The sequence below is a fragment of the bacterium genome (genome assembly GCA_035454885.1).
Taxonomy (GTDB): Bacteria; UBA10199; UBA10199; order JACPAL01.
Genome location: DATIGE010000027.1, coordinates 1 through 56313 on the forward strand (window position 1 = coordinate 1; position 56313 = coordinate 56313).

The following is a 56313-nucleotide window of genomic DNA, read 5'->3' on the forward strand; positions in this document are numbered from 1 at the left end:
GTTGTCCTCGTCGTGGATCATGACCTTTCTCTGGACAAAGACCGGGCCGGTATCCACGCCCTCGTTCAGCCGGAAGACGGCGACGCCCGTTTCCTCGTCCCCGTTGATGAGGGCCCACTGGAGCGGGGCGGCGCCGCGGTATTTCGGAAGAAGCGAGAAATGGACGTTGACGCAGCCGTGCGGCGGCAGGTTGAGGATCTCCTTGGGCAGGATCTTGCCGTAGGCGACGATGGCGATGACGTCCGGCTTCAGACGCGTCAGTTGTTCCAGAAATTCCGCGTTGCTCCGGATTTTGTCCGGCTGAAAAAGGGGCAGCCCGTGCTCCTTGGCGAAGGCCGCGACCGGCGGCGGGGTCAAGTCGCGGCCGCGTCCGGCCGGCTTGTCCGGCTGGCTGACGACTCCGGCGACCTTGTGGTTCGACGCCAGAATCGCCTTCAGGGAGGGAACGGCGATTGCGGGGGAACCCATGAAGACGATGTTCATGTCATTACCCTACGTAAGTGGGGCCGGAGCCGTGTTCGATTTCTTCTTGTTGGTAGCGCTCATGCCGCTCGAGTTTCTTCTTGTAAAGGTCCTGCTTGAGCCGGGAGATTTTGTCGAAGATGAGCTTGCCGTCCAGATGGTCGATCTCGTGCTGGAAGGCGACGGCGAGCAGGTCTTCTCCCGGGTATTTCACCTTTTTTCCGTCGCGGCCCAAGCCTTCCACCACGATCTTCTTCGAGCGCTCCATCGGAACGACGAGCTGGGGAAGCGAGAGGCAGCCCTCGTCCCAGAGGATCTTGCCCTCCTGAATGGTGATGATGGGATTGATGATCGCCTTCGGGTCCGGCTTGTGCGTTTCGCGCCCCTGATCGTCTTTTTCCAAAAGGCCGACGTCGATGACGAGAATTCGCTTCGAGACGGCGACCTGGGGTGCGGCCAAACCCACGCCCGGCGCGGCGTACATGGTCTCGTACATGTCGTCGATGAACCTTTGGATCTCGGCGTCGACCTTCTCGACCGGTTTGGCCACCTTTCTCAGAACCGGATCGGGATATTTTACAATTTCCAGAATCATTTTGATTTCCTACATCATATCGACCGGGTCGACGTTCACCAGCATCTTCACCGTCGAGGGTAAGTCATTCTCCGCGAAATCGTCAAGGATGGCGGCCAATTTGGGTTGGAGGCGGGCGTACTGGGCCGTTTTCACCAGCACCCTCCATCGAGACTTGCCGCGTACGGTTTCCACGGGGCGGGGCGCCGGGCCGAGCAGGGATTCGTCCGTTTTCAAGGCGCGCCCCGCCCGCAAGGCCAGGGCTTCCGAGGTCTTTCTCACCGTTCCGGCGTTGGATCCCGACAGCCGGATTTCCACCAAACGCAGAAAAGGGGGATACCCGGCCTCGCGTCGATGCCCCAACTCCGTCCGGCAAAACTCCAGCCCGTCGTACGAGACGGCGGCGATCAGACTTTCGTGTTGCGGTTGATAGGTTTGGATGAGCACGGTCCCCGGCCGTTCGGCGCGCCCCGCGCGGCCCGCCACCTGCGTCAGGATTTGGTAAGTTCGCTCGGCCGCACGGAAGTCGGGGAGATGCAGGCCGACATCGGCGTCCAGGATCCCGGCGAGCGTGAGATGCGGGTAGTCGTGCCCTTTGGTGATCATCTGAGTGCCGACCAAGACGTCGATCTCGCGCCTTTTCATTTTCTCCAGAATGTCCAGGCCGCCGGCCGCGCCGGCCGTGTCGCGGTCCATCCGCGCCACGCGGGCGCCCGGAAAGAGGCGTTGGACCTCGGAGGCGACCTTTTCGGTGCCGAAACCCCGGAGCGATAAGGTCGCCTTGCCGCAGGCGGGGCAGACGGGATCGTAGGGCCTTGAGGATTCGCAATAGTGGCATTCGAGACGCGCGGGATTTTTGTGAAACGTGAGGGAGATATCGCACCGTCCGCATTCCGGCACCCGGCCGCATTCGGGACACATCACGAAGGGGGCGTAGCCGCGGCGATTGACGAAGAGCAGCGCTTGCTCCTTTCGCTTGAGGGCGGCTTCGAGCTCTTGCAGGAGCTCCGACGAGAAAACGGGATGCCTGTCCTTTTCGCGGCGGAGGTCGACGATCCTTACCTCGGGAAGCTTTGCTCCCAGAGGACGGGCGGCGAGGCGCAGGCACGTCATTTTGCCCTGGGCGCAGCGTTGAAGAGCTTCGAGGGACGGCGTGGCCGAACCCAAAATGGCGAGGAGGTTTTCGTGCGCCGCGCGCCAAAGGGCCAGATCGCGGGCGTGGTAGCAGAAGCGCTCCTCCTGTTTGTACGACGAGTCGTGCTCTTCATCGACGACGATCAATCGCAGGCGGGGCATCGGCAGGAAGACGCCCGACCGCGTTGCGACGACAATGCGGTGCCGTCCCTCGCGCGCGCCTTTCCAAACCTCGTAGCGCTGGGACCGCGTGAGGCCGCTGTGGGAGACGGCGACGTCGCCGGGATTTTTCCCCAACGCCCGGAAACGTCCCACGACCTGGGGCGTCAGGCCGATCTCCGGCACCAGCACGAGCACCTGGCCGCCGGTCTCCAAGACGCTCTGGGCGGCGCGAAGGTAGACCTCCGTCTTGCCGCTGCCGGTGATGCCGTGAAGCAGGAAGGGACGGACCGGCCTGGCGAGTCCCTCCAAAACTGTTCTTAAGGCGGCCTCCTGTTCGGCGTTCAACGACGGCAGAGTGGGCGTGTCAAACGAAGCCGCGTGAGGGACCTTTTTTCGGGCCTTGGTCTCGCGCGCCTTGGCCCTCGTCTCGAAGAGATCGGGAGGCGCGAGATGCCGCAAGACCTCGCCGATCGGCGTCAGGTAGTAGGCTGCGGCCCATTCGAGGAGCTTGAGTTCCTTTTGGGAGAGGAGGGGCCGGAGGACGGCGTCGATTTCCTTGATCTTGAGGGATTTTTCCGCGTGTGGGGTTTCCCTGAGGATGCAGCCCACCGCATGTTTGCGTCCCAAGGGCACGCGGACCAGGCATCCGGGGCGGGCCTCCCCGGCCAGGTGAGACGGGACGCGATAGGTCAGGGTGTGGCGCATGGCCAGAGGCAGGACGACTTCGATCAGCATTTGCGTCACGTTTCCAGCCCTACACCCTGCGCCCCTCTGAGGAAAATATTTGTTTTCAGGTGCTTGATTCTGTAGAAATCAGGTTTCCACCGCCGTTTGTGTCTTCCGTCGGGGCGTAGCTCAGCCTGGTAGAGCGCTTGCTTCGGGAGCAAGAGGTCGCTGGTTCAAATCCAGTCGCCCCGACCGAGGACGCAAAGGACGTCGATGGTCAGCGAAGCAGCACAGACGCCCGTTGGTGTCAGATCCTGTCGCCCCGACAAAAAATCATCTGAAACAAGTTGATATTATTGATGAATTCAAGGCTCGTCCTCGGAAAGAACGCCCTTGAGAAGCCGGTTCAAGGCCTTGCGCTTGCCCTTGGCAAAGCGCCGTGAGGGGTCCTGTTCGAAATCCTCGGGCCGCTCCAGGGCGATCTGAAATTCGCGCGAGCTGAGGATCCCGCAGCCCTTCTTTTCCGCACTGCGCATGACCTCCTGATCGGACGACACGACGATCGCCGAAGGCCCCCATTCCGAGGCCGCCGCCCGAATCCAATCATCCGCGCTCTGTCCATCCGCGGTGAAGACGACGCGCATGCCCCGGTCGACGTGCTCCTTGGCGGTCCACGAGCCCGCCTTGTAGGCATCGAAGACGACGGTCACGTCGAAGTTCTGGAGCTGAGGGCGCCTGGCCAGCCAATCCAAAACCGCCTCGCGGCCCTTGTCGTGGCCGCGGATCGCTTCGTCGCGAAAAATGCGGTCCTGCCAGAGGAAGTTATAACCGTCGATGAGGATTTTCGTTGCCATGGAATTTCGCCGAACATCCTGTAAAATGGGTTTTGACGCAACCCTATGCTGTTCGACCTCATTGAAGAATGCAAAAAGATCATCGCCATCAACACGGCGGGTTCCGCGGGGACGCGGAGGTTGGTCGAACACCTCGTCCCTTACTGCAGGGCTCTGGGTTTTCGCGTCTTCTTTCAGAGTCCGGACAACGGCCCCGCGGCCGACCTGAACCTGATCGCGCATACCCAGGCGGAGGGGGCGCCGGATCTCTGTCCTCAAGGCCTGGCGATGGTGACCCACCTGGACACCGTGCCCGCCGGTGACAGGAGTCTCTGGACGGAGACGGGGGGCGATCCCTACCGGGCGACGATCCAGGGGGACAAAATCTACGGATTGGGGAGCGCCGACACGAAGCTCGACTTTCTTTGCAAGCTCCTGGCGATCGAACAGGTGGGGTTGCAGAACGTCACGGTTCCCGTCGTCCTCGTCGGGACCTTCGGCGAGGAGCGGTCCCTGGCGGGGGCCCGTCTCCTGCTCGACGGCGCGCTTATGAAGCCCAAGTTTGCCCTGATCGGCGAGCCCTGCGAACTCAAGGCGGTCGTGGCGCACAAGGGGATTTTGTACATGAGGGCCGTTTTTCGGAGTGAAGGGGCGCAGGGCCTTGCACCCCCACAAACAAGACATTTCCACGGACGCGCCGCCCACGGCTCCATGCCTCATTTGGGGGAGAACGCCGTGGAGAAGGCGATCCGCTGGCTCATGGCCGAGTGGAACGTCGAGGCGACCGAGATCGACGGAGGCGTCGCCCACAATATCGTGCCCGACTCGTGCCGTCTGTCCTACGTGGCATCCGAGGGACCGGGGCCCCGCGTCCGATTCCTCAAGTCCTTTATCGACGCCATTGACCGGGCGCGCCTCTTTCTCGCGACGCACCGGAATCCCTCCTTCGACCCCCCGCATACGACCGGTAACATCGGCGTCATCCGCACGCACGCCGATGGAACCGTCGAGATTGAATTCGACTACCGCCTGATCCCCGAGACGGACTCGGAGGCCTTGTTTTCCATATTTGAGAAGATCGGCGCGAGCGTGCCCGGGGCGGCCGTCGAGGAGATCCGCTCCAACCGGCCTCTCAACACGCCTCCGGATTCGGAAATCGTCCGGCGGGTGGGGGACGCGCAGGAGGCCTGCGGGCTCGCTCGCGCCTTCGTCGTCAAGTCGGGTAATACCGAAGGCGCGATCTTCCACGACATGGGGGCGCAGGCGGTGATCACCGGCCCCGGCCGGGCGGTCGGCAACATCCACGCCCCCAACGAACACAACGAGATTTCCCAGCTGAAGAAGGCCGTCGAATTCTACACGGCGTTTCTCCGCCGGTTCTGCTAGTATTTTGTCATGTCCTTCATGATCCGCCCCGCCCGTCTGTTGGACGCTGAAGCATTGGTCGAGCTCGCCAACTCGCTTTCGGCCCGGGGCTTTCTGACGCTGCCCGAGCGTCCCGAGGAGATGGGCCGGCTCATCGCCCTTTCGGAGCAGGCATTCCGCGGCGCCCTGAAGGACCCCGACCGGGGGCGCTACCTTTTCGTCCTGGAGGACATGGCGCAGAGGCGCGTGGTGGGGGCCTCTCTCATCGTCGCGAGACACGGGGACCCCGAATCCCCCCATCTCTATTTCCAGATCGACGAGGAGAAGGGGACGTTGAGTTTTCAGTCGGACACGGAAGGACGGACGGAATTGGGAGGGCTTATTCTGCATCCCGATTACCGCGGCAGGCCCGAAAAGCTCGGCAAAGGCCTTTCCCTGATCCGTCTTCTTTACATCAAACGGAATCCCAATCTCTTTAAGGAGGATCTCCTGGCGGAATTTCTGCCCCCGTTTACGGCGGACGGCAAGTCGCATCTCTGGGAGTCGCTGGGCCGGCGTTTGACGGGCATGGGATACCGGGAGGCGGATGAGAAATCCCGGCGCGACAAGCGATTCGTCCTATCGGTCTTTCCGCGCGGTCCGATCCTCTTGAGTTCCTTGTCGGAAGAGGCTCAGATGTCGATCGGCCTGGCGGGTCCGGAGTCGGAAGGCGCGGTGAAGCTGCTCAAGTCCGTGGGATTCCAATACCTGCACCAGATCGATCCCTTCGACGGCGGGCCTCACTACGGCGTCAAGAAGAGGGACGTGACCTACGGCGTCGCCGAGGATTTTCTGTTCGAGCAGAGAGAGATCAAATGGATGTTCACTCCGTCCTGATGGGCGATCCCGGCGAATTCCACATCGCCGGAGGCGCCAATCCCTTCACCCGGACGTGGTGGGGGCGGAAGAAATACGTCAACCTCGCGAAGGCGATCGAGCAGTGGCAAGGCTTGCGCAGCCTCCTCGTTTCCCTGGGTGTCCGTGTTCACGTGATTCCCGCCTCGCATGAGAACCCGGGACTGGTCTATCCCGCCAACTTCGGCGTCCGCCTGGGGGATACGTTCGTCCTCTCGAATCTCCTGCCGACGCGGTCGGGGGAGAGGCCGGTCTATGAGGCCTTTCTCAAGGGATTGGGCCTCAAGACCGTCCGGATGCGGCATCGCTTCGAGGGCGAGGCGGAGTTCTTTCCCGTCGGTTCTCGTTACCTCTTCACCTACGGGGCCGTGAAGAACCAGCGCTTCAAGCCGCGCTTCGCGATCCCGCCCTGGATGCGCGTCTACGGCTTCCGCACCGAGCGGCACGCCATGGACGAGCTCAAGGCCTTTCTCCCCACGGGGACGGAGATCGTGGATTTCGAGTTGATCGAGGAGTCGCACTACCACGGCGACACGGTCTTCTGCTCCTTCGGTCCGAACCGGGAATTCCTGCTGGCGTACCTGGAAGGCGTCTCCGAGGCCGACCGCGAACGCTGCCGGCATCTCTTCAAGGAAAACCTGATCGTCTTATCGTCCCGGGACGGATTTCACTACGCGGCGAATTCGTTCCAGGTGGAGACGCGGGACGGGTTGAAACTTCTCATGCCCGAGGGCGTGAGCGATTCGCTCCTGGGTCAGGTCCGGGAACGGGGCGTGACGCCGGTGGCGATCGACGTTTCCGAGTTTTTGAAAAAGGGCGGCGGGGCGGTCAAGTGCATGATCGGGGACTTGGGGAACCTCCCCCAACCCCCTCCTTAACAAGGAGGGGGCTATCACTCGGTCGTCCCTTATTGATAAGTAGGAGTTGGAGCGTTTGAAATATGGCCACTGACAACGAGCTGCACACTCTGCACAGATATTTCATTTGGATGGATAGGATGAGAGTTCATTTTGATGAAGTTATTCGAAAAGCGGAGGGTCAATTTAAGACTGATCAAGGAGCGCAGATCGACGCATTCCTATATATGTCATATTGGTATGCGGGGATGTATGTGGTCATCGAGGGCTGGAGGGAATTGCAACTCAGTGATGACAAGGTTGATTATCTACTAAGTTCTTCTGACCATGTTGAACTTTTGAGGAGGGATCGAAATGGAGTCTTCCATTTCCAGAAGACATACTTTGACAAGAGATTCAGTGATCTTTGGTCATCCAAGGAAATTGTAGCTTGGCTCAGAAAGTTGAGTGCCGCGTTCAGCGGATTTTTTCTACGATGGTCTCGGAGTCGCAAACTAGATTCGCGAGATGGGTAAGGACGGAGTTCAAGTGGTTCAAAACAGCGTTGTTTTGATATCTGACCACATCCAAGGATAGGCATCGCAAATATTCTTCGCGGGCTCGATCGTGAGCTATTTGATTAATTTCGTCATGCACATCTCCATCAACTTCGACGACGAGCCTCTTCTCAGGACAGAAGAAATCGACAACGAATGGTCCAATGCCGTGCTGTCTACGAAACTTCAGACCTAAGAATTGTTTTGCTCGTAGCTTCGACCAAAGCATTCGCTCAGCAGTCGTCATTGCCACTCTGAGTTGTCTCTTGAGCTCGAGTTTATTTGGATCGCCTCGGAGTGTGCGTGGCATAGAGCCTCCCCATGCTGGGAGGCGATAAAGATCATCGGATAAGAATGGGGCTGCGGTTGCGTCACTCGACCTACTCGGTCTCCCCTCCTTGCTAAGGAGGGGTAGGGGGGAGGTGGAACAAGGGCGCCCTCCCCCTACTTTTCTTGCACCAGCGCCCGCAGAAAATCGAACACCGTGATGATCCCGACCATCTTGTCGCCGTCGCAGACGGGCAGGGCGCCGATGTGCTTTTCGATCACCAGGGCGGCGGTCTTCCTGAGATCATCGTCCGGCGAGACTTTGTAGACCTTCGTAATCATCACGTCCTCCACGTGCAGATCGTCGCTCAACCGGTAGAGGTCGTTCCATTCCCTGAAGACATCCGCGATGTCGGGACGGCGCAGGTCCCGGTCGGTCACGAAACCAACCAGTTTTTCGCCAACCACCACCGGCAAGTGGCGAAAACCGTTCTTCTTCATGATTTTGAAGGCCTCCTTGACGGAGGTGCCGGGGGTGACGGTGACGACCTTGGGGGTCATCCAGTCCTTGATCTTCATGATCCGCTCCTTTGAACGTTTCGTGATTCTTCTCCGGACGGGCGCCGTCGATCACGCGCGAAAAAATCGCCGGCCTCCTTGACGGAACCGAAGCCCTTGGACTCCATCCAGGCCTTGAGGACCTCCTGCAGGCGCCGGAGGTTGTCCGCCTCGGGAGTGACGTAAACGGCGCTGACGCCCGAGAGCAGGGCGCCAAGGACGTCCCCGGAGGCCGAGACGGGTCCCGCCGCTCCCAAATCGATTCCTTCGCGAGGGAGCGTCCCCAACACGGGGAGGGCGAGACGGAAAATCTGATGGCCCGGAAGAAGGACCTCGTCCCTCCTCTCGAGCGAATCCGGGTGGGGGACCGGCCCCTGCGGCGTTCGGAACAACACCAGGGCCTTGAGTCCGGCCTGGGACAGGGAGCCGAATTCCTCCTTCAGAAAAGGACAGAGGCCGGGCGTGATGCGTGCGGCGACGGGAATGCGGACGGCGGCGCTCACGAGCTGGATGATTCGCAAGGGGTCGGCGGATCCGCCTTCCTCGGACGACTTCAGAAACAACTCGATGGCGTCCGCCCCGGCCTGTTCGACGGCGAAGGCGAGCGCCAGCCAGTTCTTTTCCGAAACGGCCTCGATGCCGGCGATCACCGGCGTTTCGACGGCGGATTTCCAACCTCGCAGGAGCTCCAGATGACGTTCGAGCGGAGGCCGGGCCTCGAAGCCCGGTTCAGGCTCGCCGCGGTTCAAGGCCAAGAACGTCTTCCAAGCCTCGCGGTCGAGCTCCTCCTCCGAGATCGGGCCGAAGAACAAGGCGCCGATGGGTGCCGCCGCCAGGTCTTGCCGGGGGGCTTCTTCCGAGACGCACGCGATGAACGGAGACCCGAGGCGGAACCCCATGTAGGCGGTCCTCACGTCGGTCGCGCCGGCGGAAGGACGGGCGGGGAAGTTCCCCTCTCCGGCGTGGAGCGGAAGGACCGGGGCCGGCCGCGGGGACGAAAGCGTTATCTCGCGGCGAGCGAGGTCCATCGCCCGCCGGTGGGCGTCGACGATTTCGCCGCTGAATTCCCCCCAGCGGTCCTGGACGGCCTCCGAAACGGTCTCGAAGGCCCCCTCCGCCGGAAGCCCCAGCCAGGTCTCGGAATCGAGCAGGGACAGCAGGCTTGCGGTGAGGATGGGGCTGACGACGTCTCCCAGTCCGGCGCGCCGGGCGATGTCGCGCAAGTCCAACGAACGTTCCCGTAAGTCCGGTCCCGAGGCCGTGAGAAGAGGCCCCGCGAGAGAGATCGTCAGCGACGGCCGGAGGACGGGACCGTGACGCCGGATGGGGTTCCGGGAAAGGCGCAGGTGGATCCCGGTCGTTCCGCCCTCCGTGATCGTGTAGCACTGAAAGTACGAAGGGGATCGGGAGGATATGTTTTTGAGCAGTTCACGGACGGCGGTTTGCGCCTCGCCCCCCGACCCGCCGTCCCGGAGAATCGCTTCGAAAACGTCTTCCGGGGACGGGGATGAGGGGGACAAATCCGTGATGGGGGGGAGGGTCGTGAACCACGACCAGCCGCCGACGATGCCTTGGTGAATCGCCGCGAGGACGTCCGCCTGCAGGACCTTGGTCGCCGCCAGGCTCCGGACCGTTGATGGAAAGGAATCCAAGAAACGGCGGCCGTCGAACGGCCGCCACAGGCGGACGCGGACGACGCCGGTTTCCGCGTCCGGGCCGGCGTCTTGCCCCAGAGTCGCCGCGATCCGCGAGGGTTCGGCGGGGCCGGTATATTCGTAGGCGCCATAGGAGCGGCCGGTGATCGCCTTCAGACGCGCGCACAGGCGTTCGAAAGCCTCGGCGGCGGTTTCCTGGGGGGGCTTTCGGATTTCGGCGGATGCGCCCCAGTCCTCCCGCGCCAGGACGTCGATCTTGGCGAACTCGCGTCCCACCCAGCGGCGGTCGAAAAAATGGAGGACCGGGCGGCCGGTGTCCCGCGCCAGAAGCGAGGCCACGGCGGCCATGTCGGACGCCTCTTGGGCCGAGCCCGAGGCGATGAGGGGAATGTCCTGCGACGTGAACGGGGCGAGTTCGGAAGGGTCGTCGACGGCCACGTGAAAGGCGCGCGTGGCGCGGGCGTCCTTGTTGTGCAGGATTTCCAGGAGACTTGAATAATCCTTCGGCAGCTCGAAAACGGTCCCCTCCCAGGCCTCGGCCGTTCCCTTCACGGCTTCGATGCCTTCGAGGGCCTGGAGCGAGGGGCTTCTCATTCAGCGAGCTCCCGCAGGCGGTCGATCCTCGCCGGCATGTCGGGGGGCAGATCCAGACCCTGGCTTCCCGAGAAGCCGAAGGTCGTTTCCTGCAGCCAGCGGTCGAAGCACTTCTTGGCGGTCTCGGAGTGCGGCAGGCCGGTGACGCACGCCTCCAGGTAGTATTCGTCCAGGTTCCAAAGGAGGGGATCCTCGAGAACCGAGTGGGAGACGCCCAGGATCCGCAAGGCCTCGGCCTTCTGTTCCGGCGTGGTCGGCCGCGCGAGGGTTTCCTGGGCAAACGAAACGGCGCGGAGATAACTCACGTCCCCGGCGTGGTCCGCCTGGTAGGTCTGGAGGGTCTGAGCGCGGTCCACGAGCCGCCGGGCCTTCTCAAGCCACGAAACGGCGGGGGCCGACGGGTCGAGGCTCTTTTCCCTCTTCCATTCGCCCACGTCCTTTTTCCAGGCCTCAATCTGTCCGCGGAAAAAGCCGGAGAGATCCTTCCTTGCGTGGACGCGATCCAGGATCTCCTGAGCGAGCTTGGGGTCCTGCTTCACTCGGACCGCGATCGTCAGGGCATTCCTCACGGCGTGCGGCAGTTCCGTCGACCGCGCGGCCACCGAAGGCTCCTTGGCGAGAATGTCCTGATAAAGGGAAATGGCCTTGTCGAACTGGCGGGTGGCGGCGAGGAATTCCGCCTTCTGGAAGGGCGTGAGCTTCAAGGCGTCCAGTCGGCGGCCGCCGTCCCGGAACGTCTTGCCGGTCGCGGAACTCGTGTGGCACTCGAAGCAGAACCCGGTCGCCGTGCGGATGCGGTTCCTCAGGTAGACGGGATTCCCGGATTTTGCCGCCTCTTTCAAGTCGGCCAGGTATTCGGAGTAGACCGAGGCCACGGCGGAGAGTCCCGGACGCGTCGCGCCGGTCACCTCCGGCATGACGTGCGCGATGCCCTCCAGCCGGTCGATGAGCGCCACGATCTTGGCGTAATTGGCGGCCTTGCGAAAACTCTCGGGCGAGGCCGCGATTTCTTGAAGTTCCAAGATCGTGGCGAAGTTCTGATTCATCATCGGCTTGAGTTCTTCGGTCGAGGCTTGCTCTGCGCGCGCGGCGGGCGTCAGGATCAGCGAAAGGAACGAAAAGACAGAGAGAAATAAGGTTGTCTTCATGGTGAATGCGATTATGGGAATCTCCTCCGAAGAAACATGGCCTTGCTCATACCAAAAGTCCACCGCCGAGTCATCCGGAACCTCGTTCGAAGACCGCAAGAAGGTCGCGTCTGTTTCGTCTCAGCGCACCACCACCACATCCTCATTTTCTCCCACGTACCGTCGTGCGAACGATAGCTCCTGCTCGTTCTCCGCAAAGATCGTGTAGAGCGGTGCGCCCTTTTTGACCGCGTCGCCCGTCTTGGCGTGCAGGTAAACGCCGGCGGCCGGGTCGGTGGGGGCGCCGGCGAGTTTGGCGACCCGCGCCAGCTTGAGGTTGTGCAGGGACGCGATGCGGCCGGAGGCGGGACTGCCGATCGTCGCCTTGTGGGAGGCCTTGGCCCAGGGCTTCAGCGTTCCCTGCTTGGTCGCGATCGCCAGGAACTTTTTGAGCGCGTGGCCGGAGTCGAGGATGCCGCGCGCGGCCGCGGCGCCTCGGCCTTTGGCGATCTTGTCCGCGAATTCCAAGAGCTCGCCCGCGAGTGCAATCGATTTCTCCCTCAGGTCGGCGGGGGCGTCATCGCGCCCCTCGAGGACCTTCATCACGTCCTGGGCCTCCAAGACCGGGCCGATGCCGCGGCCGACGGGCTGGCCCCCGTCCGTAAAGACCACGCGCACCTTGAGGCCGATCCGTCGCCCGACGCGCTCGAAGAGTCGCTTGAGACGGAGGGCGTGGGCCTTGGAACGGACCTTGGCCGTGGGACCGACGGGGATGTCGAGGAGGACGTGGGTCGATCCCGCCGCCCTTTTCTTGGAGAGGATCGAGGCGATCATCTGACCTTCGGAATCCAGGGAGAGCGGGCGTTCCACCGAAATGATGATATCGTCGACGGGCGCCAGGTGAAGGGCGCCGCCCCACGCGATGCACGCCTTCTCCTGCGACACGATCCTCTTCATGTCTTTCAGGGAGAGGCGGACGTTCGTGATTTGCTCCATGGTGTCGGCCGTGCCCGCGGGCGAGGTGATCGCACGCGAGGAGGTCTTGGGAATCGGAATTCCGAAGGCTGCCACGATGGGAACGATGATCATCGTGGTGCGGTTGCCCGGGATGCCGCCGATGCAGTGCTTGTCGAGGACGATCGGCAGTTTCCAGCGGATGGTCTCGCCGGTCGCGATCATCGCCTCGGTGAGCCATACGATCTCGTTCTCCGTCAGCCGCTTTTGGGCGCAGGCGACGACGAAGGCGGTCAGTTCGATGTTCGAGTAGCGGTAGGCGGCGACGTCGCGGACGATGCCCAGGATCTCGCAGCGGCTCAAGACCCGACCGTCGAGCTTTTTGCGGACGAAGTCGGTAGAATGCAGAGGGTTGGGGTGGGCGAGCGAGACCTCCGCCCCTTCCGGGGCCCCCAGTCGGCGGAAAGCGGTGATGGAGAAGCCGATCTCGCCCTCGTGGATCATGTTGTTTTCGGTCATGTTGAGGGTGGCCAGGATCGACTTCTTGCCGTAACGGATCTCGATCTTGGAGAGGGCGGCGAAGCCCAGGCTCTTGCAGATCTCGCAGCCGACCGGCATGTAGACGATGTTCTCGCGGTAGGTGTCGATGCCCACCTTGCGGACGCGAAGGGTTGCCGTCATGAAGCCGCCTTTTTCATCCGGTCGATGAACGTCTCGTCCGTCGATTCGCCATAAATCCTCAAGAGAGGTTCGGTCTTGGAGCGCCGGATCAGGATCCAGCCCGAACGAAAGGACCACTTCACCCCGTCCAACGTCGATGTCTCCAAGACCGCTTCGCCCACGGCCCGTTCCCACAGGAGGGGATCGAGCCATTTTTCAGCCTCCTCCCGGGAAGGCAGTTTCAGATCGACGCGATGATAATGAAAATGTCCGTACCGCCGTCCCAGGTCCGCGATCAACTCCGGAATCGTTCTTCCCGTCGTTGCCAGCATTTCCAGGACCAGACCGTGCGCCATGAGACCGTCTTTGAAGGGAAGGTGAGGGCCGTACGCCATCCCGCCCGTTTCTTCGAAGCCGATCAGAGGATTTGGGTCTTCCACCATGTGGCGGCCCATGCTCATGAAGCCCACGGGCTCGATCCTCAAGGGAACGCCGAAGTCCGCGCAAACCCGCCGTGTGAGCTCCGAACAGCTCACCGTTTGAGACACCGTCCCGCGCTCGCCGCGAATGGCCAGCAGGTACCAAGCCATCAATGTGCCCAGGGGATTGTTTTGGACGTAGAGGCCGGCGTGATCCATCGCCGAAAACCGGTCGCCGTCCACGTCGGTCGCAAGCCCCGCGATCGCGCCTGATCTTGGGACGAGGGCGCCCAGTTCCGTGAGGGAGGTCGCGTCGGGTTCCAGACGCCGCCGTCCGAAGGTGGGTTCCATCGCCATGGGAACGCCGGTCTGTCGGACGCCCAGCGAATCGAGAAAGAGCGGAAAGAGCGGCGTGACCGTCCCGGCGAAGGCGTCCCAGGCGACGGAGAGGCCGGCCGCCCGGATCTTGGCGGCATCGACGTGTTTGAGGATCGAATCGATGTAACGCCGGCGAAGGGCCTCGACGTCCGCGAGTCCGGCAAAGCGGCGATGAAGGTCAAAGTGTAAGGGCGAATCTCGTGAAAAGCCCCCTTCGGGGTGTATTCTCCCTTCCAAGATCTCATTCGCGCGTTTCTCAATCCGATCGGCCAGATCCCGCCCGATCAGGGCCCCGGAGGCGTCGAGGACCTTGAGGCCGTTGTAGTAGTACGGATTGTGGCTGGCGGTGACGACCAACCCGAAATCGTACGGGGTGTCGCGCGCCAGTGTCGCGACGCCGGGCGTTGGAAACATCTCCGGGATCAGATCGACCGACCAGCCCAGCGTCTCCAAGAGCGCGGCGACATGATGGCCGAACTCCTTCGAGAGAAACCGGTTGTCGAAGCCGACGATCGCCCGCCGCGGGGGTAAGAGGCCCGCCAGGGCGGAAACGACCGCCGAAAGCCGGGCGACGGTGAAACCTTCCGCGGTGACGGCCCGCCAACCGGAGTCGCTGATATGAAGTCTTGAAGAACTGATATTCGTCATGGAACTAGTCGAAATTTCTGGCTAATGTGCCACATTACTGGAGGTCCGGCTATGGCACAGTTGAAGATTCTTTGGGGCGTGAATCCCTTTCAGGATGGGAGCGAGATCCGGCGAAAAGGGGAGCTCTTCCTGAAATCCTTGGGAGGAAAGCCTCGCACGGTCACGCCGGTCTATGTCTCGAGTCCGATGGAGCTGCAAATCGCGCTCGAGTTCAGCGTTCCCTTGCAGGAGCGGTACCGTCAGGTGGCGGAGCAAAGCCTGAAGAAATATCTCTCCAAGGTGAAAGGGTTGCCGCTCCGTCCCGCCCGCGTGATCATCGAGTCCTCTCCGGGCCTCGCCGCCGCGTCGAAGGCGCTCGCGGTGCATGCCGCCCGTGAAAAGGCGGATGCCGTCGCCGTCGGAACGCATGCGCGGTCGGGCTGGACGCGATTCGTCCTGGGCAGCTATGCGGAATCCCTCCTGGCGTTCTCCCGGACGCCGCTCGTTTTCCTGAACCCCCGCGCCCGGGTCGCCGGCAAGATCCGGAAGATCCTCTTCGCGACCGACCTGAGCCCCGCTTCGCGCAAGGCATTCGCCTTCTTGTGCCGTTTCGCCGCGGCGACGGGCGCGTCCGTCGAGGTGCTGCACGCCGTCGAGACGCCCCGGCATTGGGCCACGACCTACGGCCTTCTCCTCGCCGGATCCCGCGCCTTGACGATCGACGAGTATCTGGCGGATCTTCGCGAAACGGGTCTGCGGAAGATCGGGGCGTTCTTGAAGATCGCCAAGTCGGCGGGGGTCAAGGCCTTGCCGCGAGTCGAGGTCGCTCCCCGACGCGTGTCCGACATCGTTCTGAAGGCGGCGGACTCCGACCATGTGGACATGATCGCGCTTGCCGCCCAGAGCAGCCGTCTCCGAGCCGGTCTTCTGGGCAGCGTGGCACGCGACGTTCTACGATGGTCCCGGGTTCCCGTCTGGATCTGGAACGCCGTCCGGTGACGGCTTCGGGCGCGGCCGGTCGCTCGGAAGAAGTGTCAGAAGCATCGTGGTCACCACGGTCAGCCCCGCGTTCAACAGAAACGCGAATCGGGAGTTCACGTGGTCCCAGATGAGACCGAAGAGCAGCGAGGCCGGCAGGAGACCCATGCCGTAGGCGAAGTAATACCAACCCAGGGTCGTCGCCCGGACTTCGCTCGTGGCCACGGTGGCCGGGTAGGCCCGTTCGGCGGGCTCGATCAGCCCCGTATGAAACCCGTAAGCCGCGATGAGTCCCCAGGCGATGGGAAGGCTTCCATTGAAGGCGAATCCCGCGTAAATCACCGAAAAGAGAATCCACCCCAGGGCGATCGTCCGCCGCCGGCTCCAGGCGTCCGACAGGCGGCCTCCCACGTAGGTCGCGACGAGCGTCGAGATCGTCATCGCGAACCATGCCATCGGCATTTGGTAGGGGGCGAGACCCAGATCCTTCATCTTCATGATGAGAAAGAGCTCGGATGGCGTCGTGAGCGCGGAGAGGAACATGAGGGCCACGTAGATCTTCATCGCGCGCGGAAGCCTTTTCCAGGAAAGCCCGGAGGAGGACGGCGGCGCCTGCGCGGGCACCGTTTTGATGAAACGCGGTATGATCAAAACCGAGAGGATCGCGGGAATGCTGGCGACGAGAAATAGGGTCGGGAGCTTGATGGAAAACGCCGCCAGAATCGCCGTCGCGGCGAGGGGGCCGATGAGCGAACCCGTGTGGTCCATCATGCGCTGAATGCCGAAGGCCTCCCCCCAGCGGGATTTTTCCATCGACTCCGTCAATAGCTGGTCGCGCGGCGCGGTGCGGATGCCCTTGCCGAAGCGATCGAGAATGCGGACGGAGAGCGTGACCTCCGGAAGAGGAAGGGCGTAGAAGAGCCGCGCAAAGGTGCAGAGGGCGTAACCCCCGATCGTGAGCGCCTTGCCCTTGCCCCGGCGGTCCGCATACCAGCCGGAAAAGAGCATCGTCATGTTGGAGATGGAACTCGCGAGCCCTTCCATCACCCCCAAAAAGCTCGCCCCCAATCCCATCGTCGCGAGATAAGCCGGAAGCAGCGGCGTGATGACGTCAGCCGTGACGTCGTTGAAGAGGCTCAAAAGGCCCAGGAGGAGGACGTTGCGGGGAATCCGCCGGGACATGAGATCAGAGGCTCGAGTTCTTCGTGGCGGCTTCCGGGGAGGAATGCGAGAGGTGGCAGCGGAAGCAGTTCTCGGAGAGCCGGTTCATTCCGTCTTCCACACCGGAGGAACTCTTCCGGGCCGCCTCCCGCTTGAAATCCACGATATCGGAGCTCAATCTCTTCATGTCCCTGGAGGGATGTCCCCTGTCTTTGAGGGACTTGACCGTCTCCGCCCGTGCCGCCATTTCATCCAAGATCCTGATCACTTCGTCGTAGCGAGGCGTCTTCGGAGCGAGTTCCACTTCGAGCTGCTGGAAGGACTTCATGAGACCCCGCATCTGGTCCATCAACTGAAGCTGCTGGGGGGTCAGTTCGCCGGCGCGGATGGAAAATCCGGCGCAGGAGAGCGCGATGGCAAGCAGCAAGACGGAGGAGATTCGCATGGCGGTCTTCCTCTCAGTCGTAGCGGCGGGGGGCGTTGGCCGCGTGACAACGGAAACACGAGTCGTACAGCGCGTCGATCTCCTTGCGGAGAGTCAAGGGGTCCTGGCGAGCGGAGTATTTCCGGATTCTCTGGAGTTGGGAGTTGAGTCCTTTGAGCATGGGCTCCCAATCCTTGTTGGGAACGACCTTCTGGATCGTGCGCCGGACCGCGTCCATCTGGTCGGCCAAAGCCGTTATTTTGTCATAGTCGACGCCGCCCGCGGTGATGTTGTTCTCGATCTCCACGAAGCCGCTCTCAAGCTGGGTCATCTGTTGGCGAAGCTGAAGAACGAGCTGGGGGTCGTTCAACTTCGAATGAGGCTTGTAGGGGCGTTCCGCGGCCGAGGCGACGCCGGCGGCCAGCAAGGCGGCGATGGCAAACATGAACAGGTTCCGTTTCATTTCGTTCTCCTTGCGTCATCCCTTTCATCGACTACTTCATCATCATCGGCGCGTGCGTCTGGTGGCATTTGAAACAGGTCTCGAAAAGGCGGTCAAGGTCCCCCTTGAGCGCCGCGCGGTCGCGGCGGCGGGAATCGCGCTGGAGGCCGTCGATCTGGGAGGAGAGTTGTTTGAGAGCGTCTTGGAGCCCCCCGTCGGGCATCACCTTGCGGATTTTGTTCCCGGCCGCCTCCATTTCGTCCAGGGCCTTGAGGACCACCCTGAAGTCCACCTTGTCGGAGGCCGATAGGAGTTGGATGTCCACGAACCGCATCTCCAGGCGCGTCATTTCTTCGCGGAGGGGGATGTAAACCTCCGGATCCTTGATCCGGGGTTCGGGGGGCGACGCGGTCAAGGCCCCGCCGAAAAGCAAGGCGGCGGCAAGAGTCAGGCTTATTGCCTTCACGTTTTTCATCATAGGCCTCCCGTGTGCCGAATGGCCATGATGGATATCATGTCCGTCCGGTTTTTCCCATGGCTTTCAGGAACTCGAACCAAAGCACGCTGGAAAAACCGGCCGCGACGCAGAGGAGGGCGCGGCGGACGGTCAGGGGCGCGAAGTAAAAGAGATCCCTCAGGACGGGAATCGTCAGGACCGCCGCCAACACGGCCGCCGCTCCGGCAAAGACGAGCCACAAGGCACGGTTGGGTGAGCGGAGCGTGGCCCAGATCGTGCTCTTCCAAGACCGGTTCGTGAGGATCAGGCCCAGGTTCGCGGCGACGAGCGTCGTGAATGTGGTGGCGCGGAGGGTCTCCGCCGGCTGTCCGAGCGACCGCCCCCAAACGTAAACGCCGAAACAGACTCCGAGAACGCCAAGGCCTTGGAGGGCGCTCAGGGCGAAGAGACGGCGTCCGAAGAGCGGCGATTCGCGATCGCGCGGAGGGCGGCGCATGATGTCCTTCTCCTCCGGTTCGGATTCGAAAACGATCGAGCAGGCCGGGTCGATGATGAGTTCCAGAAAGACGATATGCGCCGGAAAGAAGATCAAGGGCCAGCCAAGGAGGACCGGCAGGAGGGCCAGCCCGGCGATGGGAACATGGATGGAGAGGATGTAGGCGACCGCCTTCTTCAGGTTGTCGAAGATCCGGCGGCCCATCCGCACGGCGGCGACGATGGAGGAAAAGTCGTCGTCGATCAGGACGATCGAGGAAGCCTCGCGCGCGACGTCGGTCCCGCGGCCTCCCATGGCGACTCCGATGTGGGCGGATTTCAGCGCCGGGGCGTCGTTCACGCCGTCTCCCGTCATGGCCACCGTCTCGCCGTTCGATTTGAGGGCCTCGACCAGGCGGAGCTTTTGCTCGGGCACCGTGCGGGCGTAGACGTTCGTTCCGCGGGCGCGTTCGCGGAGATCGTGCTCGGACATTTGCTCCAGTTCGGGACCGCTCACGATGCCGCCGGTGGCGTCGAGGCCGATCGCATCCGCGATATGGCTTGCGGTGCCGGCGTAGTCGCCCGTGATCATGACGACGCGAAGGCCGGCATCCGCGCATTCCCGGATGGCCCCGGGCACCGAAGGGCGGATCGGATCGGCGAAGCCCAGAAGACCGACGGGCCGGAAGTCGAAATCGTGCTGGATCTCGGGCAAGGAGGGTTTTCGAAAGTAGGCCTTGGCGACGGCCAGGACCCTCAGGCCCCGCCCGGCCATCTCCTGAACCTTCTTCGCCAGGAAAGACTCTTCCTTTGGATCGAGATGGCAGAGGTCCAAGACGGCCTCCGGCGCGCCTTTCGCAGCAATGACGAAATCCGACCCTCCCGGCGATCGCCAGACGTGCGAGAGGGCCAGGAGGGCCGGTGTGAGAGGGTATTCACGGATGAGCGTCCAGTCGCGATGGATGTGTTCGGTGCCGGCCAGGTAACGGGTCGCGAGCTCCTGGATGGCTTTTTCCATGGGGTCGAACGGATCGCGCTGGCTCGCCAGGAGCGCGAATTCCCCCAACTCGTGGAACGTTTCCGCCAGGGCGGTCGCCGTGTCCTGGGCCGCGTCGTGAAACTCCCCGTTCGCGTGGAGCAGCTCCACCGTCATGCGGTTCTGCGTGAGGGTGCCGGTCTTGTCGACGCAGAGGACGGTGGCAGCGCCGAGGGTCTCGATGGCGGCGATGCGGCGGGTCAGGACGTTCCGGGCCGACATGCGCCAGGCCCCGAGGGCCAGAAAGACCGTGAGGACGACGGGGATTTCCTCCGGAATCATCGACATCGCCATCGTGATGCCGACCAAGAGGCCATCGACCGCGCTGGAACGCGAATAACCGTAAAGAACGGCGGTCAACGCGCAGAGCCCGAGGCCCAGGGTGGCGAAGATCCTGACCAGGCGCCCGGTCTCCCGTTGGAGCCGCGTTTTCTCGGGTTTCACGGATTGAAGGATCTTTCCGATCTTTCCCATCTCGGTGCGGATTCCAGTGGCCGTGGCGCGGGCCGCGCCCTGGCCTTGAACGACCAGGGATCCCGAAAAGACGAAGGGAAGGTCATCCCCGCCGGGCCGCGCCTCGAGCGGCGTCGGGGCGCCGGCGTCGGCCATCCGCTTACGCACGGGGATGGACTCGCCGGTCAAGAGCGACTCGTCGACGGCCATGTGGGTGGAAGTGACGAGGATCCCGTCCGCGGGAACGCGGTCTCCCTCCTTGAGGAGGACGAGGTCGCCTCGCACGACCTCTCGTCCGGGAATCCGTCGCGATTGGCCGCCGCGCACGACGAGCGCCCGCGGGCTGGAGAGGTCGCGCAGGGCCTCCAGGGCCCGTTCGGTCTTGTGCTCTTGGTAGAAAGTGATCGCGAGAACGAGGAGGACGGAGACCGCCAACATGAGGGCTTCTTTGATGTCGCCCAGGGAAAAATAGACGGCGGAGGCGGTCAGGAGGAGGAGGATCATCGGCTCGCCGGCCACCTCGAGGGCGATGGAGACGAGACCGCGCCGTTTGGAAGTGGGTATCTCGTTCGGGCCTTCGTTTTTGAAACGCTCGGCGGCCTCGTTCTCGGACAGACCCTGTTCGAAAATATCTCTCACGCGCGGGGTTGAGTGTTACCACGGAAGGCGGTATGCTGCCATCGAATGATCAACGAACTCTTGAAATCAAAGGCCCAGGCCGCCCTGAAGGACAAGAAGGTGTTGAATTCCCTCCTTTACGAGGCGACGGTGAAGGCCGACGCCAACAAGGGTAGGATTCGGAGCCTCTGGTCGAACCTCAAGGCGCTCGCCCGGATGGTGCGCGCGTGGGCGGGAGGACAATACAGCGACGTCCCGTGGAGGAGCCTCGTCGCCGCCCTGGCCGCGCTGATCTATTTCGTGAACCCGTTCGATCTCATTCCCGACTTTTTGATCGTCGGCCTGGCTGATGACGCCTTGTTCGTCGGCTGGGTCCTGGCGTCCATTCAAACGGATCTCAGCAAGTTCCTCCTGTGGGAGAAGACCATACCCGTCCGGGCGGAAAGGGTGGAGTGATTGAAGCCCCGGTCCTTCCGCTTGGCGCTTGTCGTCGCCTCCCTCTATACGGTCATCGCGGCGGTCGTGAGCCTCTGGGATCTTTTCAGCCCCGCGCCCCCGGGCGCATGGCTGGTTTTGCGGGGAATCGGTGTCTGCATCGTCACCCTGCCGGCCTGTTATATCGTCGAGAACGTCTTTCCCGCCTTGGGAATCCCGAGCCCCAACTTTTATGACATTCGCGAGAGTCCCTACACGGTGATCGCGCTGATCGTCATGATCCTCTCCTGCGCGGCGTTGATCTACTCCATCACGGCGTGGATTCAAAAGCGGATAAGGTCCAGAACGATAAAGACCCGTCGTCCGCGATCCGGTCACCCCTCCTGAAACGCGACCCCGTTCGCTCTGAGGAAATCCTTGACCCGGTCCACGTGGAGGCACCGCCCCACGTGCAAAAAGGCGTTGTCCGAGACCGTCACGGTCTTGCCCATCTTCAAGACCTCTTGATGGATGTCGAATCCCAAGTAGAGATGGCCCGTGGCGAACTGGACGCCCCAGACCTTGCCTTCGGTGTCGAAGACCGGACCGCCGCTCTGGCCGCGTAGACCCGGCGTGCTGAGCTCAAAGCCCGAGACGGTTTCGTGGCCGTTGCCCCCCTGCAGAATCAGCCGGGTCACCATGCCTTCGATCGGAAAGAGAGGCGTGTGAACCTGCCCTTCCTGCGTCCATTCGATCGCGTCTCTCTCGTCATTGTAACGAAAGTTCGTAAAATCGGGGAACGGGTAGCCCAGGCGGCAGACCATGAGTCCCGGCTTGAGCGCGGATGTGCCCGCGGGAAAGACGGGGAATTGCTCGCAGTGCAGGCGGCTGTTGGAGAACTTGATCAGGGCCAGGTCGAGTTTTTCATGGGGGATGATCTTGACGTCGAGCTTTCCGTCCGCGCAGTTGACGAACGTGTTCCGGATCTCGACCGTGATCCGCTCCGAGTACCCGTATTTTTTCTCCAGCTCCCGGACGGCCGCCCGGCGCTTGCGGACGATCAGATCGTGCGCCTCTCTTTGAAACTGGCGGTAGCGGCGGTTGACGCGGTCGGCGTTGGCGACCAGGTCCGAGACGTGGCGGCAGGTGAGTGCCCAGCCGTCGGCGTTAAGGAAGAAGAGAGTGGCCGTGGAGGGTACAACGGTCTGGGAGCCGTAATTGCGGGTGATGATGTGGATGGGCCGGACGAACCGCGCGGCTTTTTCGATCGCCTGAACGAACATGAAGGTCTCCGGGTCGACTTTCCTTTATACCACGAGTGCGACAAGAAGGCTTACGCCGGCAGAACGGCGTCTTTTCGGTCTTGCAGCTCCCGGCCGGAGAGTTCGCGGACGAGCGCCTTTAGGATGTCACGGTTTGCGATCACGCCGACCACCTTCCCCTTGCCGGCGACGACGGGCAGGATGCCGATCTTCTTTTCCACCAGGATCGAAGCGGCCGTCAGAAGGTCCGTCTCCGGCCTGACGGTCAGGACGGGAGAGGTCATGACGTCCTCGACCGCGATGTCCTCCCCCAAGCGGTACAGGCGGTCCCACTCCCGGAAGACGTCGGAAATCTTGGGCCTGCGGAGATCCCGGTCGGTGACGATGCCAACGAGTTGGCCTCGCCTGACCACGGGCAGGTGACGGATGTCGCGGGTCTTCATCAGGCCGAAGGCCCGCCGCACCGAAGCCGTCGGTGGAATCGAAAACACCTTCTTGGTCATCCAATCTTTGACCTTCATGAAGAGTCCCTCGCGGTTCGAAATCGTTTTCAAAATAGCCCGGAACGCCAAAGAGCGACATGACCTTCGTCATGCCTCGACCGCTCTCGGGCCGCCTAACGCCGAATCGGGAGCTTGGTCTCCGCGTAATCGGCGCGAATCGCCGGCTTGGGAGCTTCAGCGCCGCTGTGTTTCTTGCCCGTCCAGTAAATCAGCATCAGGAACATCTGGTAGAAATAGAAGATCCACAGGGCGCCCAGCATGAGGGAGGCGAGCGAGCCGTACAGGAGGTTGTACTGGGCGAAGCTCCGTTCCGTGAGCGACTTGAAGGCGACTTGGCCCGCGACGAGGGCGCACGCGAAGACGATGCCTCCGACGAGCATGCGCCTCACGGGAACGCGGCGGGTCGGCAGGATGAGGGCCGCGCAAAAAAACATGAAGAAGGCCGAAAAGAGAAAGACGCCGCGGGAGGCCAGGGCCGAAGGGAGGAAGACATCGAAGGCGGCCAGCGTCCGGCGGACGGCGCCCAAGAGGAGCGGCGTCAGGAGGACGAGCATGGAGCCGGTCAGCCACACGAGAAAGAACAGGCGCCGGAGGAGGTAGTTTCGCCGCCGGCCCGTCTCAAGGAGGTCGTTCACGATGTGTTCCAGGTTCAAGTAGATGAGCCGGGAGGACAGAAGGAGGGTCACGACGCCGAACCAGCCGAACGTCCGGCGCTTGATGAAAAGTGATTCGAGGCTTTTCAGGACGACGGGGCTCTGGATGGGGAAGAACTGCTCGATCATCTCCATCATCTCATGGACGAGCACCTTTTGAGGGACGACATGGCCCAGGAGGGTGGTGAGGACCAGGACGAGCGGCACGATCGAGATGATGGTGTAGAACGAAAGGCTCGCCGATTTGTTCGTGAAATCCTTCCGCGCGTGGGCGTCCCAACGGCCTTTGAGGCTCTTCGCGACGGCGAGGGCCTTGCGGGTTGAGGCCGTCACTCCGGAGGGGCCTCGCGTTGCGAGGTGCATGACGGCCTTCATACCATATCACCGCGCCGGCCGCGAGGAGGAAGGTCAGGCCGGTACGAGGGTGTACTGGAAAGGCGTCAGCTCTTCGCGAAGGAGCTGGTAGAGGGCCTGGGGAAGCTGAACGTAAACCTGTCTCCGATAGCGACGGAGTTTGCGCAGAAGAAGGGCCACCTGCAGGGCGCTTGATTCCTTCAGGGAGCGGCAATCGATGACGATCTCCTCGTGCGACTTCCGGAGCGTCCTCCGGATGGCCCGCGACAGACGGAGGATCCGGTCCATGTCGGCCGCGTCCTTGAGGTCGATCCAGAGCCGTTCGATGCCCTGCCGGGCGGCGATTCTCAGCGACACGCCTTCGAGGTTCTGGAGCGTCCGCGTGACGGCCGTCTGGAGACGTAGAAAAGACGCCTGCACGCCCGAGGGTGTCTTGTCGAAATGCCGGACGCGGTAGCTCTTGAGGGACAGGGCGGCGATCCAGTCGGTGAGGATGACGGCCACGGTCTTGGGGTTCCTCAGGGCCGGCAGGCAGGAACGCAGGAAATAGGCGATGCGTCTCGGTCCGCCCGGAAGGATGCCGTGGACCAGCAGGCCAAGGCCGTAGGAGATCTTCTGCTTCCACGACAGGTGCGGCGAGGTGAGCGGCTTCCTCAGATGCCGTAGCTTGTTGCGGATGCGCTGGAAGATCGCGCGGTCATCCGTGAGCCTTCGCTGCAGGTCCTCGTAACCCGCGACCAGATCCTCATGGGACATCCGGAGCGGAATGACGTTCGTGAAAGGGCGCGTGTTGTCGGGCGCGTGTTCCTGCTTCAGACGCCCCGCCTTCTGGAGCCTCTCGAAGAGAGGCGTCTTGGGCAGTGCGCAGAGAAGGGCCACCATGGAGACGACGATTCCGGAGGAGACGATGAAGTTATACTGGCGCTCGAAGATCGTTTTGTCGTCGTTGTCGAATCCCACGATGAATCCCGCGAAGATGTCGATGCCGTAATCGTAGACCGTCCGGATGGAGCTCAGGAGGTCGCCGCGCAGGTTCTGCTTCTTCAAGGTCTCCATGAGGCTGTCCTCGTTCGGCGTTTCGATGCCGATGAAGACCCACTCGAAGTTCGCGTCCCGGAACAGCCCCATCAGTTCCGCGTCCGCCGCCATGTTGATGGAGGCCTCGGTCCCGAAGCTGAACCGGTAATCGTGGCGCTTTTGGTATTCCGCCAGGAAGGCCAAGAACTCCTTGGCCTTGTGGATGTGGCCGATCAGGTTGTCGTCGACGAAGAAGACGCTCGTGACGCCCCGGCTCCTCAAAAGGTCCAATTCACGCTCCACCTGCCCGAGCGATTTCGTCCTCGGTTTGCGGCCGAACATGACGATGATGTCGCAGAACTCGCAGCGGAAGGGACAGCCGCGCGAGAATTGGAGGGAGACCTTTTGGTAGTGTTCCGTCTTGAGGAGGTCGTAACGGGGCGCCGGCGAATCGGTCAGGTCCACCTCGCCGGTCTCCTGGTAGAGGGCCAGCGGATGTCCGGCGGCGAAATCGGCGCAAAATCGCGGCCAGATGTATTCGGCCTCGCCCGAAATCACCGCGTCTGCGAGTCCTTCGTAATCCTCCGGGCAAAGCGAGGCGTAGGAGCCCCCGGCGACGACGAAGATCCCCCGCTTCTTGAAATGTTCCAAAATCTCTTTTTGGCGCGGAACTTGCACGCCCATGCCGCAGACGCCCACGAGGTCGGCCTGGAAATCCCAGTCGATGGATTCGACGTTCTCGTCGATGATCGTAATGTCCCAGTCCGAGGGCGTGAGGGCGGCCAGGGTGGCCAGCCCCAGGGGGGAATTGACCGTCTTCTTGTCCGTGGTCACGTGGTCCAAGGCCCAAGAAAAGCTCCAAAAGCTTTCGGGGAACTTCGGATTGATGAGAAGGAGTTTCATAAAGAAGCTATTAGAGCCGGATTCGTAGGCCGACGTCAATCACGGATTCGAAGGCTTGGGATCCTCGTATGTCAGGATGTGGAGGGAAAGCTCGGGGAAGGACTTCTTCATCTCGGAGACGAGGCCCGCCTTGTCCCGGGATTTTTCGAAGACGAAGCCGACCGATTTCTGAAACGCCGACACCTTGACGGTCGAAGGGTCCACGCCCGCCCGCTGCGCGAGCCAGGATGCGATCTCATCGGCCCGCTTTTGAGGTAGGGGGCCCAACACCTTGAGGACCACGAACTCCAGCTTGTCGGGGGCGGCGGCGACCTTTTGCGCCGCCTCCCAGGTGTAAACCGCGGCGCGGTTGTCCTCCCGGCAGAGGCCGCACGGATAGGCGCTACTGACTTGCGTCAATAACACCCATAGCACCGTGATGGGCATCCGCAAATTCATGATCGACAAAGACATATTGTCCCTTCTCCGGGATCACGAACTCAAAAATCGCCCCGTTCGAGGCCCCCAAGAGAAACGTTTGCAGGCCCCGGAACTCGTTGGCGGGGTTCCCGTCCACCCAGACCTTGTCGAAGATCGTCCCGATCACGTGGAAACTCGATGTGTCGTTGGGGCCGGCGTTCAAGACGTAGAGGCGGACGCGATCGCCGGGCTTGGCGGCGAGGGGTTCCTGGATGTGGCGCTGGAACCGGCCGTTGAAGGTCACATAGGTCGGGTGCTTCATCTCGACGGCCTCCATGTCGGTGTCGTAGGTGCCGTCGGCGTCCGGCGTCTTCTTGGGGTAAAACTCCGATTGGACCAGGGCGTATTCGCGGTCCACCTTCGTGGGGTATCCGTCCTTGGGCTCGACGACCGTCATTCCGTACATCCCCTTGGCCAGGTGCTGGAGCACCATGGTGGTGGCGCAGTGGTACATGAAGACGCCGGGGTAGTTGGGGGTCCATTCGAAGGAGAGCGTCTGGCCGGGGTCGATCGTCCGGTACTTGTCCTGAGGCGAGACCATGGCCGCGTGGAAATCGATCGAATGAGGCATGGGCAGCGTGAAGCTCGCCTGCTCGGACGACCGGTTGGTGAGGGTGAAGACCACCTTGTCGCCCTGGCGCACGTGGATCGTGGGGCCGGGGACGTCGTCGCCGAAGGACCAGAGGTTCATCTTGACGTTGTCGAACACTTCGACGGTCTTGTGGCTCACGTCCAGGCGCACATGATGGACCGTCTCCTTGGGGACCGGCTTGATCTCGGGGAGCTTGGTCACCGTGTCGCCTTCATAGAGGGCGGCGCCCTTGGGAAGCTCGGTGCCGAGCTTGGACTCGGGGGATCCGTATTGGGTGCCGTAGGTCTCCGGCTTTCCCGCGCATCCGGCGAGGGTGAATCCGACGAGGAGCGCAAGCGCCAGGGGAATGTTTTTCACGGCTCCTCCTTTTCAAGCTTGGCAAGTTCTCGTGCTTCCTTCGACCAGGGCTCGAAGCGCTCCGCGTGACTGCAAATTCCGATGATGCTTCTTCCACACTGCTGGCTGACCTGCATTTCATTTTTTAGGATCTTCTTGATGGCGCTGGACACCGCCGTCTTGAGGGGGGCTATCGGCCCGCGGAAACCCCGCTTCAAGACGGCCTGGCAGGTCGCTTCCGTCAGGTCTTTGAGAAAACGCTCGATGGGGATGTTGAAGCGAAGATGGGCGCCACTCATAAAGCCTCCTATTCGGTTGTTCGAACGATGCGCGGAAGGGCGAACCAGCCCCATGCGACGAGCCCAGCGATCCAGGCCCAGGCGGCGAAGAGGAGATGATTCCAATAGGCCGCCTCGGGAAGGAGCCGCGCGATCGAGCGCGTCACCGTGGCGAGCAGGATGAGGGCGACGGCCGCCTTGAAAAAGCGCGAAGTCCGTTCCAGCGCGAGGTCGTGGCCGCCGTGGGCTAGGGTCACGCGGGTCGCGACCGCGAGGGTCATGAGACCGAACCCGCCCACGTAGGTCAGGTGCCGGACGTGGACGGCATAAGACGGAAAGGCGGCGGGGAGCCAGAGACCCAATAGAAGGAGCCAGCAGGAGATCCAGAGGCTCCACGCCATGGTCGATCGCACGAGGGGAAACCTGTGGATTTTCCAGTCGTGAAAACTCACCAGGGTGAAGACCGCGGCCCGGATGGCGATCGCCGCGACCGCCGAAACCCAGACCTCCAGGGCGAAGGACCCGATGAGGATCGCCGAGACCGCCCACAGCGGGGCCGGAACGAGGCGGAAGAAGGGGAGGGGCTTCGCGTCCCTGGGTCGGATCCCCATCGTGACCGGCGGCGTGCAGGTCGGATGGCCCAGAAGGTTCGGGATGAGAAAGATCCCGACCCCGAGGATGAGGAGGAGCTGGAAGCCTTCATAAAGGAACAGGCGGCCGAGGGTGTCGAGTGCCTCCCAGCGGCCGGTCAGGTCATGCGCGGCTTGGAAAATGGACGCCGCCGTTTGAGTCGTAAAAGCCACGAGGGCGAAGATCAAAGGCGGCGGCGGATACGTGCTCCGCCGGTGGATGCGGCGCCAGCAGAAGGCGAGCATGAGGAGACTGAACAACCCCAGGGAGGCATGAAAGGGCAGTCGGTTCGGGAGAAAGACCGTGATCAGGAGGCTGGCCGCCAGCGCCGCCGTCAGCATGAGGTCGCCGCGCTCGGGGCCGAAGCTCCCGGTGAATCGGGGGACCGCGGTCATGAGAAATCCCGCGGCAAAGAGGGGGAGGAATCCCCCCGTCATGAGGTCAGCGTGCCAGTCCCTGGGGTAGACCGTCATGAAGTGATGAAGAAAGAGGATCCACAGGACGGTGCCCGCCACTCCAAAGAGCCATCCGGCGGGAAAGAAGAAGCGATAGGCGTCGATCTCGCGGTTCACCAGAGTCCCCCCCAAAGGCCTCCAAGGAGTCTCAAGGCGACGGTCAGGATCAAGAGGCCCGTGATCCGTTGCAGGGCCAGGCTTGGAATCCTTCCGGCGCCGAGGCGGCTCCCGATCTGGCCGCCCAAGAAGGCGGCGGCGATCAAAGGAATCACATGAGCGGCCGGGATGTCGAGTCCTCCCTTTGTGAACTGTCCCAGGAGCCCCGACGCGGAGTTGACCAGGATGAAGAGGGACGCCGCGGCCGCGGCCTGGCGCGGGCCGGCCCAGCGGAGAAAGAGAAGGACGGGGGCGAGAAAGATCCCGCCGCCGATCCCGACGATGCCCGAGAGAAACCCCAACAGGGTCCCCAAGACAAGCCCGAGACCCCAAGTATTCCTGATGGCGGGGGCCTTCGCGGCCTCGATGGCCTTGTCGAGAAACAGGAGGCGCGCGGCGGCCGCCGCGAGAGAGAGGCCAAGGAGGAGGGTGAAGAGCTCCTTGCCGACGGGAATCCTTCCCCCCAGATAGGCCGCGGGGATGGAGCCGATCAAAAAAGGCAAGACCCGCTTGAGGTCCAAATGCCCGGCCTTAACGAAATGCCAGGTCCCTCCCGCCGCAACGATCAGGTTGCAGAGGAGGGCGACCTTTGGGATCGAGCCGTAGGGGTATTGAAAGAGGGCGAGGAGGGCCAGATAGGTCGAACCGCCGGCGAGTCCCCCCATGGCGTAGACGAGGCCGGTGAGGAAAAACAGGGGTGTGATGACCCATGCGGCGTTCATCAATGCCCTCCTCCCCCCATCATGTTGAACGCATGCAGGACGTGAGGAAAGACCGCAGCGATCCCCTCCCGGACGCCGTTGGACGACCCGGGCAGCGTGACGATGAGCGTCCGTCCGCGCGTGCCTGCCACGCCCCGCGAGAGCATCGCGTACGGCGTGCGCCTCTGCCCGAAGGCGCGCATGGCCTCGGTGATGCCGGGCGCCTCCCGCTCGATGAGCGAGCTCACGACCTCCACGGTGACGTCGCGGGGACCCAGCCCCGTTCCGCCCGTGGTGACGATGAGCCCGATCTTTTCCTCGATCCATCCCAGAATTTTCTTTCGGATCTCCTCGCGATCGTCCGGGACGACCGCGTAGTGTTTCACATCGACCGGGAATCGTTTCATCTCGTCGCAAATCATCTTCCCCGACTTGTCGGATTTCTTGCCCCCCGAGACGCTGTCCGAGGTGACGAGGACGGCGGTCTTCACGGGGGCGACGAGGTCCGCCCCGAAGTCGCTCTTGCCCCCGTGCTTTTCGATCAATCGCGTCTCGCCGATGACGACGTCTTTGTCATAACCCTTCATCATGTCGTAGATCGTGAGCGCGGCGACCACGGCGGCCGTCAGGGCCTCCATCTCGACCCCCGTCTTTGCGACCGTCTTCACCTCGGCCCGCACGGTGATCTCGCCCGGTTTAGGCTCGAACGCGATCGAGACGGCGTCGATGGCGAGGGGGTGGCAATAGGGGATCAGTTCCTGGGTCTTCTTGGCCGCCAGGCATGCCGCGGCCCTGGCGACGTTCAGGACGTCGCCCTTGGGCGTATCGCCTTTGACGGCCCGGTCAATCGTCTCCTTCTTGGCGATCACGCGGGATTCGGCGACGGCGGTGCGCAGGGACTCGATCTTGTTCGTAATGTCGATCATTTAACCTCCAATCGCGCTCATGCACGGAGTCGCGAGCGACGGCAGTTGGACAAAACCCGCATGGCCCGGTCTCTTTCCCTGCAAGAGATCCCGAACCTCCCCGGCGATCTCATCGTCGGAAACACCCGGCGTCCGGAGCCGGTCCCTGAACGAGAAGGTGCCGTCGTAGGCCAGGCAATCCTGGAATCGTCCGTCGCTCGAGATCCGGATGCGGTTGCAGGCGTCGCAGAACGGGTGAGAGACAGGCGCGATGAATCCGACCAGGGTCCCTAATTCCTGGATGCGGTAGTAGCTGGCCGGTCCCAGACCCAGGCGCTCGGTCGACGGCAGCAGCGTGAAGCGCTCCGAGAGCCGTTCCAGAATCTCGTCTCTCGGGATGAATAGGCGGGGCATGCCGAGTCCCGGCCCGATCGGCATCATCTCGATGAACCGGAGGGTCAGGCCTTGGCGGGCCGCGTATTCGAGCAGATCTGTGACCTCGCCGTCGTTGATCCCCCTCTGCACCACGGCGTTGAGCTTGATGGGGCTAAAACCCTCGCGGCGGGCGGCCTCGATGCCCTCGAAGACGCGCTCGATCTCGCCCAGGCGCGTGATTTGACGGAATCGCTTGGGTTTCAAGGTGTCGAGGTGGATGTTGATCTGCGTGAGCCCCGCTTCGCGGAGCGCCTTGGCGATCGGCGCCAGGAGGAGGGCATTGGTCGTGAGCAGGACCTCTTCCAGGCCGCCGATCGCCTTGAGTCGGCGGACGAGTTCCGGAAGACCCTGGCGGACCAGGGGTTCCCCGCCGGTCAGCCGCACGCGTCGTATCCCGAGGCCGGCCAGGAGGGACACCAGTCGTTCGATTTCCTCGAACGAGAGGATCTCGGATCGGTGCGCCTTCGAAATGCCCTCGGGCGGCAGACAGTAGTGGCAACGGATGTTGCACAAATCCGTGAGCGAGAGACGAAGGTATTCGATCTTTCTTTGCGAACCGTCAGTCAGCATGGGTCTTCTCCAGGAATTCCAGGTCCTTCCTTGTGTTGACGTTGAACCAGGCGTCCCCCTCCACCGGAATCCAGGCGACGTTCGAGAGATGGGTGCAGAAGTCCCTGAGCGATAGCTTCTCCTCGCCGAGGCAGCAGCGGAGGCGGTGGAGGAGGTTGCGGGAATAGAGGGCCAGCAAATATTCGTGGATGCCGTCGTGGGTCGCGATCGCGGCGTCGGCCGATCCCGCCTGCGCGATGATCCTTTCGATCGTGATGGCTTGGAGCAGCGGCATGTCGCAGGCCACCACGAAGATCCGGTCGTTCATCGTGTTGTCGAACGCCGTGACGATGCCTCCCAGGGGGCCCATGCCGGGGATTCCGTCCTGGGCCATGCGGATTCCCAGGTGTTCGTAGGCCCCGGGCGCGTTGGTGACGAGGAGGACGTCGTTGAAGACGACGTCCATGACCTTGGCGACCCGCTTGATGATGGGGACGCCGAGAAAGTTCGTCAGGGCCTTGTTCTCCCCGAAGCGCGAGGAGGCCCCTCCCGCGAGGATGACGCCCGTGATGTCAGCAACAAGCGGCATGTTGGCCTCCTTCGATCTTCCAAATCGGCGCCTCGCTCTTCAGCGCGTCGATCACGTAGCGGCAGGCCTCGAAGGCGTCGGCGCGGTGGGGCGAGGCGACCGCCACGACCACCGCCTCCTCGCCCACGGGGATCCAACCGACGCGGTGAACGACCGAGACGGCCTCGATGGGCCAGCGGCGCCTGGCCTCCGCCGCGATCGATTCCAGGACCTTCCGCGCCATCTCGGGATAGCATTCATAGAGAAGCCCCTCGATCCCGCCGTCGTTGCGGATCGTCCCGAGAAAATGCACGACGCCGCCCGACGTCACCGAACGCACGGAGTCGAGGACCTGGGGGACGTCGATCCGTTCGTGAACGATCGCGATCATCTTTTTAACCTCCGCTGACCGGCGGGATGAACGCGAGTTCGTCCCCCGGCCGCACGACCGTTTCCGGAGGCACGTACTCGCAGTTGACGGCAAAACGGGTGAAGGGCAGGAAGCGCGCGCCGTCCTCCGGGGAATCGAAGAGTTCCTCAAAAATTTCGCGGGCCGTCTTGGAGCGGTCGAGGGTGACTTCCTTCTGATCCGCGCGAAAGCGGGTTTTGAGGGTTGCGAAGAAACGAAGGGTGATCGTCATCAATTGTCCTCCAGAAATTCGAACGACAAGGACTCGCCGGCGGCGATGCGTTGTTTGGAGGCGGGGACGATCAGAACGGCGTTGGCGCGGGCGAGCGAGCGGAGCATGGCCGAACCCTGCGCCCCGGCGGAGCGGGCGATGAACCGGCCGTTCTCGGAGGTGACGATTCCGCGCAGATAGACCTCCTTGCCGGAGGCGCCCTTGAGCGGCTCGGCCGCGACCGCCTCGTGCGGGGTGCGGCTGATCTTTTCGGCCCCCATCATCTTGAGGAGGGCCGGCCGCACGAAGCGGTCGAAGACCAGGAGGGCGGAAACGGGGTTGCCGGGCAGGGCGAAGACATGGGTCCGTCCCCAGAGGGCGTAGAGCAGAGGCTTGCCCGGTTTGATGGAAACCTTGTGAAAAACGACCTGGGCTCCGAGCGCCTCGAGGGCCTTCGGGACCAGGTCGAAGTCGCCGGCGGAAACCCCGCCGATGGTGATCAGGACGTCTGCGCCGTTCCCCCGGTTCAAGGCCTTCTTGAGCGTGTCCTCGTCGTCGACGGCGGCGCCGACCGTCTCCGCCTCGATCCCCATTTCCTTGAGGGCGGCGGCGAGAGCGGGGCCGTTGCTGTTGTAAATTTGTCCCGGTCGTAGGGGCACGGCGCGCCGTGCCCCTACATCGACCAATTCCGAACCCGTCGAGAGGACGCGCACGCTCGGTCTGCGAAAGACACGGACGGTCTCAAGCCCCAGGGCGGCCATGAGGGCGATCGTCCGGGACGTGATCCTTTCGCCCGCCCCGAAAAGCCGGTCGCCCTTCGCCACGTCCTCGCCCGCCCGGCGGATGTTGTCCCCCCGGGTGACGGGTTTCATGATGGGCCATTCTTCGAACGGCACGACGGCATAAGCGCCTTCCGGCACCGGGGCCCCGGTCATGATGCGAAAGGCCTCTTCGGGATGAATGACGGACGGTCCCCGATCCCCGGCCGCAATCGTCGGCATGACCTGAAACGAATCCCCTTCGCCGGCGATGACGTACCCGTCCATGGCGGAATTGTCGAAGGGTGGGAGCGGGATGGGGGCGACGACCGGACTGGCCAGGTGCCGGTGAAGGGAGTCTTTCAGGGGGCAATCTTCGATGGAAAGCGGCTCGGCCCGCGAGAGGATCGCGGCCAGCGCGTCCTGCGCTGAGGTCATGTTTCTTCTCCTTGCCAATTCGGCCCCGATCCATTGGATCGGAACGTCGGGTGGCGGTGCCGTTTCCGGCGCCGCCCCGTCCCAAGGACCGTGTCCTAAGCCGCGCGGCCTAGGGTTTAGGTCCCTGGGATCGGAGTTTGTTCAGGTCAACCGGTCCTTAATCTCGGCCGTTTCCTTCTCGACCTCCCTGATCCCCTTCTTAAAGTTCTTGAGGAACTTTGCGAGCCCCTCTCCCAAGGAAGGGAGTTTGCTGGGTCCGAAGATCAGGAGGGCGAGAGCCAAAACGGCGGCGATTTCCCAAGGTCCGAGTCTCATAGAGATTTCGTTACACCTCCGTCCCGGAAACGTCATGACGGCCGGCAGAAGAGCGCATGATTTTTGTCACATCCGCTTCTCATTGAAATGATTGGTTTTTTTAGTCATGCCGCCCGCGTTGCATTGCGGCGGGGGCGCCGCAGGGCATGATTGATGTCATTCCGCTGGAAGAGGGAAGAGGGTAGTCATCGAACCATGGACGCCTCGCCCGAGATCCCCACGGTCGTCTCCCTCTCGCCCCTCCCGAAGGGTTTCCTCGAACAACTCCTGCTGCCGCACCTCGCGGGCCGCACCCTGGATCTCGTCAGCGCGGCCGACTCAAGCCCCGAGGGACTTCAAGCCGCCGTCCAAAGGGCCCGGATCCTCCTGGGCGACTACACCTTCGAGCGCCGGATCACGGCCGCGACGATTCAGGAGGCCGGCCGGCTTCAACTCATCCAGCAGCCCAGCGTGGGCGTCCAGCACATCGACCTCGAGGCCTGCCGGGCGAAGGGGATCCCCGTCGCCAACGCCGCGGGCGCCAACGACAAGAGCGTCGCCGAGCACACGATCCTCCTGGCCTTGATGCTCCTGAAGAAGGCCCTCTACTTCCACCGGAGGACGGAGGCGGGCGTCTGGGCCCAGTCCGAGGCCTTCGAGTTGGGGGTCTTTGAGCTTGCGGGCAAACGCTGGGGGATCGTGGGCATGGGCCGCATCGGACGCGAATTGGCCAGGCGTCTCGGTCCCTTCGGGACCGAGATCGTCTATTTCGACCCCCGGAGGCTCCCGGCGGAGGAGGAAGACGCACTGGGCGTCGCCTACGTCCCCTTGGAAAAGCTGATACGAAGGTCGGATATCGTAAGCCTTCACGTGCCGCTGACGCCCGAGACGCGGGGCATGATCGGCGCGGAGGTCCTGCGTTCCATGAAGACGGGATCGTACCTGATCAACGTCGCCCGGGGCGAATTGGTCGACGAGAAGGCCCTCGCGGAGGCCCTCAATACGGGGGCGATCGCCGGGGCCGGGATCGACGTCTTCTCCGAGGAGCCGATCCGTCCCGGCCACCCGCTTCTCACGTGCCGGAACGTGGTGCTCACGCCGCATCTGGCCGGCACCACCAACGAGGCGCGGGCGCGGGTCATCGAAGTCTCCGTGAAGAACATCCTCCGCGTCTTGAATGGCGAGAAACCCGTCAATGTAGTAAACGGAGTCTAGATGGCCCAACTCAGCGGCGCTCAGGCCCTAGCCCTCGGTTTGGAAAAGATGGGGACGACCCGCGTCTACGGCATCATCGGGACCTCCATCCTGGGATTCTTCGAGGGGCTCTACGATTTCCGGGAACGCATCCGCTACATCTCCTGCCGCCACGAGCAGGTGGCCGCCTCGATGGCGGATGCTGAGGGACGCCTCACCGGACGGCCCGGCGTCGCGGTCGTCCACTCGGGCCCCGGGGCCTTGAACGCGATGGTGAGCGTGGGCAACGCCTACAAGGACTGTTCGCCCCTGATCGTCATCACCGGGGCGGTCAAGTCGCGCCTCAAGGGCACCGACGGCATGTTGGAGGCGGACCATCTTCGCATTTTCGCCCCTTTTCTGAAGGGCGGGTATCGCGTGCAAAGGGCGGCCGATGTCCCCGAGATCCTGTCGGCCGCTTATCGCGCGTGTCTGGCGGGCGCTTGGGGCCCCGCTCTCATCGAAGTGCCGGAGGACGTCTGGAAGGAGAGGGCGGAGGTGGACGAAGCGTCCTATCGTTTTGAGAGGCCGGACGTCCCGCCACCGGACCCTTCCGTCCTTGGTGCGATCTTGGAGGCCCTGCAAAGGGCGAAGAGACCGTTGATCCTGGCCGGTTGCGGAGTCGCTTACGCGGGGGCGGCCGAAGGACTTCGGGTCATCGCGGAAAGACTCCGGGTCCCGGTGATCACGACCGGCAACGGCCGCGGCGTTCTTCCGGAAGACCATCCCTTGTGTCTGGGCCGCGCCGGGTTCGGAGGGGGGACCCCGCCGGCGGATCATGCCTTTCAGCGGGCCGACGTCATCCTGGGGATCGGCTGCGGGATCTCCGACATGGTGACCTACGAGTTCACGCAAGAGACCGAAGCCGATCTTTATCTCATCAACCTCGACCCCGCGGCCGAGAAGAGGAAGTTCTACGTCGAGAGAAATCTTCTGGCCGATGCCGGCCGCGCCCTCGAGACCTTGAACCGGATCGCCGTCGAAAATGGGATCGGTCCTCTCGCCGACTGGTCGGCCGAGAGGCGCGAGGGGGACTCCCAGTGGCGGGGGATGCTCGCCGCCGCGGCGGGGCCGCGGGAACCGCTTTCGCCGTCTTATGCGCTGAGCCGCCTGGACCCCCTCCTGCCCCGTGACGCGATCGTCACGGGCGGCGCGGGGATGCACGTCCTATACGCGAACAACCATCTCCTGGCGCGAGGGCCCCTTCAGTTTCTCGCCTCGGTCAACTTCGGCGCGATGGGATTCGGTCTGCCCGCGGCGATGGGCGCCAAGATCTCGCTCCCCGGCCGGGTCGTTGTGGCCGTTCTGGGGGACGGAGACTTTCTCATGACCGTCCAGGATTTGGAGACGGCCGTCCGCGAGAAGATCGGGGTCAAGATCGTCGTCATCAACGACAACTCCTACCGCGTCCTCGAGATGAAACAGAAGCTGCAGTACCAGGGGCGCGTCCTGGGGACGCGGCATGGAAACCCCGACCTCCTGAAGCTCGCCGAGGCCTTTGGGATTCGAGCCCGGCGCCTGGGGGCGTCCGCCGGGGTTGATGCGGTCTGGCAGGAGATGCTCGCGACACCCGATCCCTTCCTGGTGGAGATTCCCACGGGTGCCGACGATTTGCCTCCCACCAACATCGAGGCCGTGCTCAAGATGGGGCAGCAGTAGGGAAGGCCGTCGGAGGACCGGAAATCCGCCTAAGAGGCGTATTCCCGCACGGCCGCCAGGAGTTCCTGCGGCGAGCAGGATTTGTTGAGGTAACCGGCGGCGCCCAGATCCATGGCTTCGCGGGCGATCTCCTCGTCGCCAACGGCCGAGAGGATGACGATCGGGATTGTCTTCAATCGAGGATCCTTCTTCAGTTCCCGCAAGACCCCCAGACCGCTCATCCCCGGGAGCATGAGGTCCAGAAGGATGAGGTGTGGCATTTCCGAGCGGGCGCTGGCGATACCCGCCACCGGATCGGCGGCGGTTGAACACCGATAATGATGGCTCTCAAGCCTCTTCCTGACCTGCTGCAAAATCTCCGGCTCGTCATCGATGATGAGGATTGTTTTCATCAAGCCTCCTTATTTTAGCCCCTATCCTTCCAGACTGGGAGGGTGAAGTGAATTTTCATGCCTTGGCCCACGGCGCTTTCCGCCCAGATCCGACCGCCATGGCGTTCCACGATCTCGCGGCAGATCGCCAGGCCGAGCCCGGCACCCCCCGTCTCTCCCCGGCTCTGCGTGGCCCGGATGCGGTGATACCGGTAAAAGAGGCGATCCAGTTCCTCGGGGGCGATGCCGGGGCCGTCATCCTCGACGATGAGATGAAGGAAGCCGTCGAACGGGGTGACGGTGACGCCGATGCGGCTGCGGGCATACCGGAGGGCGTTGTCGAAAAGGTTCCGGAAGACCTGGATCAAGCGGCTGGGATCGGCGTTGAGATCGGGAAGCCCGTCCGGCACCTGAATGTCGAGACGAAGGCCCCGTTCGCGGGCCGGTTTCTCGTAGTTTTTGCGGGTTTCCTCGAGGACCGGAAGGAGGATGGCCCGTTCCGGTCCTATGGCCGGCTGCCCCGATTCGAGGCGGGAGAAATCCAGCATCTCCCCGGAAATCTTCGCCAGCCGGATGCAATTCCTGAGAACCCCCTCCAGGGTTTCGAGATGCTCCTCTTTGAGGGACCCTGCGAGCTCGTCCTTCAGGTTTTCGATGGACAGACGGATAATCGCCAGCGGGGTCCGGATCTCGTGCGAGATGGTTCCCACCAGCTCGTCCTTCAGACGGTCGATCTTTTTCTTCTCCGTGACGTCCTCCATGACCCCCACGTAGTGCGTGATTTCGCCCTTGCTGTTGCGGATGGGAGAGATGCGGAGAAGTTCGTCATAGACCTGGCCATCCTTCCTGCGATTGATGACTTCGCCTTGCCAGTCCTTGCCGGCGGTGATGGCGTCCCAGAGCTGCTTATAGATCTCGGGGGGCGTGCGGCCCGATTTCAAGAGGCGGGGATTCTGACCCAGCATCTCCGCGCCGGAATAGCCGGTCATTTGGGAGAACCGCGGGTTCACGTATTCGACGTCCCCCTTCCGGTTCGTGATGATGATCGAAACCGGCGAGTTCTCCACCGCCCGCGATAGCTTGGCAAGAGCCGCTTCGGATCTCCGGTGTTGGGCGTCCAGAACGAGGATGGCCAGGGCCATCACGAGAAAAGAGGCGAGGGCCCCGCGGCTGATGTAGAGGTGCTTGAGGGTTTGAAGCGAGGCCTCGCGTAAGAGGGTCTCTTCCAGGATCCGCGTCAGAGAAAAGACAACCGCGATCGTAACGACGGCGCCGACGGCGAAGACGACCCACGTCAACCGGCTTGGCTGCAACCTGGCAGCTCGTCTCACTTTTTTATTATCCCCCCGGCGACCGATGACGGTTATGACCTGAGGCAGACGGAGGCATGACATTGGTCATGCAGCGGCGGCACCCAGGGTTCAACCGCCGTGTTTTTTCATGTCCCGGAAGATGCGGTCTCGTTCCGCATCGGTGATGAGCCGGTCGATGGCGGGGTAGAGGATCTTCTCCTCCTTCATGTTGTGCATGCCCAGATAGTTGAGGAGGAGGGCTTCTTCCTTGTCCGTGTCCGGGGAATTTTCCAAAAGCCGTTGATGGATGACCTCCAAGAGTCCACGGATTTGCGTATGTTCAATCCGCATGACGGCGGTGGGGCCCACCTGATGCATCCCGCTCTTCTCCTCGAAGACGGGGAACAGGATCTCCTCTTCCCAGAGGATATGGCGCTCCAGGCCCGCATAGAATTGAGCGAAGATCTCGCGCGCCTTGAGGAAGTCGTTTTGTTTGAGGCGCTGGAATTCCTGGAAGAGCCGGTCCAGCCGGTCGTGGTCCTCCTCGTAAAAGCGGCTGATGGGCGGGTGCGTCATCGAATCTTTTCCCTACACTGTATCGTGCCCCATCGGCCGCGCGGTCCCATGACTCGGCTCAGGTCCATAATTGATTTTCGTCAAATCGCGGACATCCGGGCCTGGATGCGGGACATGTCCTCACGGGACAAGAGGGCCTGGGCGAGCGGAAGGAGGGTCGTATTCTCCTTGTAGATATGGAGTTTCATCGTCTCGACGATCTCCTGGCCGAGACCGAAGGCATGCTCAAAGAGGAGGTCGCGGTCCGAGGGGTCTTTCATGCGCGGCGCGAGGCCCAGGAGATTGAAGGCCAGGGCCGCCGCCTGCGTGACCCGCGTGTGATCGGCCTCCATCATCTCCACCGGCGTGACGGGATTGGGTCCCGGGCTATGCTCACCGGAGGCGAGGAATCTCTCGCGGAGGAGGGGGAAGAGGGCCTTTTCCTCCCTTTCCGTGTGCCGCGCCATGTCCCCGTCGTGGCACTCGAAGAACCGCTTCAGGGCGGCGCCGATCTCCGGCGTGAACCGCCAGCGATTGGCCTTAAGCGCCACGAGGGCGCTGTCGAAGGCGGTGAGCACCTTGAGGAACTCCTCATGGTCGTCGATCAGTTGCCTCAAGGGTGCGGCCATCTTCTCGTAAGGAACGGCCTTCACGTTGGACGGGGCGAAGGCCTCCGGAGGTTCCATGGGCGACGGCAGGTCTTCTGCGAGGCCCTTTTCGGCCTTCCGGCGGAGGGGGTCGCTTTGGAGAGACGGGAGTTCGATCATGGCCAAACGGTAGCCCCCGCTGGATCGCCGGACAATGATCTAGATCATAGCCCAGGGCGCCAACCATCGTTCCGATCGGCACCCTTTATGCCCGGTCAATTCTCTTGAAATTCGGTTCCCTCTTCTCCAAGAAGGCGGCCATGCCTTCTTTGAGTTCCGGTGTCCCGTAAATCCCCTCCAAGATGCTGAGATCCTTGCGGATTTCTTCGGCCAACCCGCGATGAAGGGAGCGCTTCAGAAGCGTGAGCGACTGGGGGCTTCGCCGGAGGAGGTCACGGCAGAGGGTGTCCGTGGCGTCGTGAAGTTGCGACGCGGGGACGACGCGGTTGACGAGCCCGATTTCGAGGGCCCGTGCCGCCGTGATCGGTTCGCAGAGGAACATCATTTCCTTGGCTCGTCGCAGGCCCAGCAGGCGGGGCAGCAGGAGGGACCCGCCCCAAAGCGGGGCGCTTCCGACCTTGGGTCCGACCTGGCCGAAGCGCGCGCGGCCGCTGGCGACGGCCAGATCGCAGAAGAGCTGGAGTTCGTTGCCGCCTCCGATGCAGTATCCGTCGATCTTTGCGACGACGGGTTTGGGGCAGTCGGTGATGGCCTGCGCCAACGCGGACAGGTGCTGGACGAACACGGCGCCCGTCTGGGGGGTCAATCCCAGCATTTCCCCGATGTCGCCGCCCGCGCAAAAGTTATCTCCTTCTCCCGTCAGGACGACCACGCCCACGGAGCCGTCCCGCCCCACCTGCAGGAAGGCTTTCGCGAGTTCCTCGAGCGTCCTTTGGCGGAAGGCGTTTCTCTTGTGAGGGCGGTTGAGGGTGATGGTGGCGACGCCTTCTTTTTGTTCGAAGAGAATGTCCGTGTAGGGGCGATTCACGTGTGATGGTGCAGGCTTTCCGCCAAGTACGGATCATTCTTGGGGACCAGCGGTGCCCGGCCCAAGGCCTTGCCGACCACGTAGAAAAAGAGGGCCCCGTAGCCCAGGGCGACCAAGACTTCCAGCGGCCCGATCCACCGCTTGCCCGCGGTGTTGGGCATGACCATCAGGTAGAGATCCAGCCAATGGCCGACCAGGAGTGTGACGCAGACGCGTTTCAGGACGGCCGGATTCCTCTTGGAAGAGCGCGGCATGAGGATGGCGAAGGGGATCAGCCAATTAAGGGCGAGGTTGAGGAGGAACAGCCAGCTCCAATCGGGATCCGTGCGGACGATGAAATAAGAGGTCTCCTCCGGGATGTTCGAATACCAAATCAGCAAATACTGGCTCACCCAGATGTAGGCCCAAAAGGTGGAGAAGGCGAAGACGAGCTTGCCGAGATCATGAAGATGATTCTCGTTGATGAAACCTTCCAGATGGCCGCGCTCCATGAGAAGGACGGCCATCAGGGTGATGACCGCGAGCCCGTGCAGGAAGAGCCCCGAGAACGTGTAGAGGGAAAAGATCGTGGAGAACCAGTGAGGTTCGAGCGACATGATCCAATCCACGCTCGCCACGGAGAAGGTGAGGGCGAAGATCGGTATGAAGGCGGCCGACGCGCGCACCAGGGTCCGGTGAGGGCCAAGATCGGCGGCCGAGTCCTCTCTCCGTGAGGTCCTGCGGAAAAGCCACGCGAAGGCGATCCAGAGCGTGAAGATCGCGGCCATGCGGCCGAAGAAGAACGGAACATTCAGGTAGGCCTGTTTCGCCGAAAGGATCGGGTCGTGCAGCACGGCCTCGTGGTCCGCCCAGTGATAGAGGCCCTGCATGCCCCCGATCATACTCAAGACAAGCAGGATCATGAGGACGGCGGTCACGGGGAGGATGGAGGACATCGCTTCGGGGATCCGCCGCAGGACCGTCCACCAGCCGGACCCCGCGATGAAGTGAATCGCGATGAAGAACAGGCCCGCCAGACCGAGCGAGAGATAGTAGAAATTGTTGATCAACAAGTTGGCCCAGGCGCGCGTCGGGTCGAGAAAGAAGCCGGTGACGAGCGCCGCGGCGCCCGCTGCCATCGCGATGAAGGCGAGCTTCTTGTATCGGTCGCGGAGCTGAAAGGTTGGCGTGTTCATGGCTGCGTCTCGGCTGGTTTTGTCTCCGGTTGGGTCTCGGCCGGTTTGGTCTCGGGTTGCGTGACCGGGTTCTGCAGCGTCCGCACGTACTGGACGATCTTCCAACGGTCTTCCGGGGCGATCTGCGAGGCGTAGGAGGCCATCATCAACCCCGCCCCGCGGGAAATAACGTGGTAAAGCCGCCCCTCCGGATATTCGCGGACGGCCTTCGAGGTGAACGAAGGCGGATTGGGAAATTTGGGGATGAGCGGCCCGTCTCCCTTCCCCTCCGCTCCGTGGCAAACGAGGCAGAAGCGGGTGAAGAGGGCCTTTCCGCGCGCGAGATTTTCCGGCGTGGCCGGCACGGGGTTCGCGAGCTCGCGGCCCGCGCGCGCCGCTTCTTCGGGTGTCGCCCCATAGTGGAAGGGCTCGAAACCGCGGGGGATCGATCCCTCGGGCGGGGCTTGGAGCGTCATTCCGTCGCGCGTCAACGGATTGGGCGCGTAGGCGTCGTAGGGGAGGGAGTGAGCCATGTCGGGCAGGAACTCGAATCCCGGCCTCTTGGGGTTCCTCTCGCAGGCGGAAACCGCCGCGGCGAGCGTCAACACGGCGGCGATGGCGAAAGTCCTATTCATAAACGATCGATCTCTCCGTAATGGCGTCCGTCCCCGTCTCCATCAAGATCCTCCGCGCCTTCTCTTCCTCGAAATGAGGGTGTCCCTTCTCCAGGACGACCACGAATCGGTCGTTCGTGATGCCCTGCTCCAGGAGAAGGGCCTTGGCGCCCGGCCTCAGGCGCGTCCGGAGAAAAAAGGCCAGCACCGTGGAAAGGCCGCCGATGAGGACCGTGATCTCGAAGGTGACGGGCAGGAAGGCGAGCGTCGAGTTGGCCGGCTTGCCGCCGACGTTCAAGGGCCAGTCGAAGGCGGAGGTCCAGAACTGAAAGCCCATCGCGAGAATCAGCCCGAAAAGGCCGGCGAAGAAGGTCACCAGGGCGAGCCTTGAGCGCCGAAGACCCATGGCGTCGTCCAGGCCGTGCACCGCGTAGGGCGTGAGGACGTCCTGGACCGTAAGCCCCTCGCCGCGCAGCCGTCGCACGGACCTCAGGAGCTTCGTCTCGTCGGTGAAGATGCCGAAGAGGTACTCCTTAACCATGGCCGCCTCCCTCGGGACTGCGGTGCTCGTGGGCGACCACGGCCTTCACCTCCCACATGGCGATGGCGGGCAGCAGCCTCACGAACAGAAGGAAGCAGGTGAAGAAAAGGCCGAAGGTTCCGATGAAGGTGGCGATCTCGATGAAGGTCGGCGTGTACATCGCCCAGGACGACGGGAGGAAATCCCGGTGGAGCGAGGTCATGATGATGACGAAACGCTCGAACCACATGCCCACGTTGATCAGGAGGGTCAGCGGAAAGAGCAGGGCCGGCGTCGTCCGGATGGTCCTGGACCAGAGGAGCTGCGGGACGATGACGTTGCAGAACACCATGATCGCATACGTCCATCCGTAAGGCCCGAAGATGCGGTTGGAGAAGGCGAATTGTTCGTAGGGGTTGGCGCTGTACCAAGACGTGAAAAGCTCGGTGGCGTAGGCGAATCCGACGATGGAGCCCGTGAGAAGCATGATTTTCGCCATGGCCTCCAGGTGGCCGACGGTGATGTAGTTCTGCAGGTTCATCACGCGCCGTGTGATGATGAGGAGCGTCGTGACCATGGCGAATCCCGAAAAGACCGCGCCGACGACGAAGTACGGCGGGAAGATCGTCGTGTGCCATCCGGGAATGATGGACGTCGCGAAATCCATGCTGACGATCGAATGCACGGAGACGACGAGGGGCGTGGCCAGTCCCGCCAGGATCAGACAGAGGGTCTCGTAACGGCTCCACGTCCGGTTCGAACCGTCCCAGCCGACCGAAAGGACTTCGTAGAAAAACTTCTTGATGCGGCTCTTGGTGCGGTCGCGCAGCGTCGCGATGTCCGGGATCATGCCGATGTACCAAAAGACGAGCGAGATGGTGAAGTACGTGCCGATGGCGAAGACGTCCCACAGGAGAGGGCTCCGGAAGTTCACCCACAGGGATCCGCGCGTGTTCGGATAGGGGAAGACCCAGAAGGCGAGCCACGGGCGGCCCATGTGGATGAGCGGGAAGATCGCCGCGCACATGACGGCGAAGATCGTCATCGCCTCGGCGGAGCGGTTGACGGAGGTTCTCCACTTCTGCCGGAACAGGAGAAGGATGGCGGAGATGGGGGTGCCCGCGTGGCCGATGCCGACCCAGAAGACGAAGTTCGTGATGTCGAAGGCCCAGCCGACCGTCTTGTTGAGGCCCCAGGTCCCGATACCGACCTTGATCTGATAGGCAACGGCGGCCAAGCCCAGGCCGAGGGCGGCGACGGCGACGACGAAGGCCATGAACCAGGAGGGTCCGGGACGGTGGTCCATCCAGCGGGAGACGTCCTCCGTGACCTGGATCATCGAGGTCGGGGCGCCGACCAAAGGTTGTCTTCTCTTGCGGATCATAGGTTTGTCTTGTTCCTCACCTTCGTGAGATATCCCACGTTCGGTCTCACGTTCAGTTCCTCCAACACGTGATAGAAACGGCCGTCCTTGTTGAGTTTGGCCGTCCGGCTCGCCGGGTCATTCAGATTGCCAAAGACGATGGCTTGAGCCGGGCACGACTGCGCGCAGGCCGGCTGGATCTCGCCGTCCTTCAGGGGGCGGCCTTCCTTCTTGGCCGAAAGCTTCTTCTCCTGGATGCGCTGGATGCACAGCGAGCACTTTTCCATGACGCCGCGCGAACGAACGACGATGTCCGGGTTCAGGACCATGGCGCCCAGCTCGCTGTTCATGTTGAAGTCGAATTTGTCGTTGCGGGCATATTCAAACCAATTGAAGCGTCTGACCTTGTAAGGGCAGTTGTTCGCGCAATACCGGGTGCCCACGCAGCGGTTGTAGACCTGCTGGTTCAGGCCGTCGGAGCTGTGAACGGTGGCCAACACCGGGCAGACCGTTTCGCACGGCGCGTTCTGGCAGTGCTGGCACATCATCGGTTGGTGGACGGTTTCCGGATTTTCCTCGGTGCCGGAGTAATAGCGGTCGATCCGGATCCAGTGCATCTCGCGCCGCCGGCGGACTTCGTCCCTGCCGACGACGGGGACGTTGTTCTCCGATTGGCAACCGATCACGCAGGCCGAGCAACCCGTGCAGGCCGAGAGGTCGATCGTCATTCCCCAGAGCGCCCCGGAATAGTCGTGCTCCGCCCAGAGTGTTTTCAGCTCTTCCCGGTGCTCGTTTCCGGCGGCCGGGTTCTTCTTGTACTCGGCCAGCGTCGTCTCCAGGACGATGGGCCGGCCTTCCATGGAGTGGTGCGTCTGCGTCGCCGCGAGTTCGACGCGCCGGCCGGTCTTTTCCAACGTAGCCGCGCCGGCGCCGACCAGGGGGTAGGCGTTGACGCCGACGTTCTCCCCGGCCTTGCCGCAGCGCGTGCGTCCGTAGCCCAGCGCGATGGCGAGCGTCCGGGCGGCCTGGCCGGGTTGGATCTGAACCGGAATCTCGAGAGACCCGCGGCCGGTCTTCACCGTCACGACGTCGCCGTCCTGCAGTCCGATCTCCCTGGCCGTCGCCGGGGCGACGGAGACGTAGTTGTCCCACGTGATCTTCGTCACCGGGTCGGGAAGCTCTTGGAGCCACGGATTGTTCGCATGCCGTCCGTCCCGGAGGGCGATGGGCTCAAAGAGGGCGAGTTCCAGTTCCGCCGCCGGTTTCTGCGCGATGCGCGAGAGGGCCTCGGACCGCAAGCCGCGCGAGCCGCCGTCCCTGGGAGGGAGCGCGATCAAGCCGTTTCGAACGCAATCGTCCCAGGGGGAATCGGCCAGATTGGCCGCCCAATAGTTTTTCACGAATTCGTAGGCCGTCTCCGTGCGCCCCATCCATCGCAGGAGACTCTCCGAGGCCGGACGCGTGTCGTGGAGGGGGCGGATGACCGGCTGTTGCACATGATACGTGAACGCGTTGGGTTGGGCGTCGCTCCACGTTTCGAGGGCGTGGCTTTCGGGGGCCACGATCTTTGCGAGCGAAGACGTTTCATCCAGACGGTCGGAGAGCGAGACCGTGAGACGGACCTTCTTGAGGGCCTGGCCAAAGGCCGCCCCGTCGGGGGCGTCGTAGACCGGATTGACGCCAGCGAAGATGAGAGCGGCGATCTTGCCTTGTGTCAGCTCATCGGCCAAGCGTTGGAACGCCCGGTCGTCGCCCTGGCGTTGGAACGACGGGTTGTCCAGGTCGACGGTCTTGCCGATGTTGCCCAGGAGGCTGTTGATCGCGGCCACGGCGATCTGGACCGATAGGTCGTTCGTTCCGGAGACGACGAGGGATTCTCCCCGGGCCGACCAGAGTTCCTTGGCCGTCTCGGCGACCCTCTCGGCATCGACGCCTCTCAGCGGCGCGTTGATCTGCGTCCCGGTCCCGGCCATGCGTGAAAGCTCGTTGAACAGGGCGGCCGCGACGCCCAGCTCCTCGGAAGGGTTGACCGGGATCCGCAGGTCGGCGTTGGCACCGGTCAGCGACATCCGCGATTCAAACTGGATATGCCGGGAAACCCATTCCCCATCGGGCTTCCGCCGGCTCGCATAGGCCCGCGTGAATTCGACGGGAGAGATCCACGTCCCCAAAAAGTCGCAATTGAGGCCGACGATCACCTTCGCCTTGTCGAAGACATGGCGGGGGAGGGCGCGTTCCCCGAAGGCGAGTTCCTGGGCCTCGAGCAAGGCGGAGGAAGAGACGGCGTCGTAGACGACGAGTTCGGCGTTCGGATACTTGCGGACCCATTCGTCCGCCAAGGAGCGGAGCGAGGGGCTGGGCAGCGTTCCGCTGAGCAGGACGATCTTGCCGCCCGAGGCCGCAATGTCGGCGAGTTCCCGGCCGACCAGGGCGTCGATCTCGCTCCAAGAGGCGGGACGGCCGTCGAGGAGCGGGCCTTTGAGGCGCGCGTCGTCGTACAGGGAGAGCACGGTCGCCTGTCCGGTGGCGCAGACGCCGCCGGCGTTCAAGGGCGACTCGGCGTTGCCCTCGATTTTGATGGGACGCCCGTCCCGCGTCTTGACCAGCAAACCGCAGGCCGACGGGCACCCGCCGCACGTCGAGGCGTACCAGTTCGGGACTCCGGGCACGACGTCTTCCGGTTGGATCAAATACGGAATCGCCTTTTCCACCGGCATGCGGGTGCAGGAGGCCAGGGCCGCCCCGGCGAAACTGAAGCCCAGGAGCTTCAAGAAGTCGCGGCGGGACGTCTCCATGTGCGCGAAGAGGGGAATCTCATCCGCGAACTCGCGCGAACGCTCCTCCAGACACTTCGGGTCCTCCCGAAGCTCCTCAAGCCCCTTCCAATATTTTTCATCTAGTAGTGACATTTTGCACAATCCAATCCGCCGATGGGCTTCCCGACGTCGACCGAATGCCCGTCTATGATCGGGGTTCGCATCACCCCCTCCATCCCGGCAAGTCGGGACGGAGCCTCCTCCGGCGGCGTGATCCCCTTCGCCCGGTGGCAATCCAGGCACCACCCCATGGTCAACGGCTTGTCCTGACGCATTCTCGTCATCGTCTCGACGGGGCCATGGCAGTCCTGACAGATGACCTTGCCGGACGTGACGTGCTGGCTGTGGTTGAAGTAGGCGAAGTCCGGAAGCCGGTGGACCTTCACCCATTCGATCGGTTTGTTCTGCTCGATCGCGGTCCGGATCTTGGCGATCTCCGGCGAGTCCTTCCTGATCTGCTTGTGGCAGTTCATGCAGACGTTCGCGGGCGGGATGCCGGCGTGACGCCCCTTTTCCGCCGCGAAATGGCAGTACATGCAGTCGATCTTGTTGTCACCGGCGTGCACCTTGTGGGAGTAGGCGATCGGTTGGTCGGGCTCGTAGCCCTGGTTGACCCCCACGCGGCGCGCTTCTTGGACCGCCAGGTTCGCGAAATAGGCGAGCCCTCCGAGGACGACGGCCAGAATGAAGATCTTTCGCCACATCCCTCAGCACGGCTTTTCGCAGCCCCTCCGTTTATAGAACCACCAGTTGATTCCGACGTTGATGACGTAGAAAACCGCCGCTCCGTAGAAGAAGGACTTCGGCGATCCGTACCTGGCGATCGCTGCCCCGATGAGCGCCGAGAAGAGAAACGGCCCGTAGGCCGCGATGGCGGCGGTCCAGCCGAGCACGCCCCCCGCCTGCCGCGGCGGAAAAATGACCGGGATTTGGCGGAACGTGGAGGCGTTGCCGATGCCCGAGAAGAAGAAGAGCGCGAGCATCAAGCCCACGAAGTACGGGAAGTCCGCCATCGATTCCGGGGCCACGTACGGGGTGATCAGGAGCGAGCAGAGGAGCAGCCCGAGGCCGGAAAGTTGAGTGATGATCGCGCCGCCCCACTTGTCCGACGGCGGTCCCATGAGGACGCGGACGGCGGAGCCGATGAGGGGTCCGTAAAAGGCGTACTTGAGCGGATCGGGGGCCTCCGGGAATTTCGCCGTGTAAAGAGACTTGATCATCAGCGGGAAGGCCGCCGAGAACCCGGAGAACGAACCGAAGGTCATCATGTAGAGCGAGGTCATCAGCCAGGTGTGCTTGTCCTTGAAGATGTCGAGTTGCTGGGTGAACGAGGCCGTGACCGGCACCCGCCTGAGGAATGCCCAGGCGAGCAATCCAAAGAGGAGCAGGAAAGGCAGGTAGACGAAGGCGGCGTTCTGAAGCCAAATGGGTTTGGAAACCTCGTTCTTCACGAAGGTCTGCGGACCGCCGGCCAGGGAGCCCAGGGCCGCGAAACCGATGATCCACGGCGTGACGAACTGGACCAGGCTCACGCCGAAATTGCCGATGCCGGCCTGAACGCCCAAGGCCGTGCCTTGCAGGCGCTTGGGAAAAAAGAGGCTCGTCGACGGCATGAAGGAGGAAAAATCCCCGCCTCCGAACCCGCACGCGAAGGCCAGGACGACGAAGATCCAAAAAGGGGTTGCGGGGTTCATGATCGCAAGTCCCAGGCCCACCATCGGGAGAATCTTCAGGAACGTCGCGAAAGTGACGACCTTCCGCGTTCCGTACATGGGGATCAAAAAGGTGTGAATGATGCGCAGCGAGCCGCCGGCCAGGCCGGGCATGGCCGTGAGCCAGAAGAGCTGCATGGTCGTGAACTTGAAACCGATGTTCGGCAGCTTCACCGCCACCGCGCTCATGACGAACCAGGTGGTGAACGAGAGAACGAGGGAGAACGTCGTAATGACGAGGGTCCTCCAGGCGATCCTTGCCCCCAGGGCCTTCCAAAAACCTTCGTCTTCGGGCTCCCAACGCGCGATATCGCTCATGAAACCACCTCCGATTTTTCCATTTGGGACATGAGGCCTGGGACCTTCTCCTTCATCATTTTCTGGATCACCCGGTGCATCCAGACGATGCAGACGAGCGACAGGAGCGCGAAGAACATCCAGCACGTGGTCCAGATGCCGGTGGCGTTGAGGAGGTATCCGAAGAGGATCGGGCAGAAGAATCCGCCCAGGCCGCCCAAGACGCCCACGATGCCGCCCACGACTCCCACGTCCTGCGGAAAGTAGTCGGGGATGTGTTTGTAGACCGCGGCCTTGCCGACCCCCATCATGATGCCGAGGACGAAAACCAGAAAGGTGAAGATCCAGACGTTCGCCTGAAAGTAGAGATGAGTCACGCCGCGGGCGAGGAGCTGTTTCTTCTTCACCGTGTCGCCGACCTTGACGGCCGGCTCCTGCCAGGAGCGGGCCGTGGGCAAGATGATGAGGAGGGAATCGTTTTGGCTGGTTTTCTCTCCGGCCGAACCCTCCGGCTTCACCTTCACCGGATAGGTCTTCACAATCCCCGTCGTGCCCGTGACGGAAATCTGCGCGGGCGTGGCGTCGGTCACCGTGCCGCCGGCCAGGGCCATGACGCCGCCGCCGGGGGAATAGATGTCCATTCTCGGAACGATCAGGAGAACCGAAGCAACGAGGCAGGAGCCCAAGACCCAATACATGACGCGGCGGGCGCCGAAGGCGTCGGAGAGCCAGCCGCCCAAGGCGCGGATGACTCCGGAGGGCAGCGAGAAGATGGAGGCCATGAGCCCGGCCATCGCGATCGACATGGTGTAGACGTTCACGTAGTAGGGGATCAGCCACTGGGCCAGGGCGACGAAGCCGCCGAAGACCAGGAAGTAATAGAGGCCGAACCTCCAGACGCGGATGCTCTTGAGGGGCGCCAATTGTTGCCCGATCGTCTTGGATTGAGAGGCGACCGCCTTCCGCGAGTGCGTCAGGAGAAGGAAGATGATCGTCATGACGACCAGGGCCGCGGCGTAAATCTTGGGCAGGGAACGCCAATTCGCGAGTTCCGACCCTCCCGCCGTGAGGCGCGTCAGTATGGTCGGCGCCAAGAGGCTGGTGATCGCCGAGCCCGCGTTGCCCATGCCGAAGACGCCCAGCGCCGTCCCTTGCTGTTTCTTCGGGAACCAAACGGACGTGTAGGCGATGCCGACGGAGAAGGAACCGCCCGCCAGACCGAAGCCCAAGCTCCCCCACAGGAAGTCGGAGTAGGAATCGGCGTAGCTCATCAGGTACATCGGAACGGCGGCCAGAAGCATGAGGAGGGCGAAGACGACGCGGCCGCCGTACTTGTCGGTGAAGACGCCCAGAGGCAGCCGCACGATGGAACCCGTCAGAACGGGAATTCCGATGAGCCAGCCGATCTGCGCCTTGTCCCAGGCGAAGACCCCGTTATCCACCAGGAAGGTGACCAGGACCCCGTTCATCATCCAGCAGGCGAAGCAGATGGTGAACGCCAGCGTGTTGAGGGTGAGAACGGAAACGGCCTTGCCTCGATCCGTCATTTTCCTGCCTCGCGGATTCTTCTGCGGTCCCAATTCCAGATCACCACTTGATAGCGCCGCCACAGGTACGAAACGGGAGGCACGAGGAAATGCACCAGCCGCGTGAACGGCAGGATGCCGACAATGGTGATCGCGCCGATGATATGGGTCTTCACCATCCAGGGCATGTCGGCGACGAGTTCCACCCGGGGGGAAAGACGGAAGATCGACCTGAGATAAGGCGTGAGGACAGCGGCGTACCAGGAGGATCCCCACCGGTACGTCAGGGCGTTCGCGATCCCCGTGACCACCTGAATGAGAAGAAGTCCCAGGACGAGAACGTCCATCCAGGAGGTGACCGCCCGAATCCGCGGATTCCCAAGGCGCCGGCGAATGAGGAGAGACAGACCCACCAGGGCCAAGAGCGCGAACGCCAGGGCCGTCACTTCCAAGACGATCAGACGGACCGGGATGCTGTTCCAAAGAAGCACTTCGCGGGGAAACAGAAAGCCGATCAGGTGCCCGAGAAAGAGAACGAGGATGCCGTAGTGCCAGGGCACCGAGCCCCAGAAGAGATCGCGGCTCTCCAGGAATTCGGAGGAGAGAGAGGAAAACTTGTAGCTCTGGAAAAAAAACCGCCAGAGCGAGACGGACAAGAGCAATGTCACCGCCACGTAGGGCGCGACGGCGAAGAGGAGGTAGTTGAGGGTGTTAGCCGTCATAGGCGTCTCCCGTCATTTCGTCGTTCCGGTAGGCGGGCAATTCCATCGTAGGGGCATGGCGTGCCATGCCCGTACACGGATAATCGCGTTCCAATATTTCGCGTACCGCCTTCAACGGCTCGGCGTAGGGATTTCCCTTTTCCGCGAATCCTTGAAGCATCTTCTCCAGGGCGGGCAGGATGATTTTTCCAACCAAGGCCTCGGCCTCCTCGGGGCGAGCGTCGTTGAGCCGCGGGAGCAGGGTCAGGAGATTAGGCAGGTGGTCGGCGAGCTCGGTCCCGCAATCCACGCTGAACTCCCGATGGAGTTCCTGCAGCTTCACCAGCAAGTGGCCGCGCTTGTAATCCTCGCCGAAGAGGACATAACCGACCTCCAAGAAGCAGATGGCGTGGATGTCGAAGGTGTTGGTGTAGAGCTCCTCCATTTCCGTGTCCCCGGCGGGGTAACGCAAGAATTCGGCCAACAGTTCGTACTTCATAGCCCCCTCGCCGGTGCCATGCGGAAGCCGAAGCCCGTGGCGCCCTTTTCCTCGAACACGGACTCCATGGCCTCGATGGCTTCTTCCCGATGCGCGGGTGGAATCACAAAACGGTCTTCGAAATTCGCGAGCGAGGTGAGGCGGTACATCGCGTCCGCCATTTCGGGCGTCACCTGCACCTCCTGCAGGGCCGCCTTCACCAATTCGGCCGAGACGTCGCCCACGGTGAGCGACCGGCGGTGGAGACGGACGGCCTGCATCTTTTTCAACACCTCGCGGATGCGGCCTTCGTTGCCCGCCGTGAAGAGCGAGGCCAGGTATTGAATCGGCAGACGGGTCTTCTCGATGGTGGAAAAAAGCCCCTCCGTCGTCGTCTCGTAAACCTGGTCGTCCACCTGCCCCAGGACCGGCAGCAGGGGCGGGACGTAAAAAAGCATGGGGAGGGTCCGGTACTCCGGGTGGAGCGGAAGCCCGATGCCCCATTCCTTCACAAACCGGTAGACCGGCGATTTCCGGGCGAACTCGAGGGTCGAGTCGTGGATCCCGTTCTTGCGCGCGGCCTCGATCACCTTGGGGTCGTTGGGGTCGAGGAGCAAATCGAGCTGCTTGGCCACGAGGTCGCTTTCGCTGGCGGAGGCCGTCTCGTGGATGCGGTCGGCGTCGTAGAGGATCACGCCCAGGTAACGGATGCGGCCCACGCAGGAGTGCATGCAGGCCGGGGCCTGTCCGGTCTCGATGCGGGGGAAGCAGAGGATGCATTTTTCCGACTTGCCCGTCGCCCAGTTGAAATAAGTCTTTTTGTACGGGCAGGCGGTGACGCACATGCGCCAGGCGCGGCAGACGTTCTGGTTGATGAGGACGACGCCGTCCTCGCCGCGCTTGTAGATCGCGCCCGAGGGGCACGCCGCCACGCAGGCGGGATTCAAACAGTGATTGCAGATGCGGGGCAGGTAGAACATCACGAGCTTTTCGACTTGGAACAAGGCCTCCTGCTCGGCGTCGCTCAAGTTCTTGAAGTTCGGGTCCTTGCGGCCGTAGAGCGGCGAGCCGGAGAGGTCGTCGTCCCAGTTGGGGCCGGACTTGATCTCGATGGGTTCGCCGGTGATGAGAGAGATCGGACGCGCGGTCGGCTGGTCGTTGCCCTCCGGCGCGTTGAAGAGGTCCTCGTAACGGTACGTCCAGGGTTCGTAATAGTCGTCGATCGTCGGCAGATTCGGATTGTGGAAGATGTTCTTGAGACCTTTCAGCTTGCCCGCGCCCTTCAGCGTGATGCCGCCGCCCTTCTTCTCCCATCCGCCCTTGTATTCGTCCTGGTTCTCCCAGGCGGTCGGATAGCCCGTGCCCGGTTTGGTCTCGACGTTGTTCCACCACATGTATTCGGCGCCCCGGCGGTCGGTCCACACGTTCTTGCAGGCGATCGAACACGTGTGGCAGCCGATGCACTTGTCCAGGTGAAAGACGACGCCGATTTGTGAACGGATATCCATATTGACCTCATGTAGGGGCGAATCTTGTATTCGCCCTGTCGCGCCGGCGATCACAAGGATCGCCCCTACAAACCATCACCAAATTAACTTCTCCAGCTTCCTCACCCGAATAAAGGTGTCGCGGTTGCAGCCGATCGGGCCCCAGTAGTTGAAATGGAACGAGAACTGCGCGTAGCCCCCGACCATCAGGTTGGGTTTGAGGCGCACGCGCGTCAGGCTGTTGTGCCCTCCGGCGCGCCGGTTGTGGCGCAGGGGGGACTTGGGCACGGCGTAGGTCCGTTCCGGCGAGTGGTAGATGATGCAGATGCCCTTCGGGATGCGGGCGCTGACGTTCGCCCGCGTGACCACCACGCCGTTGTCGTTGTGGACCTCCACGTAGTCGTTGTCCTGGATGTCCAGATCGGCCGCGTCCGCCTCGCTCATCCAAAACGGCTCCGTGCCGCGGGAGAGGGTGAGCATCCGGAGCGTGTCGCCGTAGGTGGAGTGGATGTGCCACTTCCCGTGCGGCGTTAAGTAGTTCAACATCTTTTCTTTGACCTTCCCGTCCACCTTGGTCTGTCTCAAGTCGCCGTACATTTCGGGGGAGGGCGAGGGCTTGTAGACGCACAGGTTCTCGCCGAAGGCGATGTAGCCGTCGTGGTCGAGGTAGAAGCTTTGCCTCCCCGTGAGCGTCCGCCACGGGACCATCTTCTCGACGTTGTAGGTGAAGGCGGAATAGGCGCGTCCGTCGGTCGTGAGCCCCGACCAAATCGGGCTGTTCAGGAGCCGCCGCGGTTGGGCCTGCAGGTCCGCATAAGTCGAACGGATGTCGCGGCCGCCCTCGGCCAGATCGGTGAGCTTCAACCCCACGCGCTGTTCGACGTTTTGATAGGCCCGGAAGGCCAGCTCGCCGTTGGTCTCCGGGGCGAGGAGGAGGATCGCGTTCGCCACGTGAATCGCGTCGTCGAGTGACGGATACTTTTTCCCGCCCCATTCGACGACCGGGCCGTCCTGCATCATGCTGTCGTAGAAGTCCGAGGCGTCGTACTTCACGCCGTGCGCGCCCAGGCCCGCCCGGGCTTGGGGCCCGAGGGAGACGTACTTGTTGAAAATCTGGGTGTAGTCGCGATCGACGACGGCGAACTTGTACATGGTCTTGCCGGGGACCGGCTCGCACTCGCCCTTGCTCCAGTCCTTCAAGTTGGGCTGGGTCACCTCGTCGGGGCTGTCGTGCATCAGCGGGAGCGTGATGACGTCCTTCACCGGGTTGGGCAGGTGCTTCCGCGCCAGTTCGCTCGTGGCCTTGGCGATCGTCTTGAAGATGTCCCAGTCGCTCTGGGACTCCCACACCGGCTCGATCGCCTTCGAGAGCGGGTGGATGTAGGAGTGCATGTCGGTGGAGTTGAGATCGGCCTTTTCGTACCAGGTCGCGGCCGGCAGGACGATGTCGGAGTAGAGGGCCGAGGTGTCCATGCGGAAATTCAGGTCGACGACCAGGTCCATCTTTCCGCGGGGGGCGTCGTCCTTCCAAAGGACGCTTTTGACCACGTCGCCCGCGACGTCCTCGGCGATCGCGTTCGTGTGCGTGCCCAGGTAATGCTTGAGGAAGAATTCGTGGCCCTTGGCGGACGCCATCAGGGCGTTGCCGCGCCAGATGTACCAGACGCGCGGCCAGGAGGCCGGATTGTCCGGGTCCTCGATGGCGTGCGTGAGTTTCTTCTCCTTCAACTGGCGGACGATGTAGGCGGAGATGTCCGGATCGGTCTTCGCGCCCGCCGCCACGGCCTCCTGGGCCAGCACGTGGTTGCTCTTGTCGTACTGCGGGTAAAAGGGCAGCCAGCCGTTCTTGACCGCCATCACGTTCCAGTCGGCCGTGTGCCCCTTCGTGAGCGGGCTGTCCTGAGGGCACTTGTGGTACTCGTTGAACTCTCTTTCGTAGCGCCACTGGTCGGAATGGATGTAGTGCCACGACGGCGCGTTTTGAAGCCGCGAGGGCGGGCACCAGTCCTTGCCGAAGGCGATCGCGCTCCAAGGCGCCTGGGGCGCCAGCTTTTCCTGTCCGACGTAGTGATTGAGACCCCCGCCGTTGACGCCCACGCAGCCGCAAAACATCAGGGCGTTGATCCCGGCGCGATAGATCAGGTTCGAGTGGTACCAGTGGTTGATGCCGGCCCCGATGATGATCGAGCACTTGCCGCCGGTCTTTTCGGCGGTCTCCGACCAGCTGCGCGCGAATTGGAGCAAGGTCTGCCGCCCGACGCCGGAAAACTTCTCCTGCCAGGCGGGCGTGTAACCCGAGTTCTCGTCGTCGTAGCTTTTCGGGTCATCGCCGGCGAGCCCGCGCGGGACGCCGTATTGGCCCATCAAGAGGTCGTAGACCGTGGCGACCGGAACCCTCCTGCCGTCGGCCGTCTCGAGGTATTTCACCGGCACGCCGCGGGTCCCTTCGGCGTCGTTGCCGAATTCCCGGAATTGGACCTTCAACACGCCGTCGTTCTTTTCCAGGAGCGTCAAGGCGGGCACGAAGTCCGTCCCGTCCTCGGTATCCTTCCAGGTCAGGTTCCACTGGCCGGGCTTTTGCTGCCAGCGCTGCCCCATGGTGCCGCCGGGGCAGGCGGGGTTGCCCGTGGTCTCGTCCAGGACCAGCATCTTCCACTCGCCCTGGTCGGCCTTTTCGTACTTCTTCAGGCGGTTCGCGCGGAAGAACCGGCCGGGCGTGTAGTGTTCGCCTTCCTTCACGAGCTCGACCAAGAAGGGCGAGTCCGTGTACTTGCGGGAATAATCGAGGAAATACGGGACCTTCTTTTCGTGATGATATTCCTTGAGGATCACGTGGCCGACCGACATCCAAAACG

At 62.8% G+C, this 56313-nt stretch carries 55 protein-coding genes, 1 tRNA gene, 1 pseudogene and 1 riboswitch (1 of these 58 only partly in view); of the genes and pseudogenes, 9 read left to right on the top strand and 48 right to left on the bottom strand.

The window, feature by feature from the left end:
* From VLJ37_05315 to priA, 3 genes are all read right to left on the bottom strand, one after another.
* Positions 1-483 (bottom strand): methionyl-tRNA formyltransferase (locus VLJ37_05315; GenBank protein ID HSA59087.1); only part of this gene is annotated, 483 nt, incomplete at its 3' end.
* Positions 484-487: 4 nt separating this feature from the next.
* A complete protein-coding gene (gene def / locus VLJ37_05320; GenBank protein HSA59088.1) occupies positions 488-1057 on the bottom strand; it encodes a peptide deformylase in 570 nt (189 codons plus the stop codon).
* A gap of 9 nt (positions 1058-1066) precedes the next feature.
* Positions 1067-3067 (bottom strand): primosomal protein N', encoded by a 2001-nt coding sequence (priA, locus tag VLJ37_05325; protein HSA59089.1) that lies wholly within the window; start codon positions 3065-3067, stop codon positions 1067-1069.
* Between the two features lie 109 nt (positions 3068-3176).
* On the opposite strand from priA, the gene VLJ37_05330 reads away from it, so the two are divergent.
* Positions 3177-3250 (top strand) — tRNA-Pro (locus tag VLJ37_05330).
* A gap of 113 nt (positions 3251-3363) precedes the next feature.
* Here VLJ37_05330 and VLJ37_05335 read toward each other — a convergent pair.
* Entirely contained in the window at positions 3364-3852 is a 489-nt protein-coding gene (locus tag VLJ37_05335; protein ID HSA59090.1) for an NYN domain-containing protein, read from the bottom strand.
* Between the two features lie 45 nt (positions 3853-3897).
* Between VLJ37_05335 and VLJ37_05340 the strand changes: the two genes are divergently transcribed.
* Genes VLJ37_05340 through VLJ37_05350 form a run of 3 tightly spaced genes read left to right on the top strand, consistent with a single transcriptional unit; the run spans position 3898 to position 6968 of the window.
* Entirely contained in the window at positions 3898-5217 is a 1320-nt protein-coding gene (locus VLJ37_05340; protein ID HSA59091.1) for a M20/M25/M40 family metallo-hydrolase, read from the top strand.
* Positions 5218-5235: 18 nt separating this feature from the next.
* Positions 5236-6072, top strand: a complete 837-nt coding sequence (locus tag VLJ37_05345; protein HSA59092.1) for an arginine N-succinyltransferase — start codon at positions 5236-5238, stop codon at positions 6070-6072.
* Positions 6051-6968 (top strand): arginine deiminase-related protein, encoded by a 918-nt coding sequence (locus tag VLJ37_05350; protein HSA59093.1) that lies wholly within the window; start codon positions 6051-6053, stop codon positions 6966-6968. Before VLJ37_05345 ends, VLJ37_05350 begins: the two co-directional genes overlap by 22 nt.
* A 435-nt stretch (positions 6969-7403) precedes the next feature.
* On the opposite strand, the gene VLJ37_05355 is transcribed toward VLJ37_05350, so the two are convergent.
* From VLJ37_05355 to VLJ37_05380, 6 genes are all read right to left on the bottom strand, one after another.
* The gene (locus VLJ37_05355; GenBank protein HSA59094.1) at positions 7404-7793 is read right to left on the bottom strand and encodes an endonuclease domain-containing protein; all 390 of its coding nucleotides are present in this window, start codon (positions 7791-7793) and stop codon (positions 7404-7406) included.
* Positions 7794-7927: 134 nt separating this feature from the next.
* Positions 7928-8329 carry a CBS domain-containing protein gene (locus VLJ37_05360; protein ID HSA59095.1) on the bottom strand — a complete coding sequence of 134 codons (402 nt, stop codon included), beginning with the start codon at positions 8327-8329 and terminating at the stop codon, positions 7928-7930.
* Positions 8326-10557: a hypothetical protein gene (locus VLJ37_05365; GenBank protein ID HSA59096.1), complete on the bottom strand. Its 2232-nt coding sequence runs from the start codon at positions 10555-10557 to the stop codon at positions 8326-8328. The genes VLJ37_05360 and VLJ37_05365 overlap by 4 nt, the downstream gene beginning before the upstream one ends.
* Positions 10554-11705 carry a hypothetical protein gene (locus VLJ37_05370; protein ID HSA59097.1) on the bottom strand — a complete coding sequence of 384 codons (1152 nt, stop codon included), beginning with the start codon at positions 11703-11705 and terminating at the stop codon, positions 10554-10556. The genes VLJ37_05365 and VLJ37_05370 overlap by 4 nt, the downstream gene beginning before the upstream one ends.
* Before the next feature lie 120 nt (positions 11706-11825).
* Complete coding sequence (locus tag VLJ37_05375) at positions 11826-13319, bottom strand: thymidine phosphorylase family protein (GenBank protein ID HSA59098.1); 1494 nt, start codon at positions 13317-13319, stop codon at positions 11826-11828.
* Positions 13316-14743, bottom strand: coding sequence for a hypothetical protein (locus tag VLJ37_05380; GenBank protein ID HSA59099.1), 1428 nt, complete (start codon positions 14741-14743; stop codon positions 13316-13318). Before VLJ37_05380 ends, VLJ37_05375 begins: the two co-directional genes overlap by 4 nt.
* 51 nt (positions 14744-14794) lie before the next feature.
* Here VLJ37_05380 and VLJ37_05385 point away from each other — a divergent pair, with 51 nt between their 5' ends.
* Positions 14795-15721 carry a universal stress protein gene (locus tag VLJ37_05385; GenBank protein ID HSA59100.1) on the top strand — a complete coding sequence of 309 codons (927 nt, stop codon included), beginning with the start codon at positions 14795-14797 and terminating at the stop codon, positions 15719-15721.
* Here VLJ37_05385 and VLJ37_05390 read toward each other — a convergent pair.
* From VLJ37_05390 to VLJ37_05410, 5 genes are read right to left on the bottom strand one after another with little or no spacing between them, the layout of a single operon-like run.
* Complete coding sequence (locus VLJ37_05390) at positions 15674-16882, bottom strand: MFS transporter (GenBank protein ID HSA59101.1); 1209 nt, start codon at positions 16880-16882, stop codon at positions 15674-15676. The genes VLJ37_05385 and VLJ37_05390 overlap by 48 nt on opposite strands.
* 4 nt (positions 16883-16886) lie before the next feature.
* Complete coding sequence (locus VLJ37_05395) at positions 16887-17306, bottom strand: hypothetical protein (GenBank protein HSA59102.1); 420 nt, start codon at positions 17304-17306, stop codon at positions 16887-16889.
* A gap of 13 nt (positions 17307-17319) precedes the next feature.
* Entirely contained in the window at positions 17320-17748 is a 429-nt protein-coding gene (locus VLJ37_05400) for a hypothetical protein (GenBank protein HSA59103.1), read from the bottom strand.
* Positions 17749-17779: 31 nt separating this feature from the next.
* The gene (locus tag VLJ37_05405; GenBank protein ID HSA59104.1) at positions 17780-18202 is read right to left on the bottom strand and encodes a hypothetical protein; all 423 of its coding nucleotides are present in this window, start codon (positions 18200-18202) and stop codon (positions 17780-17782) included.
* A gap of 37 nt (positions 18203-18239) precedes the next feature.
* Positions 18240-20786 (bottom strand): cation-translocating P-type ATPase, encoded by a 2547-nt coding sequence (locus VLJ37_05410; GenBank protein HSA59105.1) that lies wholly within the window; start codon positions 20784-20786, stop codon positions 18240-18242.
* A 45-nt stretch (positions 20787-20831) separates the two neighbouring features.
* Here VLJ37_05410 and VLJ37_05415 point away from each other — a divergent pair, with 45 nt between their 5' ends.
* Together VLJ37_05415 and VLJ37_05420 are read left to right on the top strand one after the other, a co-directional pair.
* Positions 20832-21221, top strand: coding sequence for a DUF1232 domain-containing protein (locus VLJ37_05415; GenBank protein ID HSA59106.1), 390 nt, complete (start codon positions 20832-20834; stop codon positions 21219-21221).
* Positions 21222-21587 carry a hypothetical protein gene (locus VLJ37_05420; GenBank protein ID HSA59107.1) on the top strand — a complete coding sequence of 122 codons (366 nt, stop codon included), beginning with the start codon at positions 21222-21224 and terminating at the stop codon, positions 21585-21587. It abuts the gene before it with no gap.
* Here VLJ37_05420 and VLJ37_05425 read toward each other — a convergent pair.
* The 16 genes and pseudogenes from VLJ37_05425 to tatA all read right to left on the bottom strand — a co-directional run bounded on the left by VLJ37_05425 (position 21575) and on the right by tatA (position 34066).
* Positions 21575-22462 (bottom strand): serine protease, encoded by an 888-nt coding sequence (locus VLJ37_05425; GenBank protein ID HSA59108.1) that lies wholly within the window; start codon positions 22460-22462, stop codon positions 21575-21577. The two genes, VLJ37_05420 and VLJ37_05425, sit on opposite strands and share 13 nt — an antisense overlap.
* A 50-nt stretch (positions 22463-22512) precedes the next feature.
* On the bottom strand, positions 22513-22962 hold the full coding sequence (locus VLJ37_05430; protein HSA59109.1) for a CBS domain-containing protein: 450 nt from the start codon (positions 22960-22962) through the stop codon (positions 22513-22515).
* Between the two features lie 95 nt (positions 22963-23057).
* Positions 23058-23960 (bottom strand): YhjD/YihY/BrkB family envelope integrity protein, encoded by a 903-nt coding sequence (locus VLJ37_05435; GenBank protein ID HSA59110.1) that lies wholly within the window; start codon positions 23958-23960, stop codon positions 23058-23060.
* Between the two features lie 45 nt (positions 23961-24005).
* Positions 24006-25871 (bottom strand): radical SAM protein, encoded by a 1866-nt coding sequence (locus VLJ37_05440; GenBank protein HSA59111.1) that lies wholly within the window; start codon positions 25869-25871, stop codon positions 24006-24008.
* Between the two features lie 39 nt (positions 25872-25910).
* Entirely contained in the window at positions 25911-26270 is a 360-nt protein-coding gene (locus VLJ37_05445; GenBank protein HSA59112.1) for a hypothetical protein, read from the bottom strand.
* A pseudogene (locus VLJ37_05450) lies at positions 26263-27072 on the bottom strand (multicopper oxidase domain-containing protein). Before VLJ37_05450 ends, VLJ37_05445 begins: the two are co-directional and overlap by 8 nt.
* 203 nt (positions 27073-27275) lie before the next feature.
* Positions 27276-27557, bottom strand: a complete 282-nt coding sequence (locus VLJ37_05455; protein HSA59113.1) for a hypothetical protein — start codon at positions 27555-27557, stop codon at positions 27276-27278.
* Between the two features lie 8 nt (positions 27558-27565).
* The gene (locus VLJ37_05460; GenBank protein ID HSA59114.1) at positions 27566-28738 is read right to left on the bottom strand and encodes an NnrS family protein; all 1173 of its coding nucleotides are present in this window, start codon (positions 28736-28738) and stop codon (positions 27566-27568) included.
* On the bottom strand, positions 28735-29499 hold the full coding sequence (locus VLJ37_05465) for a sulfite exporter TauE/SafE family protein (protein ID HSA59115.1): 765 nt from the start codon (positions 29497-29499) through the stop codon (positions 28735-28737). Before VLJ37_05465 ends, VLJ37_05460 begins: the two co-directional genes overlap by 4 nt.
* Positions 29499-30404 carry a bifunctional molybdenum cofactor biosynthesis protein MoaC/MoaB gene (moaCB, locus tag VLJ37_05470; protein HSA59116.1) on the bottom strand — a complete coding sequence of 302 codons (906 nt, stop codon included), beginning with the start codon at positions 30402-30404 and terminating at the stop codon, positions 29499-29501. The genes VLJ37_05465 and moaCB overlap by 1 nt, the downstream gene beginning before the upstream one ends.
* The gene (moaA, locus tag VLJ37_05475; protein ID HSA59117.1) at positions 30405-31388 is read right to left on the bottom strand and encodes a GTP 3',8-cyclase MoaA; all 984 of its coding nucleotides are present in this window, start codon (positions 31386-31388) and stop codon (positions 30405-30407) included.
* On the bottom strand, positions 31378-31956 hold the full coding sequence (locus VLJ37_05480) for a molybdenum cofactor guanylyltransferase (GenBank protein HSA59118.1): 579 nt from the start codon (positions 31954-31956) through the stop codon (positions 31378-31380). The genes moaA and VLJ37_05480 overlap by 11 nt, the downstream gene beginning before the upstream one ends.
* Positions 31940-32326 carry a molybdenum cofactor biosynthesis protein MoaE gene (locus VLJ37_05485; protein HSA59119.1) on the bottom strand — a complete coding sequence of 129 codons (387 nt, stop codon included), beginning with the start codon at positions 32324-32326 and terminating at the stop codon, positions 31940-31942. Before VLJ37_05485 ends, VLJ37_05480 begins: the two co-directional genes overlap by 17 nt.
* Positions 32327-32330: 4 nt before the next feature.
* A complete protein-coding gene (locus VLJ37_05490) occupies positions 32331-32576 on the bottom strand; it encodes a MoaD/ThiS family protein (GenBank protein ID HSA59120.1) in 246 nt (81 codons plus the stop codon).
* Positions 32576-33751, bottom strand: a complete 1176-nt coding sequence (gene glp / locus VLJ37_05495) for a gephyrin-like molybdotransferase Glp (protein ID HSA59121.1) — start codon at positions 33749-33751, stop codon at positions 32576-32578. Before glp ends, VLJ37_05490 begins: the two co-directional genes overlap by 1 nt.
* A riboswitch (molybdenum cofactor riboswitch) is annotated at positions 33743-33899 on the bottom strand. (Overlaps the previous gene by 9 nt.)
* Positions 33893-34066: a twin-arginine translocase TatA/TatE family subunit gene (tatA, locus tag VLJ37_05500; protein ID HSA59122.1), complete on the bottom strand. Its 174-nt coding sequence runs from the start codon at positions 34064-34066 to the stop codon at positions 33893-33895. Its footprint overlaps the riboswitch before it by 7 nt.
* A gap of 195 nt (positions 34067-34261) precedes the next feature.
* On the opposite strand from tatA, the gene VLJ37_05505 reads away from it, so the two are divergent.
* Positions 34262-35260: a 2-hydroxyacid dehydrogenase gene (locus tag VLJ37_05505; GenBank protein HSA59123.1), complete on the top strand. Its 999-nt coding sequence runs from the start codon at positions 34262-34264 to the stop codon at positions 35258-35260.
* Complete coding sequence (locus tag VLJ37_05510) at positions 35261-36937, top strand: thiamine pyrophosphate-binding protein (GenBank protein ID HSA59124.1); 1677 nt, start codon at positions 35261-35263, stop codon at positions 36935-36937. It begins immediately after the preceding gene.
* 29 nt (positions 36938-36966) lie between these two features.
* Here VLJ37_05510 and VLJ37_05515 read toward each other — a convergent pair whose 3' ends face one another.
* From VLJ37_05515 to VLJ37_05595, 17 genes are all read right to left on the bottom strand, one after another.
* Positions 36967-37329, bottom strand: coding sequence for a response regulator (locus VLJ37_05515; protein HSA59125.1), 363 nt, complete (start codon positions 37327-37329; stop codon positions 36967-36969).
* Positions 37330-37343: 14 nt separating this feature from the next.
* The gene (locus VLJ37_05520; protein HSA59126.1) at positions 37344-38639 is read right to left on the bottom strand and encodes an ATP-binding protein; all 1296 of its coding nucleotides are present in this window, start codon (positions 38637-38639) and stop codon (positions 37344-37346) included.
* 90 nt (positions 38640-38729) lie between these two features.
* On the bottom strand, positions 38730-39176 hold the full coding sequence (locus tag VLJ37_05525; protein HSA59127.1) for a hemerythrin domain-containing protein: 447 nt from the start codon (positions 39174-39176) through the stop codon (positions 38730-38732).
* Positions 39177-39256: 80 nt separating this feature from the next.
* A complete protein-coding gene (locus VLJ37_05530) occupies positions 39257-39922 on the bottom strand; it encodes a hemerythrin domain-containing protein (GenBank protein ID HSA59128.1) in 666 nt (221 codons plus the stop codon).
* A gap of 85 nt (positions 39923-40007) precedes the next feature.
* Positions 40008-40790, bottom strand: a complete 783-nt coding sequence (locus tag VLJ37_05535) for an enoyl-CoA hydratase-related protein (protein HSA59129.1) — start codon at positions 40788-40790, stop codon at positions 40008-40010.
* Positions 40787-41965: a hypothetical protein gene (locus tag VLJ37_05540; protein ID HSA59130.1), complete on the bottom strand. Its 1179-nt coding sequence runs from the start codon at positions 41963-41965 to the stop codon at positions 40787-40789. Before VLJ37_05540 ends, VLJ37_05535 begins: the two co-directional genes overlap by 4 nt.
* On the bottom strand, positions 41962-42579 hold the full coding sequence (locus tag VLJ37_05545; GenBank protein HSA59131.1) for a cytochrome c: 618 nt from the start codon (positions 42577-42579) through the stop codon (positions 41962-41964). The genes VLJ37_05540 and VLJ37_05545 overlap by 4 nt, the downstream gene beginning before the upstream one ends.
* Positions 42572-43099 carry a DUF3341 domain-containing protein gene (locus tag VLJ37_05550; protein ID HSA59132.1) on the bottom strand — a complete coding sequence of 176 codons (528 nt, stop codon included), beginning with the start codon at positions 43097-43099 and terminating at the stop codon, positions 42572-42574. Before VLJ37_05550 ends, VLJ37_05545 begins: the two co-directional genes overlap by 8 nt.
* Positions 43092-44462, bottom strand: a complete 1371-nt coding sequence (gene nrfD / locus VLJ37_05555) for an NrfD/PsrC family molybdoenzyme membrane anchor subunit (GenBank protein ID HSA59133.1) — start codon at positions 44460-44462, stop codon at positions 43092-43094. The genes VLJ37_05550 and nrfD overlap by 8 nt, the downstream gene beginning before the upstream one ends.
* Positions 44459-47350, bottom strand: a complete 2892-nt coding sequence (locus VLJ37_05560; protein ID HSA59134.1) for a TAT-variant-translocated molybdopterin oxidoreductase — start codon at positions 47348-47350, stop codon at positions 44459-44461. The genes nrfD and VLJ37_05560 overlap by 4 nt, the downstream gene beginning before the upstream one ends.
* The gene (locus VLJ37_05565; protein HSA59135.1) at positions 47338-47961 is read right to left on the bottom strand and encodes a cytochrome c3 family protein; all 624 of its coding nucleotides are present in this window, start codon (positions 47959-47961) and stop codon (positions 47338-47340) included. Before VLJ37_05565 ends, VLJ37_05560 begins: the two co-directional genes overlap by 13 nt.
* 3 nt (positions 47962-47964) lie before the next feature.
* Positions 47965-49287: an MFS transporter gene (locus VLJ37_05570; protein HSA59136.1), complete on the bottom strand. Its 1323-nt coding sequence runs from the start codon at positions 49285-49287 to the stop codon at positions 47965-47967.
* Complete coding sequence (locus tag VLJ37_05575; protein HSA59137.1) at positions 49284-50813, bottom strand: MFS transporter; 1530 nt, start codon at positions 50811-50813, stop codon at positions 49284-49286. The genes VLJ37_05570 and VLJ37_05575 overlap by 4 nt, the downstream gene beginning before the upstream one ends.
* The gene (narI, locus tag VLJ37_05580) at positions 50810-51514 is read right to left on the bottom strand and encodes a respiratory nitrate reductase subunit gamma (protein HSA59138.1); all 705 of its coding nucleotides are present in this window, start codon (positions 51512-51514) and stop codon (positions 50810-50812) included. Before narI ends, VLJ37_05575 begins: the two co-directional genes overlap by 4 nt.
* Positions 51504-51992 (bottom strand): hypothetical protein, encoded by a 489-nt coding sequence (locus VLJ37_05585; protein HSA59139.1) that lies wholly within the window; start codon positions 51990-51992, stop codon positions 51504-51506. The genes narI and VLJ37_05585 overlap by 11 nt, the downstream gene beginning before the upstream one ends.
* Complete coding sequence (narH, locus tag VLJ37_05590; GenBank protein ID HSA59140.1) at positions 51989-53479, bottom strand: nitrate reductase subunit beta; 1491 nt, start codon at positions 53477-53479, stop codon at positions 51989-51991. Before narH ends, VLJ37_05585 begins: the two co-directional genes overlap by 4 nt.
* 75 nt (positions 53480-53554) lie before the next feature.
* On the bottom strand, positions 53555-56313 hold the 3' portion of the coding sequence (locus tag VLJ37_05595; GenBank protein ID HSA59141.1) for a nitrate reductase subunit alpha. Its footprint extends 874 nt past the window's final position; 2759 of the gene's 3633 nt are visible here — the last part of the coding sequence; the start codon falls outside the window, past its right edge; its stop codon occupies positions 53555-53557.

Bases quoted from the DNA above. Each gene is read 5' to 3' on its own strand.
- VLJ37_05350 (HSA59093.1), top strand. From the start codon at position 6,051: ATGGATGTTCACTCCGTCCTGATGGGCGATCCCGGCGAATTCCACATC.
- VLJ37_05485 (HSA59119.1), bottom strand. From the start codon at position 32,326: ATGATCGCGATCGTTCACGAACGGATCGACGTCCCCCAGGTCCTCGAC.
- VLJ37_05390 (HSA59101.1), bottom strand. From the start codon at position 16,882: ATGTCCCGGCGGATTCCCCGCAACGTCCTCCTCCTGGGCCTTTTGAGC.
- VLJ37_05345 (HSA59092.1), top strand. From the start codon at position 5,236: ATGATCCGCCCCGCCCGTCTGTTGGACGCTGAAGCATTGGTCGAGCTC.
- VLJ37_05440 (HSA59111.1), bottom strand. From the start codon at position 25,871: ATGAAACTCCTTCTCATCAATCCGAAGTTCCCCGAAAGCTTTTGGAGC.
- VLJ37_05565 (HSA59135.1), bottom strand. From the start codon at position 47,961: ATGTGGCGAAAGATCTTCATTCTGGCCGTCGTCCTCGGAGGGCTCGCC.
- VLJ37_05490 (HSA59120.1), bottom strand. From the start codon at position 32,576: ATGACGATCACCCTTCGTTTCTTCGCAACCCTCAAAACCCGCTTTCGC.
- VLJ37_05455 (HSA59113.1), bottom strand. From the start codon at position 27,557: ATGAGTGGCGCCCATCTTCGCTTCAACATCCCCATCGAGCGTTTTCTC.
- VLJ37_05545 (HSA59131.1), bottom strand. From the start codon at position 42,579: ATGAATAGGACTTTCGCCATCGCCGCCGTGTTGACGCTCGCCGCGGCG.
- VLJ37_05360 (HSA59095.1), bottom strand. From the start codon at position 8,329: ATGAAGATCAAGGACTGGATGACCCCCAAGGTCGTCACCGTCACCCCC.
- VLJ37_05370 (HSA59097.1), bottom strand. From the start codon at position 11,705: ATGAAGACAACCTTATTTCTCTCTGTCTTTTCGTTCCTTTCGCTGATC.
- VLJ37_05510 (HSA59124.1), top strand. From the start codon at position 35,261: ATGGCCCAACTCAGCGGCGCTCAGGCCCTAGCCCTCGGTTTGGAAAAG.
- tatA (HSA59122.1), bottom strand. From the start codon at position 34,066: ATGAGACTCGGACCTTGGGAAATCGCCGCCGTTTTGGCTCTCGCCCTC.
- VLJ37_05380 (HSA59099.1), bottom strand. From the start codon at position 14,743: ATGACGAATATCAGTTCTTCAAGACTTCATATCAGCGACTCCGGTTGG.
- VLJ37_05480 (HSA59118.1), bottom strand. From the start codon at position 31,956: ATGCCGCTTGTTGCTGACATCACGGGCGTCATCCTCGCGGGAGGGGCC.
- VLJ37_05430 (HSA59109.1), bottom strand. From the start codon at position 22,962: ATGAAGGTCAAAGATTGGATGACCAAGAAGGTGTTTTCGATTCCACCG.
- narI (HSA59138.1), bottom strand. From the start codon at position 51,514: ATGACGGCTAACACCCTCAACTACCTCCTCTTCGCCGTCGCGCCCTAC.
- VLJ37_05335 (HSA59090.1), bottom strand. From the start codon at position 3,852: ATGGCAACGAAAATCCTCATCGACGGTTATAACTTCCTCTGGCAGGAC.
- narH (HSA59140.1), bottom strand. From the start codon at position 53,479: ATGGATATCCGTTCACAAATCGGCGTCGTCTTTCACCTGGACAAGTGC.
- VLJ37_05515 (HSA59125.1), bottom strand. From the start codon at position 37,329: ATGAAAACAATCCTCATCATCGATGACGAGCCGGAGATTTTGCAGCAG.
- VLJ37_05550 (HSA59132.1), bottom strand. From the start codon at position 43,099: ATGGTTAAGGAGTACCTCTTCGGCATCTTCACCGACGAGACGAAGCTC.
- def (HSA59088.1), bottom strand. From the start codon at position 1,057: ATGATTCTGGAAATTGTAAAATATCCCGATCCGGTTCTGAGAAAGGTG.
- VLJ37_05435 (HSA59110.1), bottom strand. From the start codon at position 23,960: ATGCACCTCGCAACGCGAGGCCCCTCCGGAGTGACGGCCTCAACCCGC.
- VLJ37_05560 (HSA59134.1), bottom strand. From the start codon at position 47,350: ATGTCACTACTAGATGAAAAATATTGGAAGGGGCTTGAGGAGCTTCGG.
- VLJ37_05585 (HSA59139.1), bottom strand. From the start codon at position 51,992: ATGAAGTACGAACTGTTGGCCGAATTCTTGCGTTACCCCGCCGGGGAC.
- VLJ37_05575 (HSA59137.1), bottom strand. From the start codon at position 50,813: ATGACGGATCGAGGCAAGGCCGTTTCCGTTCTCACCCTCAACACGCTG.
- VLJ37_05505 (HSA59123.1), top strand. From the start codon at position 34,262: ATGGACGCCTCGCCCGAGATCCCCACGGTCGTCTCCCTCTCGCCCCTC.
- VLJ37_05400 (HSA59103.1), bottom strand. From the start codon at position 17,748: ATGAAACGGAACCTGTTCATGTTTGCCATCGCCGCCTTGCTGGCCGCC.
- VLJ37_05530 (HSA59128.1), bottom strand. From the start codon at position 39,922: ATGATCGAACTCCCGTCTCTCCAAAGCGACCCCCTCCGCCGGAAGGCC.
- VLJ37_05415 (HSA59106.1), top strand. From the start codon at position 20,832: ATGATCAACGAACTCTTGAAATCAAAGGCCCAGGCCGCCCTGAAGGAC.
- VLJ37_05465 (HSA59115.1), bottom strand. From the start codon at position 29,499: ATGAACGCCGCATGGGTCATCACACCCCTGTTTTTCCTCACCGGCCTC.
- nrfD (HSA59133.1), bottom strand. From the start codon at position 44,462: ATGATCCGCAAGAGAAGACAACCTTTGGTCGGCGCCCCGACCTCGATG.
- priA (HSA59089.1), bottom strand. From the start codon at position 3,067: ATGCTGATCGAAGTCGTCCTGCCTCTGGCCATGCGCCACACCCTGACC.
- moaA (HSA59117.1), bottom strand. From the start codon at position 31,388: ATGCTGACTGACGGTTCGCAAAGAAAGATCGAATACCTTCGTCTCTCG.
- moaCB (HSA59116.1), bottom strand. From the start codon at position 30,404: ATGATCGACATTACGAACAAGATCGAGTCCCTGCGCACCGCCGTCGCC.
- VLJ37_05405 (HSA59104.1), bottom strand. From the start codon at position 18,202: ATGAAAAACGTGAAGGCAATAAGCCTGACTCTTGCCGCCGCCTTGCTT.
- VLJ37_05340 (HSA59091.1), top strand. From the start codon at position 3,898: ATGCTGTTCGACCTCATTGAAGAATGCAAAAAGATCATCGCCATCAAC.
- VLJ37_05375 (HSA59098.1), bottom strand. From the start codon at position 13,319: ATGACGGCAACCCTTCGCGTCCGCAAGGTGGGCATCGACACCTACCGC.
- VLJ37_05355 (HSA59094.1), bottom strand. From the start codon at position 7,793: ATGCCACGCACACTCCGAGGCGATCCAAATAAACTCGAGCTCAAGAGA.
- VLJ37_05540 (HSA59130.1), bottom strand. From the start codon at position 41,965: ATGAACACGCCAACCTTTCAGCTCCGCGACCGATACAAGAAGCTCGCC.
- VLJ37_05525 (HSA59127.1), bottom strand. From the start codon at position 39,176: ATGACGCACCCGCCCATCAGCCGCTTTTACGAGGAGGACCACGACCGG.
- VLJ37_05365 (HSA59096.1), bottom strand. From the start codon at position 10,557: ATGAGAAGCCCCTCGCTCCAGGCCCTCGAAGGCATCGAAGCCGTGAAG.
- VLJ37_05570 (HSA59136.1), bottom strand. From the start codon at position 49,287: ATGAGCGATATCGCGCGTTGGGAGCCCGAAGACGAAGGTTTTTGGAAG.
- VLJ37_05385 (HSA59100.1), top strand. From the start codon at position 14,795: ATGGCACAGTTGAAGATTCTTTGGGGCGTGAATCCCTTTCAGGATGGG.
- glp (HSA59121.1), bottom strand. From the start codon at position 33,751: ATGACCTCAGCGCAGGACGCGCTGGCCGCGATCCTCTCGCGGGCCGAG.
- VLJ37_05425 (HSA59108.1), bottom strand. From the start codon at position 22,462: ATGTTCGTTCAGGCGATCGAAAAAGCCGCGCGGTTCGTCCGGCCCATC.
- VLJ37_05395 (HSA59102.1), bottom strand. From the start codon at position 17,306: ATGCGAATCTCCTCCGTCTTGCTGCTTGCCATCGCGCTCTCCTGCGCC.